We start from the raw sequence: 57,671 nt of genomic DNA on the forward strand, positions 1-57,671 counted from the left end.
CACTCGACGCGGGCGAGCTCGGAGACCGCCGAGGCGGTGCAGCGGACCGCCAGCCACGCCACCCAGTCCTCGAAGTCGCGCGTGAAGCGCGCCCCGTGCCGCGCCCAGGGGACGGCCTCGGTGCGCACGCCGTGCTCCGGGCAGCGCACCCTGCAGGGCGCGTACTCCAGGTAGCAGGCCGAGCGCGCCAGGTCCATCGCCCTCCACAGCCTGGGGGCCCCGCGGTTCGCCATGTCGTAGAAGTCGCAGGCCCTGCCGCATACGGGGCAGCGGCGCTGCTCGCGCTTGTAGGGCCGGACGCTCACGACGATGCGCTCGGCCTCGATGCGCGCGCCCAGGACGACCGTGCGGGCCAGACCGAGGGCGAGAAGTAGTAGACTCTTCATGCGTCACACCTCTTCGGTTGTCTGAATTTGGCTTAGCAATCATAGGCGGATGACGCGGAAACGGCCCCTCCCGGGGCCGTTTCAGTTCCAGATCGTTGTTTTCGCCCGCTGAGCTGGGCCTATGCCGGAATCTCTCCCACAGAAACCACCGAAGAGCCAAGTTTTTTGTGGACGACGGATTTTCCGGCGTGAGTTTTGAGCGCGAGGGGCTGCAAGCGATGTTGCAGGAAGTGGAAGCCGGACGAGTGGCGACGGTCATTACCAAAGACCTTTCCCGTCTTGGCAGAAACTATCTGAAAACGGGCGAACTCATAGAGATTGTATTTCCCGAAAACGGAGTACGCTATATCGCGATCAACGACGGAGTTGACACAGCGCGGGAGGATAACGAGTTTACCCCCTTGCGGAACTGGTTTAACGAGTTTTACGCCCGCGACACAAGCAAGAAAATCCGCGCAGTTAAACAGGCACAGGCGCAAAAAGGCGAGCGCGTCAACGGGGAATATCCATACGGCTATATCCCAGACCCGAACAACCGCCACCACCTTATACCCGACCCGGAAACCGCGCCGATTGTCAAACAGGTTTTCGCTATGTTTGTTAGCGGCGTGCGTATGTGCGAAATCCAAAAATGGCTTGCGGAAAACAAAGTCTTGACGATTGGAGCGTTGCGCTATCAGCGTACAGGACAGGCGCGGTATCAGCGGGCAATGATCGCCCCCTATACTTGGCCGGACAAAACGCTCTATGACATATTAGCAAGGCAGGAATATTTAGGGCATACCATAACCGCGAAAACTCACAAGGTATCCTACAAGTCGAAAAAGACCCGGAAGAACGAAGAAGAACAACGCTATTTCTTCCCAAACACCCATGAGCCGCTTGTTGACGAGGAAACCTTTGAACTTACGCAAAAGCGGATTGCTACCCGCCACCGCCCGACAAAAGCACCGGAGATTGATATTTTTTCCGGCTTGCTGTTTTGCGCTGGTTGCAGACATAAGATGTATTACCAACAGGGCGTAAATATCGAGCCGCGCAAGTTTTCCTATTCTTGCGGCGCATGGCGCAACAGGGCAAGGACAGGCAGCGAGTGTACCTCTCATTATATCCGCAAAAACGTACTTCTTGATTTAGTGCTGGAAGATATGCGGCGGGTTTTGCGGTATGTTAAGGAACACGAACAGGACTTTATCTGTAAAGCTACCGAGTACGGCGACATGGAAGCGAGAAAGGCATTAGCGCAGCAGCAAAAGGAACTTTTCAAAGCACAGGCGCGTATGACCGAACTTGACACGCTTTTCCGCAAGCTGTATGAGGACAACGCATTAGGCAGACTGACAGATGAACGGTTTGTGTTTCTAACTTCCGGCTATGAGGACGAAAAGAAATCCCTTGCCGCAAGGATAGACGAGTTACAACAGCAGATCGCAACCGTTACCGAGCGAAAAAGGGATATATCAAGGTTTATTCAGATTGTCGGGAAATACAGCGACATACAGGAATTGACCTATGAAAACGTCCATGAGTTTATCGACCGTATTTTGATACATGAATTAGACCGGGAAACCAACACCCGGAAAATCGAAATCCATTATAGCTTTGTCGGACAGGTTGATACCGAGCAGGAGCCGACGCAAGTTGTCAACCATGACCGCCGTAACATGGTTGATGTAAAAAGTATCGCTATCTAACCCCAGCAAACGGCAGGCCCCGCCGACCGATTGCAAGCGGTCGGCGGGGCCATTGTGGCTCTTGACAGCGGATTGGGTCATATGAGCGAAAACCCGCCAGAGCGAGCAAGGTGCCTTGAAGCAAGGCGGCATAGACCTTCTGGTCATGCCGCCGAAGCTGAAAGGCAGATTGCCGCTCTGGCGGGTTTGCAGCGTCAACCTGTTACACGGTTTGGTAAAACCGCGTAACTACAAGGCATTCGCGCAGCGCTTGCAGATATGCGCGTGACCGTTGTACTCGCCGACGGTGGTGCGATAGTTCCAGCAACGGTCGCAGCACTCGCCCTCGGCGGCCTCAATAGCGACGGAAAGCTCCTCGCCCTGGGTTAGCTCAACATCGGAGACGATGTAGAACTCGGCCAGATCGACGGCCTTGTCGCCGGTCAGCAGCGCATACATCTCGGCGGGAACGACCGCCTTGACGCGGACCTGCTGGCTCTTGGTGAAGGTGCCGGCGGAGCGGGCATCCTCAAGGGCCTTGGTCACAGCGCTACGGAGCTCGAGCGAGGCCTCGAGCACGCCCTCGAACTCATTGGCCTCGTCGACCGTGATGGGCGACTTGTACCAATCGAGCAGCGCGGCGTACTTCTGGTGATCGACGCAGCCGGCGGGCGCATAGGCCATGGCCTCGTCGACCGTGTAGGACAGGATCGGCTGCAGGTCGCGCATGAGCATCGAGAAGAGCTCGGCCAGCACGGTCTGGGCGCTGCGGCGCTCGAGCGAGCCGGGCTTGTCGCAGTACAGGCGGTCCTTCAGGGCGTCGAGGTACACGTTGGAAAGCTCGGTAACCACAAAGTCGTAGAGCGCACGGTAGGCGCGCGGGAACTCGTAGCTGGCGTAGGCGTCGTCGACCTCGGCCTGGACCTGGGTCAGACGGGCAACCATGAGCTTGTCGAGCGGCAGCAGGTCGGCAAAGGCGACGCCGTCGGTCTCGGGCTCAAACTGACCCTCGAGCTCGGAGAGCAGGAAGCGCAGCGTGTTGCGGAAACGACGGTAGGCATCGGACGTACGAGCAAGGATCTCGTGGTCGATGGAGACGTCGGAGCTGGTATCGACCGAGGCGACCCACAGGCGGATGATATCGGCGCCCATCTCGTCGCAGACCTTATTGGGGTCGATGACGTTGCCGAGCGACTTGGACATCTTGCGGCCCTGGCCATCGAGCGTGAAGCCCTGCGAGACGACCGCCTTGTACGGAGCGTGGCCGTTGGCACCCACCGAGGTGAGCAACGAGCTCTGGAACCAGCCGCGGTGCTGGTCGGAGCCCTCGAGGTACACATCCGCCGGGTACTCAAGCTCGGGGCGATACTCGCAGACGGCCTTCCAGGACACGCCGGAGTCCCACCACACGTCGAGGATGTCCTTATCGGCCTTGAGGTGATGGCCGCCGCACTTGGGGCAGACGCAAGCCTCGCCCAGGTAGCTCTCGGGAGCGTCGGTGAACCAGGCGTCGGAGCCCTTCTCGTGGAAGAGCTTGATGACGGCGTCGAGCGTGGCGTCGTTCATGACCTTCTCGCCGCAGTCGGCGCAGGTGTAGCTGGGGATAGGCACGCCCCAGTTGCGCTGACGGCTGATGCACCAGTCGGGACGCTGCTCGACCATGGCACCGATGCGGTTGGCCGCGTGGGCCGGATACCACTTGACGTTCTCGCGGATCTCTTTGCCAGCCTGCTCGCGCAAACCGGTCTTGTCCATCGAGACAAACCACTGGTCGGTAGCACGGAAGAGCACCGGGTGCTTGCAGCGCCAGCAGTGCGGATAGCTGTGCGTGATCTTCTTCTCGAGGACCAGGGTGCCGCGCTCGCGCAGGAACTCGATGATGTGCGGATTGGCCTCGTCGGTATCCATACCGCTGAAGCGGCCACCGGTACCAAACTCCTCGCCGGTGTAGAACTTACCGTCGTCATCGACCGGCATGCAGATATCGGTGATGCCCTCCTTGAGGCAGGCGAAGTAGTCGTCGACGCCGTGGCCGGGCGAGTTGTGGACGATACCGGTACCGTCATCGACGCCGACGTAATCGGCCAGCAGTGCCACGCCCTCGACACCGTCAAAGATCGGCTGCTTGTAGTGGATGTGGTGGAAGGTCTCAGCGGGAACCACATAGGGCTTACCGTCGACCATGACCGGGGTGTACTCCCAGCCAAACTCCTCACAGCACTTGGGAGCCAGGTCCTCGAGCATAACCTCGGCACGGCCATCGTGCTCAACGGCAACATAGGCGGCGCCGGGCTTAAGGGAAACGGCCTGGTCGGAGGGGATGGTCCACGGCGTGGTCGTCCAGATGATGAAGTCAACCGGGCCGTCGAAGTTCTCGAGACCGGCAGGCTTAGTGGTCATCTCAAAGCGCACGAAGATGGACGGGCTCGTCTCGTCGGAGTACTCGATCTCGGCCTCGGCCAGCGCGGTGTGACAGTGCTTGCACCAGTGGACGGGCTTATGACCGCGATAGATCATGCCCTTGTCGAACATGGCCTTGAAGACCTCGATGTCGGCGGCGTCATGCTGGTGATAGAGCGTCAGATACGGGTTGTCCCAGTCGCCAAGCACGCCCAGGCGACGGAAGCCGGCCTTCTGCAGCTCGATGTTCTCGACAGCGAACTTATTGCAAAGCTCGCGGATCTTAGCCGTGGAGGTCTGGTTGAACTTCTCGGTGCCGAGCTTCTCCTCGACCTTGTGCTCAATCGGCTGACCGTGGCAGTCCCAACCGGGGACATAGGGAACCTCATAGCCCTGCATCATCCAGTAACGGTTGATCATGTCCTTAGAGATCTTGTTCATGGCGTGGCCGATGTGGATCGGGCCGTTGGCATACGGAGGGCCGTCGTGCAGCACGAACTTCTTGTGACCCTTGTTCTTCTTTAGAACTTGCTCGTAGACCTTGTTGTCCTGCCAGTCCTTGAGTCGCTTGGGCTCGGACTTGGAAAGACCGGCACGCATGGGAAAACCGGTCTTGGGCAGATTCATCGTCTGCTTGTACTCGTTTGCCACGGTACCCCTTTCTTGTCATGGGCGCGCACGCCCTCTGGGCACCAAAAAAGCGCCCGTCCCTGCAAGCTGGGACGAAGCGCCACAAGACAGGCAGTCTGCCCGTAAAAGCTCTTCGCTTAACCACCCAGCTTAGATGCCCTCGCCCGCGTCGCCGCGCGCTCGCATCCGTTACTCGGCTGGCCTGTATCGACGACCATCTCGGCGATATCTACTAAGACGTGCCTGCGCGGCACGTCCGTTGGGACCGCAGCTCCGGGGTGATTTTCATCGGTCGCATGCACGGGTTCTCAGCGCTCCCCGCTCTCTGTAGCATGCGGACGGCCGACTACTCGTCCCCATCAACGCTTATGCGGAGTATGCTAGCACGTTCCGCGCCGACGAAAAACCCTCAACACTGGTTTTATACGTTCGAAATTTCTCGCGGATGTGGGCCTTCTCTAGGAGCAAAATACCTGAAAGCACTTTATCGGACGAAAGAAGGTTGCTATGCGCACGATCGGAATGAGCGACTATACCGTCGGCGAGGACTGCTTCGACGAGCTGCCCGGCGCGCTGGCCGAATACGGAGCGACCAAGGTCGCAATCATCGGTGGCAAGCGAGCACTGGCTGCAGCACTTCCCGGCATCGAAGCCGCGCTGGCAGGCACCGGCGTCGAGGTTCTGGAGACGCGCGTCTACGGCACCAACAGCACACGCGCCAATATCGCCAAGGTCGTAAACTCCCCCGCCTGCCAGGAAGCCGACGTGCTTATCGCCTGCGGCGGTGGCAAGGCGCTCGACACCGTGAAGACCGCAGCCATCGAGCTCAAGAAGATCGTCTTTACCGTGCCGACGATTTGCTCCAACTGCTCCGCCGCGACCGCCATTGCCGTTGTCTACAACGACGACGGCTCGCTCGAGGGCTATTCGTACCCCAACCGCCCCGCGCACATCTTCATCAACCCCAAGATCATCGCCGAGGCACCGGCAGAGTACTTCTGGGCCGGCGTAGGCGATGCCCTGTCCAAGCAGCCCGAGGTCGAGTACGCCACGAGCGCCAGAAATTTGGAGCACACCGCCGGTCTTGGCCTGGCACTCGCCCACACCTGCTCCGAGCCGCTGTTTACCTATGGCGTCCAGGGTCTTGAGGACGTGCGCCAGGACCTGTCGAGCGAGGCCGTCAAGCAGATCGCGCTCGACATCGTGGTCAACACGGGATATGTCTCGAACCTGACCAACCAGAACGATTACTACTACAACTCGAGCGTGGCACACGCGTTCTACAACGCCACTTGCAGCATTCCGCGTGAGGGCACCTACCTGCACGGCGAGGTCGTAAGCCTGGGCGTGCTCGTGTTGTTCGCCTACACGGGCGACACCGAGAACCTTGAGCGCTATGCGGCCTTTAACAAGCAGATGGGCCTGCCCGTGACGCTTGAGCAGGTCGGGCTTTCCGAGGCCGATATCCCTGCCCTGTGCGAGTACGCGCACGCCACCAACGAGTGGAAGCAGGGTAACCCCGAGCCCTTCACCGACGAGAAGTTCGCCGCCGCCATCAAGGCAGCCAACGCCTACGGCCACACGCTCCTCGCCTAACCTACCAAAAAGGGACAGGTTTATTTTGGCAGGTTTTATCTGGGCAAACGCCATTTCTAATTGGTGAAATAGTTTATCTCGACAGCAAATGGGGTAGCCATTCAAATGATGGCTACCCCATTCTTTTGCTATTCCAACATGCTCGGGTCAAATTCACTTGCGGGAATCACGCGATACCCGTGGTGCAGGAGCAGGTCGACGAAGACACCGTTGCCCGCGGTGAGCGTGCCGCTAAAGGTGCCATCGTAGACGCGACCTGCACCGCACGAGGGACTACGGTCCTGCAAGACGCACGCGGCGATCTCTTCCGGCCCACCCGCCTGCTCGCACATGTCGAGTGCGCGCTCGGCACCCAGGCGAAACTCGCGATCGACCGAGGCGCCCTCGTAGGTACGGACTTCGCCGTTCACAATCTCGGACGGCTTGCGCGGTGTGGGCAGGCCGCCAAAAACCTCAGGGCACACGAGGAGCACCTCGGTTCCCGTGCGCTCACAAGCCTCGACCAGCTCGCGATGGTAATTATCGAGCCCGTTATACTTGCAGCTCTCGCCCATCAAGCAGGCACTTACCACGATCTTCATATACAACCCTTCCCAAGCAAAACGCCCCATTTGAGATGGACACTCAAATGGGGCGATTGACACTGCGCAACTAGTATTACTGCTGCTTTGGCATCAGCGGATTCTCACGCGTGAGGAGATTCATAAACTCCTCGCCCGTGATCGTCTCCTTCTTGTACAGATAACGAGCCAGCTCGTGGAGCTTAAACTTGTTCTCCTTCAGGATCTGCAGGGCGCGGTCGTGCGCATCCTCGATCAGCTTGGCGACAATCGCGTCCACGCGCTCGGCCGTACCGGGGGCGCAGGTGAGCGACGTATCCTGGTTAAGGTACGCGTTCTGCACGGTACCGAGCGCCATCATGCCAAACTCATCGGACATACCAAAGCGCGTCACCATGTTACGGGCGAGCTTGGTGGCCTGCTCGATATCGTTGGCGGCGCCGGTCGTCATCTCGCCAAAGATGAGCTCCTCGGCTGCACGGCCACCGCAATAGACGGCGAGCTTGTCCAGGATCTCCTGGCGCGTGGTCAGGAAGCGCTCGTCCTCCTCGACCTGCATGGTGTAGCCCAGAGCACCGCTCGTGCGCGGCACGATGGTGATCTTCGTGACCGGCGCAGAGCCCTTCTGGCGAGCGGCAACGATGGCATGGCCGATCTCGTGGTAAGAAACGACCTGCTTCTCGTGGTCGGACAGCACCGTGGACTTGCGCTGCTGACCGGCGATGACGACCTCCACCGACTCCTCAAAGTCGTCCTGCGTGGCGCGCTTGCGACCCTCGCGGACGGCACGCAGGGCGCCCTCGTTGATAATGTTGGCCAGGTCGGCGCCCGAGGCACCGGGCGTGGCGCGGGCAATCGCGGTCAGATCGATCGGCGGCTGCGTCTTCACGCTCTTGGCGTGCAGCTCAAGAATGTTCTTACGGCCGGTCAGGTCGGGCAGCTCAACGGGGATGCGGCGATCAAAACGACCGGGGCGCAACAGGGCCGGGTCAAGGCTGTCGGGACGGTTGGTGGCAGCGAGGACGACGATACCCTTGTGGTTATCGAAGCCGTCCATCTCGGTCAGCAGCTGGTTGAGCGTCTGCTCGCGCTCGTCGTTACCACTAAAGCCGCCGCCGTCACGCTTCTTGCCGATGGTATCGATCTCATCGATAAAGACGATGCACGGGGCCTTTTCCTTGGCTTGCTTAAACAGATCGCGAACCTTGGCGGCGCCGCGGCCGACGAACATCTCAACAAACTCAGAGCCCGAAATACTAAAGAACGGCACGCCAGCCTCGCCGGCCACAGCCTTGGCAAGCAGGGTTTTACCGGTACCCGGAGGACCGACAAGGAGGGCACCGCGCGGCAGCTTGGCGCCAATCTCCTCGTAGCGCTGCGGCTTCTCCAGAAAGTCGACGACCTCCTTGAGGGACTCCTTGGCCTCTTCCTGGCCAGCAACATCCTTAAAGGTCACGCCCACGTCCTTGGAGGCAATCACGCGCGCGCCGGACTTGCCCAGTCCACCGCCGCCAAAACCGCCGCCGCCAAAGTTCATCGACGGGCCGTCATCACCCATGGCCTTCTTCATGCGGCGGTTGAGCCACCAGCCGATCAGGAAGAAAATCGCCATGGGAAGAATGAGGGTGAGCAGGTAGTAAGTCATCAGACCCGAGTTCTTATCGGGAACGACCGACTCAAGCGAGGCGCCAGATTCAAGCACGCGATCGGTAAAGCCCGCATCATTCGGCACACCGGTCGTCTTGTAGGCGATGTTCTCGTCCTCGCCCTTCTTGGTGTAATAAATCGAGTAATCGTCCGTGTTGTACTCGACCTTATCGACGCTCTTCTTGTCGAGCGCTTTGACAAACGTCGAGTAATCGGTCTTCGTAATCTGCTGCGTGTGACCGATGTTGGGGAACAGAACGGTCGAGAGCACGAGGTAGACGACGAAGGCGATGAGCACGTAGAGGATCATATTCCGTCTACGTTTGTTGTCATCCATCTCCATCTGCTTGAACTCCATCTACTGGGGTTGATAATGCTAACTAGAATACCCAACCCGGCCGGCGATAAACCGACACCGGGCACGAAAGGACAGAGATGGCATCACTGGAAGTCGGCAAGGTTCAAATCTATACGGGCGACGGCAAGGGCAAGACGACGGCTGCGCTGGGGCTCGCGCTGCGCGCCACGGGCTATGGACTTAACGTGCTCATGCTTCAGTTTGCCAAGAAGCTGCACTGCGCCGAACATGACGCAGCTCCTCGATTGGGGCTTTGCATCGTACAAGCCGACCGCGACACGCCCGAAGCCTGTGCCGCACAGATCATGGAGCTGGCGCGCGAGCAGATTAGCCAAGTCGACGTGCTGATCTTGGATGAGCTGGGAGAAGCCATGCGACGGGGCTTTGTGACGCGCGAAGATGTCGAAGCGTTGATCGCGATGAAACCAACCACCACGGAGCTCGTGCTCACTGGCCGCGGCTTGCTGCCCCTCGCCGACCTTGCCGACCTCGTAACCGAAATGCGCCCCGTCAAACACTACTTCGACGAAGGCCTCCTAGCCCGTCAAGGCATCGAATACTAATTGATCCAAAGGGGACGGAGGAAAACGAATCATCGACATCACCACGGAGAGCAATGATCCGTTTTCCTCTGTCTCATACGGATCATTAGGCAGTAGCGCGGCCTAGCCAGTTGCCGCTGTGGTGGTAGATGGTGAACATCGCGGCCGTGATGAGCCAGGTTACGGGGTAAACCAGCAGCAGGAGCTCAAGCGACGGATCGAAAGGCATGATCGCAAACACCCAGATCACCCTGAGCACGACGGTGCCGAAAATCGTGAGAATCATGGGCTGCAAGCTCACGCCGGCACCGCGAATGGAGCCCGACGCGTTTTCGATAATCGAGAAAATCGCATAGAACGGCGCAATAAAATGGATGATGGTCGTGGTGTAGGCCGAGATCGAAGCATCGTCGACAAACAGACGCGACAGAGGACCCGAGAACACCAGCAGCACGGCAGACAGGCCACCAATGAGCATAAACGACATCACGAGCGACGTATGGTAGCCCTTGCGCATGCGCTCGTAGTTGCGCGCGCCAAAGTTCTGTGCCGAAAACGTGGTGATCGACACGCCAAGCGCCTCGGTAACCATCCAGACAATGCCATCTAAGCGGCCCGAAAGACCCCAGGCCGTGGTGACATCGGCACCAAACGAGTTGACCGACACCTGAATCAAGACGTTGGAAATCGAATACGCAGCAGACTGAAAGCCAAGCGGCAGACCACACGAGATCATGCTCTTGCAAATACCAGGATCAATGCCGAGTTTGGACAGTGAAAGCCGCCACGCACCCGGTGCGTGCATCATGCGAATCACGATCATCGTGGCGTTGGAGCAAATGGTCAGCGCCACCGCGATGCCGCAGCCCAGAGCCTCCATATGCAGCACGGCAACAAAAATGATATCCAGTACCACGTTAACGAGGCAGCCGGAAGCGATGATCACGGCAGGGCCACGCGTGTCGCCCACGGCACGCAACAGCGCGGTGCCCATATTGAGCAGCAGCGCCGCAACCATAGCGGCAAAATAGCAACGAGCATAGGCCACACCCTCGGCCAATAGTTCATGCGGCGTATTCATAAGCACCAGCATGGGCTCAACGAACACTATGCCCAGAATCGAGACGACGATACCGCCCACCAGAGCGAGCGACATGGCCGTATGGACCGAACGACTCAGTCGCTCATCATCGTGCTGGCCAAAATACTGACCCGTAATGACAGCACAGCCGGCGCCAACACCGACGCAAAAACCGATGCAGAGCTCCGTGAGCACCATCGTGGCCTGGATGCCGCCCAACGCGAGCTTGCCGCCAAACTGACCGACGATATAGGTACCGATAAGCGTGTAGGCCTGCTGAAAAAACGAACTAAAAAAGATGGGAACGCACAGCGAAAGCAACTGCTGCCAAATAACACCCTGTGTTACATCGATAGCCGTAGATTTCTTAGCCACACGCCCTCCCCACCAGCGCACGTCAAACAACAAAACGTCAATTTTATGACCAAAGCCGACACCAGCTTAGCACCGACCGGCGTCAACCGAAACACACGGAATCAGAGCCCGGTGCAAAATATCTGCCTAGTGATACAGTCCCGGCTGGTAGTGATACTCGTTGCTCACGTGCGGACACAACTGCCAAAAAGCGACAGCACTCGCCGCGGCCACGTTGAGCGAATCGACCCCATGCGCCATCGGAATACGCACAGCCCGGTCACAGCCCGCGATGGTCTTGGCGCCCAGGCCGGCGCCCTCGGTGCCCATAAAGATCGCCAACCGGTCAATCTCCCGCAACGCGGGATCGTCCAACGACACCGAATCATCCGTCAATGCCATGGCGGCACACGAAAAGCCGGCATCGTGCAGCGCCGCCAGCCCATCATGCGGCCATACGCGCGCCTCGCTGCCAATGCGCGTCCAGGGCACCTGGAACACCGTGCCCATGCTCACGCGGGCCGAGCGGCGGTACAGCGGGTCACAGCAAGTGGGGCTTACCAAAATGCCATCGACATTCAACGCTGCCGCCGAGCGGAAAATCGCACCCACATTAGTATGGTCGACAATACCCTCGAGCACGCACACGCGCACCGGGCGCTCACCCGCCACCTCGACGACGCCGCCCAAGAACTCATCAACCGGAATCTGACGCGGGCGACGGAACGCCGCGAGCGCACCACGCGTCACGTTAAAGCCCGTCAACTGCTCCATGAGCTCCATGGAGGCCACGAACACAGGAACCGGACCTGCGCCCTCGCGTACAACCAGACGCTCGAACAGCGGCATCATCTGATCGAGCCAGCGCTCACCCAAAAGAAAGCTCACCGGCTCGTATCCGGCACGCACCGCGCGCTCGATGACCTTGGCGCTCTCGGCGATAAAGATGCCCTTTTGCGGCTCCAGCACGCAGCGCAGCTCGCGCTCCGTCAGTCGCACGTAGGCGTCGAGCCGCTCATCATTAAGGGAATCGATTCGCAGCACCTCAACGGCATCAGTCATAGCAGCCAGCCCGTACCCTTCTTTACAGCACATCTATACCAAACGAGGCGACGCTAAGCGCCGCCCCATGCATTCAATCAACCCGGTGATACCGTTCACGCCAGACGATTTAAGCATCAACGCGACGATATGTCACGAACTCATAATCGAGGCCTTCGTCGCCCTCGCCCGCGGCAATCGTGGCAACCCCGTCGCGCCGCGCAACTTCCCACGCGGAATCGGCGTCCAAGTCGGGAAAGTACGTATCCACGTCATGTACGCAATGGTTATGCGTGACCTCGGCCTCCACGCAGTACGGCAAAAATTGCCGATACACCTCGCCGCCACCGATCACCCAGGCAACGGGCTCATCGGCAACCGCGGCGAGCGCCTCATCGATACTATGCACCACGTCGACGCCCTCGGGAGCAAAGCCCTCGTCGCGTGTGAGCACAATGTTGCGACGGTTCTTGAGCGGACGCCCGCCGGGAAAACTCAGCAGGGTCTTGCGTCCCATAATGACCGGGCAACCTTTGGTGCACGCCACAAAATGGCGCATGTCGGCACGGTTGGACACGACCATGTCACCCTCGCACCCAATGCCCCAGTCATCGCACACGGCGACAATGGCAGAAAGCTTACACGTCATGCGCGTCACCTACACCGCAATGGGGATGTTCTTGACCTGCGGGCCGTGCTCATAGCCCTCAACGATCAGATCATCAGTCGTAAACGCGTAGAAATCATGCACATCGGGGTTGAGCGTTACCTTAGGAGCCGCAAACTGCGGACGCTCGATAAGCTCGCGGACGATATCGACATGACGGTCGTAAATATGGGCATCGGCGATCACATGCAGCAACTCGCCAGCGATCATATCGACCGACTGCGCGACCATCATCAGCAAAATGGCGTACTGGCACACATTCCAGTTGTTCGCGGCCAAAATGTCCTGGCTGCGCTGGTTGAGAATCATGTTGAGTGTTGGCTTATCGTCCTGCGGGCGCTGCGTGACGTTATAGGTCACGCTGTAGGCGCACGGATACAGGTGCATCTCGGACAGGTCGCTAAACACGTACGTATTGGTCATGATGCGGCGGCTGTACGGCGTGTGCTTAAGGTCGTACAGCACGCGGTCCATCTGGTCAAAGTCACCCTCGGCATAATGGCTCTTCTGCCCAATCTGATACCCATAGGCCTTGCCGATGGAACCGGTCTCGTCGGCCCACTCATCCCAAATATGACTGTTGAGGTCATGCACGTTATTGGACTTCTTTTGATAGATCCATAGAATCTCGTCCATGGCAGATTTGAGGGCCGTACGACGCAGGGTAAGCGCCGGAAACTCCTCACGCAGGTCGTAGCGTGCCGTGACACCAAAGTTTTTAATGGTATAGGCAGGGGTGCCGTCCTCCCACACCGGACGAACCTTTTGGCCCTCGGTAGTGGTGCCATGGTCCAGAATATCGCGGCACATGGCTACAAACTGTTGATCAGCTTTGCTCATTGACCCTCCTGTCAGTCGCCTATAAGCGATTTTTATTGTAGCCCAGGCGCGCAACATCGAATTGCACACTTGGAGCGGCACACGCAATGCACGGCAGTACGGCGCCGCATTCGCAAATGCTGCACCTTTAGCTTTTTTGACATATGCCAAAAATAGCTTGAAGGGTTTCGTATACGCGCTATCCTATTGTTGACATATGTCAGATTTGGAGAGTGTATGGCAGGAAGACGTGAAAAATTGCGCCGTGTTGGGATCATTCCCGAATATCGCGGCTTTACCCCTGACGGCCTTGCCAGCGGAGACGCCATCGACATGACGGTCGATGAGCTCGAAGTCCTACGGCTTTGCGACCTGGAAGGCCTCAATCAGGAGGCCGTCGCCCAGCAAATGGGCATCGCCCGTGCCACCGTGGCGGCCATCTGCAGCCGCGCGCATCGCAAGGTGGCAAACGCGCTGGTCAACGGGCGAGCACTTAGTATCGAGGGCGGCAATATCGCATACTCCCCTACACCTACGACGACGGCCATATGGCCAGCAAAGGAGGTCGGCACCATGAGGGTGGCAACGACGTACGACAACGGCAACATCTTTATGCACTTTGGCCGCAGCGAGCAGTTCAAAATCTATGACATCCAGGATGGCAAGGTGCTCAACGAGCAGGTCGTAGGCACCGGCGGCACTGGTCACGGCGCCCTAGCGGGTCTGCTCGCCAACGGTGGCGTCGATACGCTCATCTGCGGCGGTATCGGCGGCGGCGCCATCAACGCGCTCACCCAGGCAGGCATCACGGTCTATGCGGGCGCCCAGGGCAGCTGCGACGCCTGCGTCGAGGCCCTCATTGCCGGCACGCTCGCGCAGACCGGCGAGGCCACCTGCGACTGCCACGGGCACGAGCACGCCCACGAGCATGGCGAGTCCTGCGGCTGCCACGGCCACCACGACCATGAAGGGCACGAGGGCTGTGGCTGCCACTAGTGGCAAGCACCTCAACGTCAACACGCTTCCGCGCGTGAGAAAACCTGCGAACGAACGGCGAAGGCCGCCTGGAGTACCATCCAGGCGGCCTTCGCCATACTCGACTCAACCAGTCGTTACTTTTTATTACGCATCTGCGCTTCCATCTGGCGCAGCAGGTCCATATCGGACTTGGGACCACCTGTTCCCATGCCACCCAGGCCACCCAGGCCGCCCATGCTGCCCAGGCCCATGGCATCCAGACCGGGAATATTGGGCATGCGCATCTTTTTGCCTTTTTTACCCTTCTTGCCCTTCTTGCCGCCGGCTTGCGCCTGGTTGGCCATCGAGCGCATGCGGCCCATCATCTTGTTCATCTCGCCCCACTGCTTCATAAGGCTGTTGACCTCGGTGGGGGTCACGCCGGCACCCTTGGCGATGCGGGCGCGACGCTGGCCGTTGATGATGGAAGGACGCAGGCGCTCCTCCTTGGTCATCGACATGATGATGGCCTCGTTCTTGTCGAAGATGCCCTCATCAAGGTTGCCGCCCATCTGGTTGAGCGCGCGCTGGCCGCCGGGAAGCATGCCCAGAATGCCCTTCATACCGCCCATCTTCTTGACGGCCTTCATCTGGTCGAGCATGTCGTTCATGGTAAAGCCCTCGCGCAGCATGCGCTCGGCAGCCTCGAGCTGCTCGGCATCGGCTGCCTCCTGGGCTTTCTCGATAATGCCGACGACGTCGCCCATGCCCAAGATGCGCTTGGCCATGCGATCGGGATAGAACGGCTCCAGCGAATCGGGCTTCTCGCCCATGCTCACGAACTTGATGGGCTTGCCGGTCACCTGGCGCACCGAAAGCGCGCCGCCGCCACGGGCATCGCCGTCGAGCTTGGAGATGATCACGCCGTCAAAGTCGGTGCGCTCGGCGAAGGTCGAGACAACGTTGACGATATCCTGGCCGGTCATGGCATCGACGACCATCAGCACCTGATCGGGCTTGACGGCCTTCTTGATGTCCACGGCCTCCTGCATCATCTGCTCGTCGATCTGCAGACGACCGGCGGTATCGACGATGACCACATCGCGCAGGTGGTCGACGGCCTCCTGGATGGCGCCCTTGGCAATATCGACCGGGTGCTCGCCGTCACCGCGGAAGACCGGCACGCCGATCTCTCCACCAAGCGTGGCCAGCTGGTCGGCAGCGGCGGGACGGTAGACGTCGCACGCGGCGAGCAGCGGCGAGCGGCCCTGCTTCTTGAGCAGGTATGCCAGCTTTACAGCCGCCGTGGTCTTACCGGAGCCCTGCAGGCCCACGAGCATAATGACGTTGGGAATGCGGTTGCTAAAGACGAGCTTGCTCTCGGTGGAGCCGAGCATCTCGGTGAGCTCGTCGAGCACGATCTTGACGACGTTTTGCGCCGGAGTCAGCGATTCCATGACCTCGGCGGTCATGCAGCGCTCCTTGGTCTTGGCGACAAACTCCTTGACGACCTTAAAGTTGACGTCGGCCTCGAGCAGCGCCATGCGAATGTCGCGCATGGCCGAGGTGATATCGGCCTCGGTCAGCTTGCCCTTGCCGCGCAGGCGGTCAAATGTGTCGTTGAGGCGATCGCTCAGAGAATCAAACACTGGTCACTCCTTAGTTGGACTCGCCCACCAGGGCGCGGCAGAAATCTTTGGCATTAAACTCCTGCAGGTCATCGACCTGCTCGCCCACGCCCACGCGCAGAATTGGGAGCTTGAGCTTCTCGGCCACGGCCATGGCGATACCGCCCTTTGCCGTGCCGTCGAGCTTAGTCATGATAATACCGTCCAGACCCAGCGCCTCATTAAACTCGAGCGCCTGGTTCAGGCCGTTTTGGCCCGTCGCGGCATCGATCACGAGGACGACCGAGACGGGCATGGGGCCGGCGGCCATATTGGCGGCGCGCTTACGCGTCACGTTGACCACCTTGGCAAGCTCGCGCATGAGCTCGGGGCTCGTGTGAAGACGACCGGCGGTGTCGATGAGCACCAGGTCGCTGCCGCGCTTATCGGCCTCGTCGAGCACGTCGTAGCAAACGCTTGCCGGGTCTGAGCCGCGGTCGCGCTTTATGACGGGGACGCCGGCGCGCTGGCCCCACACATCGAGCTGTTCGATGGCGGCAGCGCGGAAGGTATCGGCCGAGCCGATCACGACGTTCTTGCCGCGGGCGGCCATGGCGCTCGCGATCTTGCCGACCGTAGTGGTCTTGCCGGCACCGTTGATGCCCACAAACAGCACGCAGCTCGGCGTGTCGGCGAACGGATCGCGCTCGACGGGTACAAAATGCTGCTCGAGCTGCTCGGCCAGGGCCCGACGGAGTTGCGGGGCGGTCTTGAGGTTCTTCTTGGCCGCGGCATCGCGCAGGTCGTCGGAGACCTGGATGGCGACCTCGGCACCCATGTCACCCATGACGAGGGTGTCCTCTAGGTCCTCCCAAAAATCCTCGTCGACCTCGCCGCCAAAGTAAAAGACCTCGTTGAGGGCCTCGCGGCTGCGCTCAAGTCCGCGCGAGAGAGCATCGAAGAATCCCATTATGCATTCACGACCTTTCCGGTTTCGCGATCGAGTTTTTGCGAGACGACGCGACTGACGCCGTCAGCTTGCATCGAGACGCCGTAGAGGACGTCAGCGTCCTCCATAGTACGGCGCTGATGCGAGATAACCAAGAGCTGCGTATCGGAACGCAGCACGTCAAGCGCGCCGATGAGCTTGGACAGGTTGGCGTCATCGAGCGCCGCCTCGACCTCGTCCAGCACATAGAACGGCACCGTACGCGTGCGATACACGGCAAAGAGCAGGGCGAGCGCCGTCAGGCTCTTCTCGCCGCCCGACATGAGCATCATCTTGGTGATACGCTTGCCGCGCGGCTGCGCCACGACCTCGATGCCCGTCTCGGCCGGATGCTCAGGGTCGGTCATCTCCAGATGCGCCTGGCCACCCGGGAACAGCATGGCGAAGATCTCGCGGAAGTTCGCATCGACCTTCTCGAAGGTCACCAGGAAGGCTTTGCGCATCTTGCGGTCGATGGCCACGGTAATCTTGGTGAGCGCCTTGCGCGCGCTCTCCAGATCGGCCAGCTGCTCCTCGATGTAATCGGCGCGGCGCTTGAGCTGCTCGTACTCCTCCATGGCAACCTGGTTCACAGGGCCCAGGTTGTTGATCTGGCGCACGAGCTGGTTGAGCTCGCGCTCGGCGGCGTCGCGATCGGTGGGAGCAGGAAGCATGAGCGCTTCCTCAAGCACCGTGGTGCCATCGGCGGTAATGGCCTTGATGGCCGCCTCTACCTGCACCTCGAGCTTGCCGCGCGCGACCTTGAACTCGTTTTGTGTCGCCGTGGCGGCATCGACCCGCTCCTTGGCGCGGGAGACCTCGGCCTTGGCATCCTCGATGGTTTTCTTGAGCGAAGCCGAGTCTGCCTCCTCGAGTGAGGCCTGGTCACGCAGGCGCGCAGCCCAATCAGATGCACGCTCCAGCAGGGCCGAATAGCGCTCGTGCATGGGATCGACACGCAGGCGCAGCAGCTCGAGCGAGCGCGAAGCCTGACGTGTTCCGCGGATACGGCGGTCAATGCCCTCCAGGCGATGCTCCAGATCGGGCACGCGGCCCTTCAGCGAACGCAGGCGCTCGCCCGTCTGGGCCAGGCGTACCTTGGCATCGGCGAGCTTACCGGCTGCCTCGGAATCGTCACGGCGCACGCGATCGAGCTCGTCGTTGGCTTCGGCAATCTGGAGACCCAGGTCGCTTGCCTGCGCACGGGCCTCGTCACGCGAACGGGTGAGCTCGTCAACGCGCGGGCGCGCGGCGTTCACGGCCTCCGCCGCCTGCTCGCGGCGCCTGGAGATGCGCGCACGCTCGACCTCGGCGTTGTTGGCGCTTTGCTCCAGGCGGCCAATCTCGGAGAGCAGCGAGCGGCGCTCGCCCTCAAGACGGGCGATCTCGCCGGCGGCATCACCCTCGGCGGCACGCGCCTCCTCGACGGCCGCATTGGCCTCGATAACCTGGTTCGACACATGCTCAAAAACGGCAGCCAAATCGGGCTCCAGGCCTTCGAGCTCGCGAATGCGGCGCTTCCGCTCCAGGGCACCCGAGGCCTCGCCGGCATCGAGCCCCACGCGCACCAGGCCACCAAAGCTCACGCGAGCGCCATCGGGCGTCACATAGGTCACACCGTCAACGACTGGTGCCGCCAGCGCACAAGGCAAGTCATCGACCACGTAATAGCCGCCGAGCAGTGCCTCGACAATCGGGCCATAACCGGCACGCACGGACAGGCGATCAACCAGACGCGAACCGGCAGCGCCCTCGGCAGCAGCAGAGCCGCTCACACCACGTGCCACCAGCAGTGCCTCGCCCGAGGCCTTCTTTTGGTCCAAAGCCGCACGACCGGCACGCTCAAGCGTGGCGGCGTCATCAAACAACAGGGCATCGATATCGCCGGCAAGAAGCTGCTCGACCAGGCCCTCAAGCTCACGCGGCGCCTCGAGCACGTCGCCCAGACGGCCCGTTACGTCATCGCCCAATGCCCCTACCAGACGGCTCACCAACGGCGAGCTGTCGGCCATACGGGCATCGAGCTTCTTTTGGCTCGCAAGCTCAGAGCGCACCTCGGACAACTTGTTGCGCGACTCGCTCTCACGGGCGCGCAAGTCCTTCAACGCCGCACGGGCGACCTCGGTGGCCTGGCGCGCATCGGCCTGAGCTTGGCGAGCCTGATCGAGCGCGCCGTCGAGCTCCTCGGCGCGGTCGCGACGGCTCTCGAGCGAGGCCGTGACCTCCTCGAGCTGCTCGTCAATCTGCTCCAGGCGCGAGGCGTACATGTTGTCCTCGACCTCGGCATTGCTCAACGAGTCTTTCACCTTGGCAAGCTCGAGCGCAGCCTTGTCGGCCACGCGCTGCACATCGCGTTGCTCGCGCGTAAGCTGCGAAATCTGATTGTCGAGCGCAACACGGCGCTCGTGGAGCTCGGCGGCGGCAGGGCCGGCGGCGTCAACGTCGTCCTGGGCCTGCATGTGCGCACCGGTCACTTCCTCAAGCTGGGCACGTGCATCCTCGAGCTCCTCGACCACGCGACGACGCTGATGCTCGGAGCTCGAAATCTGGCCGCGCATATCGGACAGGCGCGACACCATATTGTGGCCCTTTTCCTCGAGCAGGCGCATATCGGAGTTAATACGGCCGACCACATCTTGCATATGACGGCGCTGCTCGCCCAAGTCACCCACAAACAGGCCCTTTTCCTCGAGCATCACCTGGAGTTTCTCGAGCTCGCGCTCCTTTTCGCCCAAGCGGTACTGCGCAAGCTCCAGCTCGGCGGCACCCTCTTTGGAACGGCTCTCCAGATCGTTCCACTGCGACTGCAGCGAACGAAGCTCGTCAACGGCCAGCATCTGCGTAAGCTCGTTCGCGCGCGAGGACAGCTCTTTGTACTTGCGCGCGCGATCGACCTGACGCTCCAACGGTCGCAGCTGACGGGCAATCTCCTTATTGATGTCGCGCGCACGAGTAAGGTGCTCGTCCATCGACTTAATCTTTTTGAGCGCACGCTCCTTGCGGCGCTTGTGCTTGGAAATGCCGGCAGCCTCCTCGATAAGGACGCGGCGCTCCTCGGGACGGCTCTGCAAAATGGCATCGAGCTTGCCCTGGCTGATAATGGAATGCGTATCCTTACCCAAGCCCGAATCGTGCAAAATGTCCTGGATATCCATCAGGCGGCACGGACTCGAATTGATGAGGTATTCGCTCTCGCCCGAACGATACATGCGGCGGGTGATGGCAACCTCATCAAAGTCGACAGGCAGCACATGGTCCGAGTTATCGAGCACCAGCGTGACCTCGGCAACGCCCACCGGCTTGCGCGCCGACGAGCCCGAGAAGATGACGTCCTCCATGGCCTGGCCGCGCAGCTGCTTGGCGCTCTGCTCACCCAGTACCCACAGAATCGAATCGGAGATATTCGATTTTCCCGAGCCGTTAGGACCGACGATGACGGTCAGGCCCGGCTCAAACGTCATATGGGCGCGGTCGGCAAACGACTTGAACCCTTTGAGCGTAAGGGACTTGAGATACACGGTTCCTCGCTTAAACGGGCTTCTTGTTGAGAATCACACCGTTGGTGGTGTAACCCATGCGGTCGAGCGCCTCGAGTGCAGCGGCTCCCTCGGCCTCTTTCTTAGAGGCGCCGGTGCCGCGGCCCTGACGGATACCGTCGACAAGCACCACGGCGGTAAAGGTGGGCGCATGTGCCGGGCCCTCGGAGCCTACCAGCTTGTATGCCGGGGGCTCGTGACCGTCTGCCTGCACGCACTCCTGCAAGAACGACTTGGGGTTCGCGGGGTGCTCGGCACGCTCGGAGGCCAAATGGGGCTTAAGCGTGCGGTGGATGAACTCCGCCGCCGCATCCCAGCCGGCATCGAGGTACAACGCACCCACGAGCGACTCATAGACGTTCTCGAGCGCCGAGTTAAGGCCGCGCGCGCCGGTACCGGTCTCGGAGGCGCCAAAGATGATGATGTCGTCGATGCCCAGCTCGTGCGAAACCTCGGACAGCGTGGCACCCGAAACAAGCGATACCTTCAGACGCGTGAGCTTGCCTTCATCGAACTCGGGATAAGACTCAAAGAGCGAACGGGCAACCACGGCGCCCAGAATGGAGTCACCCAAAAACTCAAGCCGCTCATAGCTGGCAGAGACCGGCTGCCCCTCTACTGCCGAGGGGTGGGTGAGCGCCGCGCGTAGCAGCACCTTGTTATTAAACTCATGGCCCAGGATTTCCTGAGCGCGCGTGAGTCGTTGAGATAAAGCCAAGACCTAGGCCTCCCTGGCGTTTTCGATAGCGTCGACGGCGTCGGCAACGGAGGTGAGCGACAACAGGGTCTCGTCATCGATCTCGAGGTCAAACTCGTCCTCGATGGCCGTCACCAGCTGCAGGCGCTCGAGCGAATTGGCATCGAGGTCGTCAAAAGTTGTCTCATCACTGATCTCGGCAACGTCAACGCCCAGCACGTCGGCAGCGACCTCGGCGATCTTGTCAAAGATTTCGGAGCGATCCATAGCGCATCCTCTCATAAGTCGTGGAATACAATGTGTCGCGCGGGCGGAAGCCGCATTGCAGCACGGCTCCGATTCTACCCCACGATGCATAGCTTGAGCCACGTAACGGAGCTCTTGCTAAACGATACCTTCCATGGAATTGGCAATGCTTTCGATAAGCCCGGCTCGAACGGCCTGAGCCGCGGCGAGCGTACCGTTTTTAACGGCTTCGGCCGACGTGGCGCCATGGCCAATCAAAACGACGCCGCGAAGGCCCAGCAGGATCGCGCCGCCCTTGGCATCGCCCGAGAGCTTGGCTTTCATCTGGCGCAGCTGCTTTTTGATGAGCAGCGCGGCGATCTTGGTACCGAGCGAAGACATAAAGGCGCCCTTGAGCTCTTGCAGCAAAAACTTGGCAGCGCCCTCGGTTGCCTTGAGCGCAATATTGCCCGACATGCCGTCGGCGACCACAACGTCAAAATTGCCCGACGTAAGATCGGTGCCCTCGCAGTTGCCCACAAAACCGGGGACCGCGGCTTTCATAGCCGGGAAGCACGCCTTGGTAAAGTTAGAACCCTTCTCGTCCTCGGTGCCGTTGCCAAGCAGGCCCACACGCGGATGTTCGATGCCCAGGACCACGCGAGCATAGGCTGCACCCATCTGGGCAAAGCGAACCATGTCGTCGACCTCGACATCGGGGTTGGCCCCCATGTCACACAGTACCGTAAGGCCACCGGCGCGGTTGGGCAGCGCATTGGTGAGGCATGGGCGCACCGGCTGCTTCTTACCCTCTACCAAATATCTAAACGGCGTCACGTAGGCGGTGGCGGCAGCCGTCATGGCGCCGGTCGACCCCGCGGAGAAAAACGCGTCCGCGTTGCCCTTCTTAATAGCACGGCAGGCAAGCACGATCGAAGACTTACGCTTGGTCATCACGGCGCGGATGGGATCGTCGTCCATGGCGATGACATCGGGGGCCTCCAGAGCCTCCACGCGCGCGTGCGCCGCGGCAAAGGGGTTGACGATATCGGCGGGGCCAACAGCAATGACCTCGATATCGGGATCGGCGGCAAGTGCGGCCTCAATACCGTCGAGGACAACTTGGGGCTTCTCGTCTCCGCCCACAACGTCTACACAAACGCGAACGTTACTCATTTCAAGTGCTCCTTATACAAAAATGGCCGACTCATTGAGCCGGCCATTGTGGTTCCAGTTGGAACGGCATCGTATCCAGAGTATACCGTTACTCGGTAACGATAACCTCGCGGTCCTTGTAGAAACCGCAGCTGGGGCACACGTGGTGCGGGAGCTTGACAGCGCCGCAACGGGGGCACGTGGACTGAGCCGCAGCCGAGATCTTCATGTTGGCGGAACGACGGGTATGGGTACGGATACGACCCTGCTTTTGTTTAGGTACGGGCATAGTGACCTTCCTTATGAACTATCCAGTGTGGCGATTACGCGCAAGTAGCGATACTACCACATTTTTACTCATCAAGATTGAGATTCTTCAATGCTGCAAATGGATTTTCCGTGGCAGCGGCCCATTCGGCCTCGGCCTGGGCGGCGCAATCGCATTGCTCGACGTTGAGATTGATGCCGCAGGTGGGGCACAGGCCGCGGCAATCGGGCTTGCAGAGCACCACAAACGGCGTGTCCATGACAACGGCGTCGTTAATGGGCTCCCCCAGATCGACAATGCGGTCCTCGCCCAAAAGCTCGTAACCGTCCTCGTAGGCCTCGGGATCCTCGGGCTCCTCAAAGAGGTAGAACTCCTCGATCTCGCCGGCGATATCAAACGAGGCGAGCTCAAGGCAGCGGTCGCATTCGCCGGTGACGTGCGCTCGAACCATGCCGGAGAGCAGAACACCGGTGCCCGCATTGGTAAAAACCACGTCGTAAGTAATGCCGTCCTGCAGCTGGTACTCCTTCTCGCCCACCATGTAGGTGGCGACATCGACCTTGCCGGTCAGCGGATACGAGTCTCCGGGAAACTCGAGCTGCTCGGAAAGATCGACGGTAACGCTCGGGAACTCAGCCATTACCACTGACCGTTCTGCTGGGCGGCGCCCTCGTTGAGCTGCTGACGGCAACGGGTAACGGTGCCGGTCAGGCTCTTGAGGTTCTCCTCGAGGTGCGTAAAGACCTGCTCGGCATAATCCTCGGCCGCATAGCGCGTCTCGCGCTCGTACTGCTGGGCACGATCACGGATATCGTCGGCCTGCTGCTGCGCCAAGCGGACGATCTCCTGCTCACCGGCAATGGTGAGTGCCTGCTGCTGAGCATCGGCAATGATGGAATCGGCCTGAGCGGCGGCGGAAGCCATAAGCTCGTCGCGCTCCTTGAGGATGCGACGGGACTTCTGCCACTCCTCGGGATAGCTCATACGGATCTCGTCAAGGATGTTAAAGAAGACGTCGGCATCGATAACCTTCATCTGGGCATTCTTGCCGAACGGCGTCTTAGCCTCTTCGATGAGCCCCTCGAGCTCCTCGACAAGGCTCACGATCCTGTCGCCAGGAAAATTCTCGCCCGGCATCCGGTCTCCTTTCATAGGTAACATGTCATCGTGTTAGTTTACCACATGCCATCAGGCAATATAAAACGTCACGAAAAGCGATGTTTAAGCGCTTCGACCACATTGGGCGGCACAAACGTCGACACATCGCTTCCAAGCGATGCGATCTGACGAACCACCGAGCTCGAGATATAGCCGTACTGCGGCGCACTCATGACAAAAATGGACTCAAGCTCGTTGTCCAGGCGATAGTTGAGGTCCGCCTGCTGCAGCTCGTACTCAAAGTCGGTCATGGCGCGCAGGCCCTTGACCACAGCACCCGCACCCTGCTCACGGGCAAAATCGACCAACAGGCCGGTAAAGGGCAGTACCTCGACACCGTCAATATCGCCCAGGGCCTCGCGGGCCAACGCCACGCGCTCATCGAGCATAAAGGTGGTGCCCACGCCGTTTTTGCCCTGCGACTCCGCCACGGCGACAATCACGCTGGGAAAAATGCGGCGGGCGCGGCGGATTACATCGATGTGACCAAACGTGATGGGGTCAAACGTACCCGGAACGATCACGCGGTTGATAGTGTCATTCATGGGTATCCTCCAAAGGCACGTCCTCGTCAATATCGCTGTCATTAGCATGGTCGCACTCGTCCGCGGCCACCCAGCGCAGCAAGTCAACCGAGGTAATGCCGTAGCGTTTCTCTCGCACGGTCTCAAAACCAGCCGGATGAGCGCCCGCGTCGCTTGCGGCATGCTCAAACAGGGCAAAGGCCCCTGGTGCCAGCAAGCCCTGCTGGGCAAGATTGCGCAGCAGCTCCTCGACCGGCTCGGCGCCAAAGGCATAGGGTGGATCGAGCAGGACCAGATCAAAGGGGCCGCCCGGAACACGGCCGCGCGAGGCGCTCGCCAACACATCGCCGGTAACGACGCGCCAACGCGAGCGGTCGCGACACAGCGACTCGACATTCTTAGTGATCAGTCGGGCGGCATTGCGATCGATCTCGAACGTGATGAGCGAGCGAGCGCCGCGCGAGAGCATCTCGATTCCCAGGGCACCGGAGCCGCCAAAGGCATCCAGCACGCGGACCTCGTCCAGATCGAAATCGAATGCCGACATGACCATGGACGCACATGCCTCGCGCACGCGGTCGGTCGTGGGACGGGTGACATCGCGCCCACGCGGCTCTTCGATCTTGCGGCCGCGCCATTCACCGCCGATGATTCTCATCCTCCGCTGACCTCCTTGAAAATATGTCGGTAACGCGTGGCGACCGCATCGCGCAAGGGACGCGTCGCCACGGAGTCAAGGTTGCAAGCATACCGCAAGAGCTCGACCGCGTCCAAATGGGCCCATTCGATAAGATCCTCGTCGGCGTCCAGGTCCACAAAACGCAGGGTCACACCGCCATGTTGGCGATAACCCAAGATTTCGCCCTCGTGGCGCAAACGCAGGTCCATCTGCGCAAGTGCAAAACCGTCAGAGGTCTTTTCGAGCGCCCGCAGGCGGTCTTGCGCAGCAGACACACCGCCATTGCCCTTGGAATGCGTCATGACCAGGCACGTGCCCGACACGCTGCCGCGGCCCACGCGGCCTCTAAGCTGATGCAGGGCCGCCAAGCCAAAGCGCTCGCCGTTCTCGATAACCATGACGGTGGCGTTGGGCACGTCGACGCCCACCTCGACCACCGTAGTCGAGACGAGCACGTCGATCTCGCCGCGCTTAAAGGCGTCGATCACGCGGTCCTTCTCCCCCGCCGGCATGCGGCCGTGAAGACGCTCGACGGAAAGCCCCGGCAATGCCAGACGCAGGCGGTCGAGCTCGGTCGCGGTGTCGTGTAACGGCACGGGCACCGTCACGCGACCTTCATCGTCGCGAGCAATGCCGGGAACGTCTTCCAAATCGTCCGCGGAGTCACTCGGCTCCACAAGCGGGCAGATAACGTAAGCCTGCTGTCCTTGAGCATGCGCCTCGCGAATGGCACCGTAGGCCAGGTCGCGGCTCGACTCGGTGAGCACGCGCGTCGAGACGCCGGCCCCGGGAACGGGGCGATGACGAATGATGGACGTGTCCAGGTCGCCATAGACCGAGAGCGCCAGTGTGCGCGGAATAGGCGTGGCCGTCATAACGAGCAAGTCCGCACCTGGGCCTTTGGCACGCAGGGCATTGCGCTGCCCCACGCCAAACCGATGCTGCTCGTCGATAACGACGAGTGAAAGATGTTTAAACGTTACGTTATCCGAAAGGACCGCATGGGTACCAAAGAGCACATCGAGCTCACCAGACTGCAGCTGTGCATGGATGCGCTCGCGCTCGGCGGCCGGGGTAGCACCCGTCAGGAGCGCCCAGGACATACCGGCCTGCGAGAGCAAAGGGCCGGTCTTATCGGCATATTGACGCGCCAGCACGCCCGTGGGTGCCATGACGCAGGACTGGGTACCCGAATCGGCCGCGACTGCCAGCGCGCAGGCGGCGACGGCGGTCTTGCCGGTACCGACATCGCCCAGCAGCAAGCGGTTCATCACGTGGTCGCCATCGCACATGTCATGCAGGATGTCTTGGAACGCGGCCTCCTGCTCGTCGCTCAGCGAAAACGGCAGGGCCCGCCTAAGCGCCGTCAAATGACCACCCGCGGTATGGGTGTAGGGAACCACCTTGACCATACCGCCGTCGTTGCGCAGACGAAGCGCCAGCTGAAGATAGAGGCATTCCTCATAGGCAAGCCGTGCGCGCGCGATATCGCGCTCGGCCATACTCGAGGGAAAGTGAATCGAACGCAGCGCACGGGCGCTGCTCATAAGGCGGCGCTTGGCGCGCAGGGGCGCGGGAATCGGGTCGAAAGGATTGCCGACAATCTCGAGCGCGCCGCTCACGATACGGCGCATCCAAGCCTGGCTCACACCGTCGCTCACATAGTGAACCGGAAGGATGGTGCCCGCGGCACGCCCGTCCTCGAGCTTTTCGAAATGCGGCGAGGCCATCTGCTTAAAGCCATAGGCAAATTCGACCTTACCCATCACGGCCAGGCGGTCGCCCTGCTTGAGCTGCTGGGCAATCCAGGGCTGGCGGAAAAAAGCGACTTGCAGCACGCCCGTCTCGTCCACAAGCGAGACCTCGGTAACCTGCATACGCGGGCGGGGCTGCTTTTGAACGATACGATCGACCGTGGCGACGATCGTGCACACCGTACCGATAGGCGCCATCTCGATGGACCAGGAGCGTGTAAAGTCCAGATATCGATGAGGGATATGGAGAAGGAGGTCCCCCACCGTCCTAATTCCCAGACGGCGAAGGGCCTCCTCACGTTTACCCGAAACATATTTGAGTCGCGCGATATCCTCGTCGAGCGCATTGCTCTGGGCAAAGCGCTCCGAGACGCGCGGCACGGAGCACAGCTCGGACATGGGCAGATGCCTACTCGATCGAGAAGATCACGGGATAGAGCGGCTGCTCGCCACGATGGGCGTCAATCTCCAGGTCGGGCTGAGCCTCCTCGATGGCGTCGACGATCTCCTGGAAGGCCTCATCGGACAGCTCCTCGCCGGCCAGAATCGTCAGCGCGTCGCCCTCCTCTTCCTCCTGCATGCGGTTGATGCAGTCGAGCGTGACCTGCTTCACATCGGAGCCGACCACGTCGATGGAGCCGGCAATGATACCCATGACGTCACCGGAGTGAATCGGCGAGCCGTCAGAGGCGCTGGAATCGCGCACGGCACGGGTGACCTCGCCATCGCGAACCTCGCTGATGGCATCGACCATGGCGGCGACGGCGTCCTCGAGCTCGGAATCGGGCAGCACCGCGAACAGAGCGGAGAACGCCTGCGGAACGGTCTTGGTGGGAACAACGGCGACCTTTTTGTCGGTGCAGGCAGAAGCGGCAGCCTCGGCAGCCATACGGATATTGCCGTTATTGGGCAGGATGATGACCGAAGTCGCGTTGACCTGGTCCACCGCGCCCAACAGGTCGGCGGTCGAGGGGTTCATGGTCTGGCCACCCGAAACGACCACGTCGACGCCGAGGGACTTGAGGATGTCGGCCTCACCGGAACCGGCGGCAACGGCGACAAAACCCAGGGCCTTGGCGGGCTCGGCGGCCTTTTCCTGGTCCTCGTGGATCTTAGCGGTACGGTCGTGGGCCTCCATCTCCATGTTGTGGATAAAGACCTCGTAGATCTGGCCAAGCTGCAGCATGTGCTCGAGCACCAGGTTGGGGGTGTTGGAGTGCACGTGGATCTTGTAGTCGGGGTAGGCGCCCACGAGCAGCTCGCAGTCGCCCATGGAACCCAGGAACTTAAGGCACTCGTCCTCGTCAAACGGGGCGTCGGCCTTAAAGAGGAACTCGTTGCAGTAGCGGAACTCCGAGCCCTCCCAGTCGTCGTTGGCCTCGATCTCGACGCGACCGAGGGCCGCATCGCGGGCAGAGCCAGCGGAATCAAACGTGGTGGAGAAATCCTCGACAACAGTGCTGCGGCCCAGAGCAGCGGCAACGAAGTTTTCCAGGAAGATGGCAAAGCCAAAGGCGCCGGAGTCGACCACGCCGTTCTCCTTCAGAACGGGCAGCAGGTCGGGCGTGCGAGCCACAGACTGGTAGGCCTCGACGACGATGGCGTCGAGCGCGTCCTCGGCCGAGAACTTCTTCTTCTCGCACTCGTCGGCCTTGGTCGAGACGTCGCGCAGGACCGTAAGAATCGTGCCCTCGATGGGCTTGCGGACGGCCTGGAAGGCGACCTTGACGGCGCGACGGAAAGCATGCGCGATGTCGGCAGACGTGATGGGCTCATCGACAGAGACGAGGCCCTCGGCCACGCCGCGCAGGATCTGCGAGGTGATAACGCCGGAGTTGCCGCGGGCGCCCATGAGGGAGCCGTGGGTGATGGCGCCGGCGATAGCCTCCATATCGGCATCGGCGGGAAGGGCGGAAAGCTCCTTGGTCACCGAGGCGAGCGTGAGCGACATGTTGGTGCCGGTGTCGCCGTCGGGCACGGGAAAGACGTTGAGTTTATTGATCTCCTCGGCCTTGTCGGAAACGGCAGCCGCAGCGATCGGAAAACAGGTGCGAATGGTCTTTACAATCATGAGTATTTGAATCTCCGTTTTCGGATGCTAGTTCAGACGGCTCTTGAGCGCGTCGATGTGAATGCCGATCTTAAGGCTGGCGGGATCGATCTGGGCGATCTCCTGCAGGGTGAAGGCAACGGAGCTCGAAAGATTGTGGCAGACGGACTTCATGTTGACGCCGTTCTCGAGCACGACGTGAAGGTCGACCGTAAGGCCGTTCTCGTCGGCGGAGACAAGCACGCCCTTGCGGAGGCGCTGACCGGCAAGCAGGCGCACGCTCTCGGCGCCCTGGAGCTGCTCGGCCATACCGACGACGCCATAGCACGTCATCGCGGCATAACCGGCAATATCGGCAATAACGTCGTTCGAGACGCTCAGGCTGCCGTTAATGGTCTCAGACACAAGAATCTCCTTATCTGGTGCTCGCGGCACCATGTCGTGGGAGCAATCATTGCAATATTCTACAACGACCGCGCCATGTTGAGGTGGTGGGTCGCGGGATTACATCCTCGACACGAAATGTTGATATGGCAACGTTTGCGTTAAGCAATCGCAGCATGAAAAAAACCCGCCGCAAAAGCGACGGGTTTTACAATCTGGCTCCCCGGGTAGGACTCGAACCTACAACAGCGCGGTTAACAGCCGCGTGCTCTACCATTGAGCTACCGAGGAATTTAAAGCCCAGCAGATTGGGCTGAGAAATTCTGGCTCCCCGGGTAGGACTCGAACCTACAACAGCGCGGTTAACAGCCGCGTGCTCTACCATTGAGCTACCGAGGAATAGGTGCATGCTCTCAAGCAACGAAGTTTATTATACGGACGAATCAGCTCAGGGCAAGAACTTTTTTAAGAAATTTTCCGACCCAGTCGTTGGGGACGTTCTTAAACGACTAGTCATTCAAGAACGTCCCCAACGACTAATCAACCAGACGCCCAGGGTAGTCTTTTTGGGACGGGGCTTTTTTAGCTACCCAATCTGGGGCCTTTAAAGCTTGAGCCGCTCATTGCGATAGGGCAGCTAAAAAAGCCCCGTCCCAAAAAGACTACCCGTGCCCTAACTGCCGGCCCTTGTTACATGAAAGCGCCCTCAAGCGGATGTGCTTGAGGGCGCTTCTTGCATGACTAGCTTTCGATATAGTCCTTGAGCTTGCTGGAGCGGCTGGGGTGGCGGAGCTTGGCCAGGGTCTTGGACTCGATCTGGCGGATGCGCTCGCGTGTGACACCAAACTCGCGGCCGACTTCCTCGAGCGTGCGGGGATGTCCGTCGACAAGTCCAAAGCGCAGCTCAATAACCTTGCGCTCACGATCGGCAAGCGAGTCGAGCACCTGGGTGAGCTGCTCCTGCAGCATGGAGAAGCTGGCGGCATCGGGCGGAACGATGGCCTGGGAGTCCTCGATAAAGTCGCCCAGCTGGGAATCCTCTTCCTCGCCGATAGGAGTCTCGAGCGACACGGGCTCCTGCGAGATCTTCTGAATCTCGCGGACGCGGTCGGCACTCATGTCCATCTCGGCACCGATCTCCTCGGGGGTCGGGTCGCGACCCAGATCCTGGAGGAGCTGGCGCTGCACGCGGACCAGCTTGTTGATGGTCTCGACCATGTGTACGGGAATACGGATGGTACGGGCCTGGTCGGCGATAGCGCGCGTGATGGCCTGACGGATCCACCACGTGGCGTACGTGGAAAACTTGAAGCCCTTCTGGTAGTCGAACTTCTCGACGGCGCGAATCAGACCGAGGTTGCCCTCCTGGATCAGATCCAGGAACAGCATGCCGCGACCGACGTAGCGCTTGGCGATGGAGACGACCAGACGGAGGTTGGCGCTGATGAGCGCCTGCTTGGCCTCGAGGCCCACGTTCTCGATACGAGTCAGACGACGCATCTCGGCGCGGGTGAGCTCGATCTCGCCCGCCTCGGCGGCCTCGAGCTTCTCGGTGGCCTCGAGACCGGCCTCGATCTTCATGGCCAGATCGACCTCTTCGGAGGCGGTCAGCAGGTCGACCTTGCCGATCTCCTTAAGGTACATACGAACCGGGTCACCGGTCAGCATCACCGTGGAGGCATCGATGCCACGCACGCGAGAACGCGAACGGGACGTACGGACGGTGCGCTTCTTTTTGCTCTTGCAAGAACCCATCTCGGCATCGGCCTGACGGGCCATCTTAAGCTCATGATCGTCGAGCGAGCCGGAATCGTGCTCCTCGTCGTCATCGAAATCGTCGGTATCGTTATCGTCATCGTCGACGTCCATGGGGGCGTCGTCGTTTCCGCTCGCGGAGATAATCTGGATGCCGCTGTTGCGCAGCGCGGAATAGACCGCGTTGAGCTGCTCGTCAGAAACATCGATATCCTTCAGGACGACCTGGATCTCGTCCTCGGTTACCGAAGTCCTGTTTGAGCCGTTGCCCATGAGCTTAGCAACGTAGGATTCCAGCCCAGTACCCGTGCTCTCAGTCTTATTTGGCACAGATTCTCCCTTCGTAGTCCACAGGACACATTACTTTAGCACACACTTACACGTCTATACCCAAAATTCAGAATGGATATAGCAGATAACATGCCGATTGACCACAACATCTAGGCCTGATCGGGACCCGCGGCCTCCAAACCAATCAACCGGAACGGATCGGCCACGCCGCCAATCGACTTCTGGAGCTCGCGCTGGCGCAAAGAATCCTGCGCGGCCTGCATGGTCAATGCACGGCGCGCGTCATCGTCGAGCGACCGGTCCTGGCGCAGCTTAGCCTGGGCAGCCCGCATACGGCGCTTGATGGTGTAAAGCTCAAGCGTATCGAGCATAAAGACGATGTTCGTCTCGGTGGGATGCTTGCTCGTCGCCGAGATGCGCCCGGCGCTGACAAGCGAAGCCGCCTCGGGACACACCGCGCGCGCGGCATCCATGCACGCAGCGGGATCGGTGCCCGGCGGCGTCGCGAGCACGGCCCACGCGATGGACTCGTGACGGGGATCTACCCACTCGATCGAGCAGATGCGATCGGCGTACGTGCGGAATAGGTCGGGGTAGCTGGTGAGCATCGTCAACAGCTCGCGCTCCCCCGCCAGAGACTTTCGCTCCAGATCGGTCAGCACGATCGGCGTCGCCGGAACGGAAGCGGTCGAAGCAGACCCCGCGGGCGCCGCGTCCATGCCAGCAGGCACATCGATCGGCGGCATATCGTCGACGACCTCGACCGGCGCGGCCCCGTAGGCCTCGAGCGGCACATAGTCGTACGGTTCCTCCTCGACCGGTGCGGATACCGGCGGCGTCGTCCCCGACGCCCAGGCGCCGCGAGATGCCCCCTGCGGACCGGACGCCCGACCGCCCGCGCCTCCTGCGCGCTCGGCCTGTGCCCGCTGGCGCTCGTAGTTCTGCTCGCGACGACGCTCGGCGTCCTCGCGTTTGGCGACATCGCGAAACACACGGCCCGAGCTCGAGCGTACCGTCTCCAAATCCAGGCCCAGAAGGTCGGCGATCTGGATAAAGTACGTATCGATCATGTAGCTATCGCGCAGCGGATAGATGAGCGTCAGCGCATCCTCGAGCGCCTTGGCGCGACCGCCCGGCGTGGTAATGTCGCTCGACTCCTGCAGTGAGCGGTACACAAAGTCCATGAGGGGCTCGGCGGCGTCGATACGCGCCTGCAGTGCCTCGCCACCATGCGCCGTGACGAACTCCATGGGGTCGTTGCCGTCGGGAAGCACCACGCAGCGCAGGTCCATCGAGTCCTGCTCGATAAACTGAATCGCGCGGCGCGCGGCCTTTTGACCGGCGGCGTCACCATCGAACATATACACAATACGCTTGGCAAAACGGGTGAGCGTCTTTACGTGATGTTCCGTCAGCGCCGTGCCCAGCGTGGCGACGACGTTTTTGATCCCCGCCTCCCAGCAGGCGATGCAGTCGGTATATCCCTCCACCACGATGGCGGTATCCTGCGCGACGATAAACTCCTTGGCCCAGTTAAAACCGTAGAGGTTTCTCTTTTTATGAAACACGCTCGTCTCGGCGGTGTTGAGGTACTTGGGTTGGCCGTCGCCCATAATACGACCGCCAAAGGCGATGTTATGACCCTGTTCGTCAAAGATGGGAAACATCACGCGGTCGTAAAAACGATCGGCAAGCTGTCCGCGCCCGCGGCTCACGGCCACGTTGGCGTCGATCATCTCCTGCGGGGTAAAGCCCTTCTGCGACAGATGGGCCACCAACATATTGCGACCCGGCGCAAAGCCCAGGCAGTAGCGACGGCAGACGTCGCCACCCATACCGCGGCTGGCAAAGTACTCACGCGGACGGCTGTCCTTACCGCGCATGAGCATGGTGTGATAGAACTGGGCCGTCTCGGCGCACAGGTCATAGATGCGGGCGCGCTTGGTGCCGCGATCGCGCTGCGCGCCGGTATCGTGCAACTCAATGCCGGCACGATCGGCCAGGTAGCGAATCGACTCGGGAAAGCTCAGGTTCTCGCGCTTCATGATGTAGGTGAAGACGTCGCCGCCCTCGCCACAGCCAAAGCAGTGCCACACCTGCGTAGCGGGGATAATGTGAAACGATGGGGTCTTTTCGCCATGGAAGGGGCAGCAACCCCAAAACTCATGGCCGCGGGGCTTGAGCTCAACCGTTTCCTGCACAATGGCAACCAGGTCGGACGCAGCGCGCACCTGGTCTTTCTCCTCATCGCTAATCACGGATGCTCACCCCCTGCTCACCCAAGTTATGACGGATATCGTCAATATTACCCTCGACGGTCGCGATAAGCTCGTCCAGCGAATCGAACACGCGCGAAGGACGCAGCCAACGCGTAAACGCCAACGAAACCGAACGTCCATACAGGTCGCCCGCATACCCGATCAAGTTGGCCTCGAGATGCGCCGAAGCGGCATCGTCGGCATACGTCGGCGGCAGGCCCACGTTGACGGCAGCGGGCCACACGGTATCGTCGACCAGCACAAGGCCCTCGTAGACGCCATCGGCAGGCAGCTGGATTCCGTTTGGCACCAACAGGTTTGCCGTCGGAAATCCCATATCGGAGCCCTCGTGACGACCGCGAATCACGCCGCCGCGCACCATATAGGGACGGCCGAGTAGATCGGCTGCCAGCTCAACGTGGCCCAAGCTCAGCTCACGTCGAATGCGGGTGGCACAGATAGCCTCGCCGCCCTCGCACAGCAAATTGTGCCCATACACATCAACACCGCGCTCGACACCCCATGCCTGCATCTCGGCAACGCCCGAGGCACCGCCGCGGCCCAGCCTAAAATCGCTGCCAACGCGAATGGAGCGAATGTCGACATCATGCGCCAACAGCTCAAGAAAGCCCACGTGGTCGAGCGACGCTACCGCAGGCGTAAAGGGAACAGCCACCACGGCATCGACCCCAGTCTGAGCCAGGGCATGCAGGCGGTCGGCCGTCGTCATCAATTTTTGAGCGGGCGCAGGGCTCACCACAACATCTGGATCAGGGTCAAACGTTACGACTACCGCTTTGCAGCCGTGGACGCGCGCATCGCGAATGACCGCGTCGATCAGCTCACGATGTCCCCTATGCACGCCATCGAACACGCCGATGGCAATCGAGGCGGCACCCATAGACTCGCAGTCACCAAAAGCATCAGCCAAAACGATGCGGGCCTCCGCCGCCGCGCCCACAAAAAATGTGCGCGCGAGCTCGTGAGGGTCCAGCATCATCGAACACCGCCGATCGCCTGCGGAAAGACGTGCTCCATCACAAAGCGACCATCCTCGATACGCGCCAAAGCCTTGAGCCCGCCATCGAGCACCAGCGCAAACGGTGCCTTCGACGCATCGAAGCCGGCGAGCGCGCGATCAATAGGAATACGACGTCCGCACAGCAGATCTTCCGCAAGATTGCCCGGCAAGTCGACACGCGTGGCGCCGAGGGCCGCAATGGGGTCCAAGGCAAAGCCGGCAGCGGACTCGGCAGAAAGCTCCTCGACCGCATGGCAGGCACCGATGGAGACAATGCCAGAAGCGGTACGGCGCAGCGCGGAAATATGCGCGGCACTATCGCAGGCGCGACCCAGGTCGCGAGCGAGCGCACGGATATAGGTGCCCTTGCTCACCGAGAAGGCAACGGTCCAAATGCAGGAATCGCCCTCGCCACTCACGGCGATCAGGTCGGCAGAATATACCTCGACCGGGCGCGCAGGCAACTCAACGGCATTGCCCTCACGTGCAGACTTATAGGCGCGCACGCCGTTGACCGAAATAGCCGAAAACGCCGGCGGGACCTGCATCTGAGGGCCCAGCATGGCGCTCAAGCGCTCACGGGCATAGGCCGGATCGCGCAGCTCGGGTGCAATGGCAACCGTACGGACGGCCTCGCCTTCCGCATCGTCGGTATTGGTCTCGGCGCCAAACGAGATATCGGCGACGTAACTTTTGGTATCGAGGGTAAGCATGCCCAGCAGACGCGTAGCCTGGCCCACGCCCACCACCATGACACCCGACGCCATGGGGTCGAGCGTGCCGGCATGACCGACGCGCCGCTCATGGAGGGCGCGCCGGCACCGCGATACCACGTCGTGGGACGTGCAGCCCACCGGTTTATCGACGGCGAGCAGCATATTCAATTGAGAAGGCGTACGACGAGCCATGTACCATCCAAAAAGTTAGAGCTCGACGGTCACCGAAGCGGGATCCTCCCCCACCAGCTCGGCCAGCATGGGAAGTGCCGCGGTGAGCGTCTCGAAAATCGTTCCGTTATTGGTAAAGCCGGCGGCAGCGTGATGTCCGCCTCCGCCAAAGTTGGCCGCAATCTCGGAGACATCCATGTCACCCTTGGAGCGCAGGTTTCCGCGCACCTTGGTATCGCCCTCGATGCCCTTAAGGAACAGGCAGACCTCGACACCCATCACCGAGCGCACCACATCGACCAAGCCGTCGCACTCATCCGAGGTGACGCCACATTCCTTAAGGTCGCTTTCGTACGCGTAGCTATACGCCACGCGCCCGTGCGCGACCGTCTTGATGCGGCCCATGACGATGGACTTGAGGTGCAAGAACTCGACGCGCATGCTCTGATAGACCTCGAGCGCGACACGCGCCGGGTCGGCACCGTGCGCCACCAGGCGCGAAGCCGCATGGAACGCGGCGGCATCGGCATTCTGATACTGAAAACGACCGGTATCGGTAACCAGGCCACAGAGCAGGCAGGTGGCGATGCGATCGCGAACGACAATGCCGCAATCATCCAAAAAGCGGTCGATGATCATGGCGCACGCCGCAGCATCGACACGCCTCAGGCTTACCTCGGCAAACTCCTCGCGCGCCGGATGGTGGTCAAAGCACACCACATGTTTGGAGCGGCGGAGCACGTCGGCCGAGTTGTTCAGACGCTCGACAACCGGCACATCCACCGAGATAAACAGGTCGGGATCGCCCGTAAAGCTCGAAGCCGGCACCAGACGATCGGCGCCTTCCATAAAGCGGTAAATACGCGGAACGGGATCGTCGTCTGCGAGCAGCAGCGCGATGTCCTTGTCGGGGAACGCCTTCATGAGCGAGAGACCCAGGCCCAACACGGAGCCCAGGGCATCGCCGTCGGGAGAGGTATGACCCGAGATCGCAATGGAGGACGCACCCTCGATAAGCTCGAGGATGCGTCGTTTAATATCTGCAGACTCGCACGAGACGAGGTCGGCGGAATTAGTCATCTAAAGCTGCCTCCTGGGCGGCATCCGCTATGGGATAGCCGTCCTCGTCCTTTTCGATCGCCAGCGTGGCCGGGACATTCTCCAGCGCACGCGTAATGCGCTCGGCCTCATCGGTCGAGCGATCGATGCGAAAATCGAGCTCGGGCGTGACGCGCCAGTCGAGTGAACGAGCCAACAGGCTGCGAATGCGGCCCTTGGCGCTGGCGAGCGCCTCCATGACCTCATCGTAGCGGCTCGCATCGCACGACACGTACACGCGCGCGAACGAACGGTCCACCGCGACCTCGACCGCGGTCAGGGTGACCAGGTCGAGACGCGGATCGGAAACCTCAAAGAGAAGGATATAACCGAGCTTCTCGCGAAGCTGCTCGCCCAGACGGCGGGTTGCCTGCGTTTGCTTCATAGCGCTACCCCCTACTCGGTACGGGCAACCTGGTCGATACGGTAACCCTCGATCTGGTCGCCGGGCTTGATGTCCTGGAAGTTCTCCAGGCCAATGCCGCCCTCGGAACCGCTCTTAAGGCTCTTGGCCTCGTCCTTGTAGTGGCGCATCGAGGCGATCTTACCGTTAAAGACAACGATGCCGTCGCGCACCAGGCGCACGGAATCGGTCGCGGCGATCTCGCCCTCCTCGACGCGGACACCGGCGGCGATACCGACTTTGGGCACCTTAAAGGTGTCCAGGACGGTCGCGGTACCCGTGGAGACCTCGACCTCGGTGGGCTTGAGCATGCCGATACGGGCAGCGTCGAGCTCCTCGAGGCACTTGTAGATAACGTCGTAGCAACGAATCTCGACGCCCTCGCGCTCGGCAGCGGAGCGGGCCTTACCGTCGGGACGCACGCCAAAGCCAATGATGATGGCGTTGGAGGCGTCGGCCAGGACGACGTCGGTCTCGTTGATGGCACCGACCGCGGAGTGGATCGTGTTGATGCGGACCTCGGACTGATCCATCTTGTCGAGCGAGTCCTGAAGGGCCTCGATGGAGCCCTGGACGTCGGCCTTGATGATCAGGTTGAGCTCCTTGACCTCGGCGTCAGCGATGGTCTCGAAGAGGTTCTCGAGCGTGACGTGCTTCACGCGGCTCTGCTCCTCGATACGGGCCTTGAGCGAGCGCTCATCGGCCAGGGCGCGCGCCTCGCGCTCGTCCTCGAACACGCGGAACTCGTCACCGGCGTTGGGGACGGACTGCAGGCCCAGGATCTCGACGGCGTCGGAGGGACCGGCCTCGGTGACGGCGCGGCCCTTGGGGTCGAGCATGGCGCGGACGCGGCCATAGGTGAGGCCGGCGACCAGCGTATCGCCCACGTGCAGGGTACCGCGGGTCACGAGCACGGTAGCGACCGAGCCGCGGCCCTTGTCGAGCTTGGCCTCGAGGACGTTGCCCGAGGCGAAGGTATCGGGGTTGGCCTTGAGCTCGAGCACGTCGGCCTGGAGCAGCACGGTCTCCAGAAGGTCGTCGATACCGATCTTCTGCTTGGCCGAGATGTTGACGAACATATTCTGTCCGCCCCACTCCTCGGGGATGACGCCGTACTCGGTGAGTTCCTGGCGCACGCGGTCGGGGTTGGCGCCGGGCTTATCGATCTTGTTGACGGCGACGACGATGGGAACGCCGGCGGCCTTGGCGTGGTTGATCGACTCGACCGTCTGGGGCATGACGCCGTCGTCGGCGGCGACGATCAGGATGACGATGTCGGTCACCTTGGCGCCACGGGCACGCATGGCCGTAAAGGTAGCGTGGCCCGGGGTATCGATGAAGGTGATCTTGCGGTCGTTGATCATGACCTGCGAAGCGCCGATGGCCTGGGTAATGCCGCCAGCCTCGCCGGCAGCGACGCCGGTGTGGCGGATGGCGTCGAGCAGGCTCGTCTTGCCGTGGTCGACGTGACCCATGACGGTGACGACCGGGGCGCGGGGCTTAAGGTCGGCGGGATCGTCGTAGAACGAGAAGGTGTTCTCCTCCTCGGGGGTGATGATCCTGATCTGACGGCCCAAGTCGTCGGCAACGAGCTCGACAAGGTCGTCGGACATGGACTGCGTCATGGTGAGCGGCGTGCCCAGCAGGAACAGGCGCTTGATGATGTCGTTGGCCGGAACGTCAAGCGCCTCGGCAAGCTCCTGGACGGTAACGCCCTGGGAGACCTTGATGGCGTCGAGCTCCTCGGGGTTCACGCCCTGGGCCAGCGCCTCCTCAATCTTGCGCTCCTCCTGAGCCCTAGCGGCCTCGCGCTCGCGCTTCTCCTTGCGCTTCTTGCGGCGACCGGTGGACTCGCGAGAGGCCTCCTCGACGGCGGCACGGGCCTCCTCGAGAACCTTCTCGCGGCTGTACTCCTCGGCCTCGCGCGCCATGCGGCTGTAGTGGTCCTCTTCGCTGTTGTGACCACCCTTGCGCTTCTTGCCCTTGCCCTGCTTATCGGGGTTGGGGAAATCCATGCCGGCAGCGACATTGTTGCTGGCATTGGTGCGATGGCTGTGCGGGCGGCTCTCGGAGGCGTTGCGGTCGTTGCGACGGCCGCCACGACGATCGCTGTTGCCGCCGCGACGGTTGCCGCGCTCGGCCTTGGCCTTGTCCTCGGCGTCCTTCTTCTCCTTGAGCACGGTCTCCTGTGCGGCGATCTGATCGAGCAGCGAACGGAAGCGCGAACCGGAGTCGGAAGCGGGAACGGCGCGGCGCTGGGCCTCGCGAGCAGCCTCCTCCTTTTCGCGGGCAAGGCGCTCCTGCTCGGCCTTCTTCTTGGCCTCGGCCTCGGCACGGGCTGCCTCCTCGGCAGCCTGGGCGGCGGCAAACTGGCGGCGCTCCTCCTCGCGTGCCTTCTCGGCGGCGATGCGCTCGCGCTCGGCCTCGGCGGCACGCGCTGCCTCCTCGGCGGCGGCAGCCTCCTCCTCGGCCTGCTTGGCGGCCTCGACTTCCTGGGCGCGGGCCTCGATCACCGAGGCAAGCTGCTTGCGGACCATGGCAACATAAGCGTCCTCCAGCGCGGAGGAAGCAGACTTAGCGGGAATCTTCATTTCGGCGAGGTGACCCATCAGTTCCTTGGAGGTCATGCCGAACTCTTTGGCCAGGGTGGAAACACGGACTTTAGCCATATGACTTCACCTACCCTTTCTGGCACCTTGGGTGCCTAGAGACTGAACGAGCGTGGGATGTGCGCCGGAACCTGTCCAGCGCAACCGCGCGCTAGATCAGGTCCTCCGCATCATCGAAGGCGTCGGTGTCGTGGACACCGCAGAAACGGGAACCGGGACGGGCCTGGTTGCGGCACTGGATGCCGTCCTCGGACACGTACTCGCAACGACGGGCGTCGTCATCCTCCTCGTCACCGATCAGGTCAGCGGCAGGCTCCTCGTGAACGGGAACGTTCTTGAGGATGTCGGCGGCAAGGGTCTCGGACTTAATGTCGATGTGCCAGCCGGTCAGGCGTGCGGCCAGGCGGGCGTTCTGGCCCTCCTTGCCAATGGCGAGCGAAAGCTGGTCGTCGGGCACAATGACGCCGGCATAGGCCTTCTCCTCGTCGATAAGGACGCGAGTGACCTTGGCGGGCGACAGGGCGTTGGCGACGTAGACGGCCGGATCGGCATCCCACAGGATGACGTCGACGCGCTCACCGCGCAGCTCGCCCACGACGGCGCGCACACGGCTGCCCTTGGGGCCGACGCAGGCGCCCACGGGATCCAGGCGGTCGTCGAGCGAGTGGACGGCGACCTTGGAGCGCTGGCCGGGCTCGCGGGCGATCGACTTGATCTGGACGGTGCCCTCATAGATCTCGGGCACCTCCTGCTCAAACAGACGACGCATGAGCTCGGGGTGGGTACGCGAGATAACGATCGGCGGACGGCTGTGCTCGCCGCGGACCGGCGGAAGCGTGGAGTTGGGGTCGCGAACGTCAATGATCACGGCCTTGATGTGCTGGTTGTGCAGATAGCGCTCGCCCATGGGGCGCTCGTTGCGCTCGTTCTCGTAGCGGCGCTGATCAAAGTGCGGAAGCTCGGCCTCGACGCCTTCGCGGATCTTGACGATCGTAAAGTCGGGTGTGGACTGCAGTACGGTACCGCTGATGAGGTCGCCGATACGGCCGGAGAACTCCTCGTAGATCTGCTCGCGGGCGGAGTTGCGCACGATGGCGTTGATCTCGGCCTTGGCGTGCTGGGCGGCGATGCGGCTGGTGTTCTTGGGGGTGACGTCGATCTCCTCGAACTCGGTGAAGTTGCCCTCCTCGTCCATGGAATCGTCGATCGGCTCCAGGCGGTAGACATAGATCTTGCCGGTGGTGCGGTCGATGGTCACCTTGGCGCCCCACTCAAGATGCAGGATCTCGGCATAGCTCTTGGCGAGCGACTGCTCCAGGCGGTCGATCAGGTAGAGCTGGTCGATGTGCTTCTCCTGGCAAAGCTCCATCAGGGCGGACATCATGTCGGATGCTGCCATGTTAGTTTCCTTCCTTCGCGGGCTTGAAGTCATAGACGGGCTTCAACTTGCACTTTTTAACATCGGAAAAATCGAGGGTGACAGACTCGCCGTCCTCGAGCTCGAGGGTTACGTTGGTCTCGGTCGCGGCGGCAATCTTGCCGGAGTACTTGCGACGGCCCTCGGTGGCGGTGGAGGAAAGCTCGCAGTCCTCGCCCACAAAGCGGGCAAAGTCACGCGGACGGCGCAGCGGGCGCGCCATACCCGGGCTCGACACCTCAAGCGTATAGCTCGAAGAGATGGGGTCGAGCTCCTCGATCACGTCGCCGACCCACTTGGTGTTGGCCGTGACGTCGTTGAGCGACAGGCTCTGACCCTCGGCACCCTCGATACGCACACGCACGCAGGGGGCCTTGGTAGCACCCACGAGCTCAACGTCGACAATATCGACATCGTGCTGGGGAGCGACGGCCTCGAGCGCGTCGATGATCGCCTGCTCGGTCTTGGTCTTGACCATTGCGGCACCTCCATCCATACAAAAAAGAAGCGGGGCCGAAACCCCACTTCTTTCAATTACAACTTCATTTGCAAGCAAACTATACCAATACCTGCGAAAACGTGCAACCACAGCACAAATCCGCAGGTCAGCGTGAGCACAGGTTCTCCACAAGAAATGGATAATTAGGTGTAGTCGCAAGTATCCATATCCAAAAAGAGGGACGACCCAGCCGGATCGTCCCTCGTCTATTGTGCATCAACTATATGCGCAAGGTTTACTTAACCACCAGGTTGACCAGCTTGCCGGGCACGCAGATGGCCTTGACGACCGTCTTGCCCTCGAGCCACTTGGCAACAGCGGCCTCGGCGGCAGCCTGCATCTCCTCGTTGGAGGCATCGCGGGCCACATCGATGCGGCCGCGGACCTTACCGAGCACCTGGACCACGATCTGCACCGTGTCCTCGATGGACTCGGCCAGGTCAAACTCGGGCCAGGAGGCGGTGTAGGCGTTGCCCTCGCAGCCGAGTGCCTCGTGCCACAGCTCGTCGGCCCAGAACGGGCAGATGGGGGCAAGGACGCTCACGATGTCCTTGGCCACGCCGTAGCACAGTGCCTTGTCGCGCGATGCGCCCTCGGTGGCGTTGAGGTAGGCGCTCGCTGCGTTGACGAGCTCCATGACGGCCGAGATCGCGGTGTTAAACTGGCCGCGATCGAAGTCCTCGGTGCACTTGGCGATGGTGCGGTGACGCTCGCGATAGAGCTTCATCGCGGTCTCGTCGAGCACGGACTTGTCGAAGGCAACGTTGGCATCACCCGACTGGACAAGCTGCCACACGATACGCCAAGCGCGCTTGATAAAGCGGTTGGCACCCTCGACGGCCTTGGGATCCCAGTCAAAGTCCTTCTCGGGCGGGGCGATAAACAGGATCGCCAGACGCATGGTGTCGGCGCCGTAGGGCTCGATAACCGAGCTCGGAGGCACGACGTTGCCCTTGGACTTGGACATGGTGTCGCCGTTCTCGTCCTTGACCATGCCCTGGCACAGCAGGTTGGTAAAGGGCTCGTCCACGCTCAGCAGACCCAGGTCGCGCAGCGCCTTGGTAAAGAAGCGGCTGTAGAGCAGGTGCAAAATGGCGTGCTCGATGCCGCCGATGTAGTTATCGACGGGCATCCAACGGTCTGCCGCCTCGCGGGAGAAGGGCAGCTCGGTGTTGTGCGGGTCGGTATAGCGCAGGTAATACCAACTGGAGCAGGTGAAGGTGTCCATGGTATCGGTCTCGCGCTTGGCCGGGCGGCCGCAGACCGGGCAGGTAGTCTCGTAGAAGTCCTTGCACTCGGCGAGGGTCTCGCCGGCGCCCAGGTCCAGGTTCTCGGGCAGCGTCACCGGCAGCTGGTCCTCGGGCACGGGCACAATGCCGCAGTGCTCGCAATGGATGGCCGGGATGGGGTTGCCCCAATAGCGCTGACGGCTGATGAGCCAGTCGCGCAGGCGGAACTCGACCTTGCGACGACCGCAGCCCATGGCCTCGAGGTCGGCCACGATGGCAGCCTCGCCCTCGGAGTGCTTACCGCCGCGCATGCCGGTGTACTTGCCGGACTGGACGAGCGTGCCCTCGGCAGCGTGGGCGCAATCCCAGTCGACGGTCTCGGCATGGAAGGTATCGATGGTCTCGCCACTGGCCTCGACGGAAGCGCGGTCGTCATCGTCCAGGATGATCGGGACGATCGGGAGGTCGTACTTGCGGGCAAACTCAAAGTCGCGCTGGTCGCCGCAGGGAACGGCCATGACGGCGCCGGTGCCGTAATCGGCAACGACATAGTCGGCAACCCACACGGGAACCTTCTCGCCGTTGACGGGGTTAACCACGTAGCGGCCCGTAAAGGCACCGTGCTTCTCGAGGGTGCCCTGGGCACGCTCGACAGCAGAGATATGCTTGGAGTCCTCGACGATCTTGGTCACGGCCTCCTCGTACTCCGTGCCCTCGACGAGCTCGTGCAGACGAGCGTACTCGGGAGCCAGGACAAAGAAGGAGACGCCAAAGAGCGTGTCGGCACGCGTGGTGAAAACGGTGATCTTGCCCTCGTCGCCCTCGATGGGATCGCCGTTGGCATCACACAGGGTAAAGTCGACCTCTGCGCCCTCGGAGCGGCCGATCCAGTTGGCCTGCATCTGCTTAACGCGCTCGGGCCAGCCGGGGAGCTTCTCCAGATCGTCGAGCAGCTCCTGGGAGTACTCGGTAATCTTGTAGTACCACTGCTCAAGGTCGCGCTTCTCGGGCTCGGTGCCGCAGCGCCAGCACTTGCCCTCGGTAACCTGCTCGTTGGCCAGAACGGTCTTACAGTTGGGGCACCAGTTGACCGGGTTCTTCTTGCGGTAGACCAGGCCCTTTTCCCACATCTTCTCAAAGATCCACTGACCCCAGCGGTAGTAGTCGGGGCTGCAGGTCTTGACCATGCGATCCAGATCGTAGGAGAAGCCCATGCGCTTCATCGTGGCGAGCGCCTGGTCCATGTTCTTATACGTCCAGGCGGCAGCCTGCGTGTTGTGCTTGATGGCGGCGTTCTCGGCGGGCAGGCCAAAGGCGTCAAAGCCAATGGGATGCAGCACGTCAAAGCCGCGCATACGGGCCTGACGGGCCATGGCATCGCCGATGGTATAGTTGCGCGCGTGGCCCATGTGCAGGTCGCCCGAAGGATACGGGAACATCTCGAGCACGTACTTCTTGGGCTTGCTGGCGTCGGTGTCGACGGCAAAGAGGTTGGAGTCCTCCCAGGCCTTCATCCACTTGGACTCAATGGCCTGCGCGTCGTAGGCAGGGATCTCGTCCTTATGATCTGTGCAATCGCACATATCAGCTCCTTTAATCTTAGCTGGGGTCGGTCGGCTTGGCTTTATTCGCTACTGCGGACAGTCCTGCGCAAGACGAAGAGCACATTAAGTGCTCTTCTTTGTGTGCGGAACTTGTAGCGAACAAAGCCAAGCCGACCGACCCTAAGGTTAACTTGACTGATGATAGCAAATACGACAAGCGAGATGCCTGCGACTTGCAGGCATCTCGCTTTATCTTAATAACGTGGTTGGAACTCAACCTTTATGTGCGGCTCTTATCCTATCGATAAGACACAGACTGCTGCGAATCCTTGACGACTACGTCGTGGGCGCCGCCTTCGACAATCGAGGTCGAGCTCACCAGGGTCAGGCGTGCCTTTTTCTGGAGCTCGGGAATCGAGAGGGCACCGCAGTTGCACATCGTGGACTTGATCTTGTAGAGCGTGCCGCCCACGCCGTCCTTAAGGGAGCCGGCGTAGGGAACGTAGGAGTCGACGCCCTCGACAAAGCTGAGCTTCGCGGCGCCGCCCAGGTCGTAGCGCTGCCAGTTGCGGGCACGCGCAGAACCCTCGCCCCAGTACTCCTTCATGTACTGACCGTTGACGTTGACGCGCTCGGTCGGGCTCTCGTCAAAGCGGGCAAAGTAGCGGCCCAGCATCATAAAGTCGGCACCCATGGCAAGGGCGAGCGTCATGTGGTAGTCGTAGACGATACCGCCGTCGGAGCACACGGGCACGTAGACGCCGGTCTCCTCGTAGTACTCGTCGCGAGCGCGGCAGACGTCGATCAGCGCGGTGGCCTGGCCACGGCCGATACCCTTGGTCTCGCGGGTAATGCAGATGGAACCGCCGCCGATACCCACCTTGATAAAGTCGGCACCGCAGTCGGCCAAAAAGCGGAAGCCCTCGGCGTCAACGACGTTGCCGGCACCGACCTTGACGTCCTCGCCGTAGTTGGCGCGGATCCACTCGATGGTGCGCTTCTGCCACTCGCTGAAGCCCTCGGAAGAGTCGATGCACAGGACATCGGCGCCGGCCTCGATGAGCAGCGGCACGCGCTCGGCATAGTCGCGGGTGTTGATGCCGGCGCCGACCATGTAGCGCTTATCGCCGTCGAGCAGCTCGTTGGGGTTGGTCTTGTGGCTGTCGTAGTCCTTGCGGAAGACGATGCCCATAAGGTGATCGTTGTCGTCGACAATGGGCAGGGCGTTGAGCTTGTTGTCCCAGATGACGTCGTTGGCAACCTTGAGGCTGATGTTCTTGTCGCCCACGATGAGCTGCTCACGCGGGGTCATGAACTCGGAGACCTTCTTTTGGTGGTCATCGCGGCTGGGGCGATAGTCACGGCTGGTAACGATACCCAGGAGTTTGCCCTTGGGAGTGCCGTCGTCGGTGACCGGCATGGTGGAGTGACCGGTCTTCTCCTTGAGCTCGATGACCTGCTCCATGGTCATGTCGGGGGTCAGCGTAGAATCGGACTGGACAAAGCCGGCCTTGTGATCCTTGACGGCCTTGACCATGGCGGCCTCGGACTCGGGGGTCTGGGAGCCGTAAATGAAGGACAGGCCACCCTCGGTAGCGAGCGCGACACCCATGTCGACGCCCGAGACGGACTGCATGATGGCGGAAACCATGGGGATGTTCAGGGTGATTGCCGGCTTCTCGCCGCGCTTAAAGCGGGTTAGCGGCGTCTTAAGAGAGACGTTGTTGGGGATGCACTGCGAGGACGAATAACCAGGGACCAGCAGATACTCCGAAAACGTGTGGGACTCACCGGGAAAGAACGTAGCCATGTTTCTCCTTTTTCCATGCGACCGGTCGGCTGCAGGCCTCGTAGGACCCAGCCCAACCTTGGGCGCCCAATACTGGGCAAGTATCTTAACGCACTTTGACTGCTACAATGCATGATTTAAGAAGAGCACACGAGGGTTTAACGCAGGCTTTGCGTTTGCCCAGCAGACACTTTAGCGGAGAGACGTGGAGCGCATGGAGTACAAGACGACGGCAAAACTGGTCATTCAGTCGTGCGACAAAGATCTGCCGGGCGTGTTCGGCCACGGCTGCGTCTTGCTGCTGCAGGGTATCGCCCGCGAACACTCGATCAACCGCGCCGCCAAGAGCATGGGCATGGCCTATTCCAAGGCATGGCGCATTGTGAACGAGGCCGAGGGGCAGCTGGGGTGCAAGCTCATCGAGCGCGACGGCGCCCGCGGGAGCTCGCTCACCCCCGCCGGCGAGCGAGCCATAGCGGCCTACGAGGAGCTGCAGGCCGAGATCAACGAAGTCATAGCCGCAAGGGCCAACGACCTGATCGACACCATCAAAGAGTAGCTAATTTGGGACGGGGCTTTTTTAGCTACCCATCCAGAGCATTCTTAACTCATAGCCAAAAATTGACATTGGGTAGCTAAAAAAGCCCCGTCCCAAATTAGCTACTGTCGGAGGGCGTTATCGAGGGCGGCGGCTACCGTCAGGGGGTCGTCGGTGCCGGCGAAGAGGCGGATGGTGTCCCCCTGTTTGCCACGTGGGGCCGAAAGACGCGTCGTTGCGCCGCCGGCAGGCGATGTGCGAAACTCCCCCGGCAAAGCGTCGAACAGCTCTCCCGCGCTACGCTCGATAAGGTCAAACTCAACTGCCGGGCCAAAGCCATGCTCGAGGATTCCCGTTGCAACCGCATGGTCAGGATGCGAGCTCAGCCCGGGATAGCGCACGTTGCACACCATCTCGTTCGCGGCCAGATACTCGGCCAGCGCACGGGCGCGGTCGAAATGCGCCTGCATGCGAGCGTTAAGCGAGGAAAACCCGCGCTCCAGCACGTCGGCCTCCTCAGCAGAAAGATCGAGCGCCGACGCACCGCAGCCCGCAAACAACGCATGCGCGCACTCAGCCGCGGCATCCACACGATGGCGCTTGACCTGCGATCGCGCCACCGAAGCGGCAACGAGCTTACGCGGGGCCTTACCGGCACACACGCGGTCGAGTGCCTCGAGCGACAGCACGGCGCCCAAGCTCAGCGGATTGCAGCCAAAGACGTCAGCCACGGTGTTGTCAACAACCAGCAGTGCATGGGCCTCACGCGCGGCGCGGCCTAACGCGCGCAAATCGGGCACACGCAGACCGAACGCGCCAATGGAGTTGGCGAACCACCACAGGTGCGGCCCCTCGGCATCAAGCGAAGCATCAAAGCCCTCGGACGCAGCAGCAAACGCCTCGGCGGACGGCGAGCCCACCAACACGACATCGCAGCCCTCAAAGCCGCACGCAAACGCTTCGGCAAAGTCATCCGCAAAGGCCACCAGGCGATCGCCGGGGCGCACAATCCCCAGAAGCGAAAGCGCCGCCGGCACATGCGAGGCCGCAACCAGTCGCGCCTCGCGCGCGCCAGCCCTTGCAGCCCAGGCCTCTTCTAGCTGTTGTGCGTCCACGTGACACCGTCCCTTCAAAACAAAAGCCCACGATGCGGATGTTTCCCCAATCTACTCGCTAGGGTTCTAGCCGTGGTATTCGCCGTTGTATTGGATAAGCGTTAGGTCCTCCACGCCATCGAGGGCACGGATGGCGTCGGCATAGGGCATATCTACACCGTCAGAGAACACCTCGACGGCCATCTCGATCTTGTCGCCGCGCATAGTCTTGGACTTAACGGTGAACTTGGTGCGCCCAAACGCGCGCACGATATCGTCGCCAGTGGTCTGGCCCGTGTAGTGAATGACCATCATGTACACGCGCGACTTGTCCTGACTGCTCGCAAAGCCGGCGATCATCAGCACGATCACTGCTGCCGTGAGCCCAACGAGTGCATACATGCCGGCTCCCGCCGTAATGCCCGTGGTAATGGACCAAAACAGATACAGCAGGTCGAGCGGGTCCTTGACCGCCGTACGGTAGCGGACGATGGACAGAGCACCGACCATACCGAGCGAGATGACCACGTTTGTCGAGATCGCGAGCGTGACCATGCAGGTGAGCACGCACATGCCCACGAGCGTCACGGCAAAGCTACGCGAATACACCACGCCGGTAAAAAAGCGCTTGTACACGTAATAGATCAGGATGCCCATGGCGAGCGCCACGAGCAGCGACAGGCCGATCTTGGCAGGGTCGACCTGACCAAACGCCTCCAAGACGGAGTTCTTAAAAAAGTCCCTGGTGCTCATGGTCTAAATATCCCCTCGGTTCTCAAAATCCGATTCCCAGTAGTCAAAACCGCGCAGGTAGGCGGTCTTTTCGTAACACAGGCAGTACTTGGAGACCGCCGTAAGCTCGGCCGCGCCCGGCGGCACCATATCGCGCACCAGCTGCGGACAAAACTCGGTAAACTTGACCTCCATCACCAGCTTGCCGGGCTCCAGCACGGGCAGCGCGGGCAAGGTCGCGTCAAAGATATCAAAGCTACCCACCGCGGCACGCACGTTCATGTCAAACGTAATGCGCACGGTGCCCTCATCCATCACCCACGGCTCGCGCTCGTAGTCCACGATGGTCCGCGGGCGCATCATGTTGCAGATACACTCGATGTAGAACTCGCGGCAGAGTTGGTGCGGGCTCCTCAGCAAAAAGCCGTAGTCGCCAGCCAGGATCTGCTCAAACTCGCCGCGCGTGAGCGGCGCGTCCTCCTTGTAGATCCAGCTGCCGTACTTCTTTTTGCGCTCGAGCTTAATCACCCTGTCGCTGCCGTTATAGATGCGCACGCGATACTTTTTGCGCATGAGAATACCGGCGTCTTTTTCCTCGTAGGCCGAGTTGCAGTAGTCGTCAAAGTACAGGCTGCGAATGGTGTAGCCACCCGAGCGCGCATGCTTGTCCAGTTTAAAAACCGGCGCCATGCGACAGGCAAGCGCGGAGTGCTCGCCCTCGTTAATGAGATATTTGAGCTCGTGGCGATAACGCTCCTGCGTGGCACGCGCAGGCGGGGCCGCCAGGCGCTCAAGCAACGCGCTAGCCCTCCTCATACGTGTCCTCCACGACCTTACCGCCGTCTTGCACGTAAAAGCACTTCATGCCGTACTGCTTGCCATCGTCGGTCACATAGTAGTCAAACGCATCTTGCGTATAGCCGTCGGAGTTGGTGGCACGCACGCGCACAAAGTACTGGCCGGTATCGGGCGCATCGCACGTTACCTCCGGCAGCAGCACGTCCTCGGCCTTAAAAAGCACGTCATTGATGGCGTAGTCGCGCGCAAGCTCGACGGTATAGCGAATATCGCGCGCCTCAAAGTCGTACGCGGCATCCCAGTTCACACGCAACTTGCCGTTTTCAATCTGCGGCACGCCAATGTAGAACGGCATGGGCTTTTTATAGCTTTCGCAATAGCTCTTGTAGTTTTCCTCGATCTCGGAGGGAATCGCCGCGGCAATCTGCTCGTATTCGTCTTTGGTAACGGGCAGGTTATCGAGGTCGGGCGCGGAAAAGACAAGCGACTCGGTCACTTCGCGGTAATGTTTAATCATCTTGGCCAGACGCGCCTCGGTCAGATACGAGCGCAAGTCCTTGACGGCACGGTCGAGTTCGCTGCGGAACGACTTGCTGCGCAACGCGCGGTTAAACAGCACGTTGCCCCAGTAGTTGCTCACGCCGCGCTCCCAGCTCGCATAATCCGAGAACCCCGTCAGGCTCAACTCGAGCTTGCGCAGCATGCCGTCGTTATCCCAATCCAGGATGTACCAAACCTTGGAGTTAAGCGGGCTGTACAGATAGCAGTTACGGTTCTGCGTGTCGCAGTTGCCCGTCAGAATCTGAAACGCCAGCCAATAGACCAGGTTCTCGGTATCAAAGTAGGTGTCGAGCACGTCATCGATCTTTTGCGATTCGTCGTTGAGCGCATCGAGCATCTCGATGAGCTTGGTGTGGTCCGAGTCGCCCTTAATCTCGAGCATGCCCTCAAAAGCCGCCTGGTTATAGTCGGGGTCATCGGTGAGCTTAATGGTGTCCTCAAAGCGATGGAAATCGAAGCTGTTCACCTTATACAGATGCCCGCTCTTATCCAGACCGTGGGCCTTGAGCGCCGTCTTGTTGAGCTGCTCGACCTGCGTAAACAGACCGTAGTCTTCAAAGGTGTCGTTGGATTTTTCGGTCTGGTCGCACACCCATAAGTGCACAAACTGCGTGCGCAGGCCCATCATCTGGGGAATGCCACGGATCAAATCGTAGGCCATCTTGTTACGAAAGCGCATGCCCTCGCCCATATGCTTGTTGAGCGCAATCGCGCGCTGCTGACGCCACGTGCCCTTGCCCTTTTTGAGCTCCACCTTGTAGTTCTTTTGCGTATAGGTACTCGACGTCTGACCGCGCACTTGCACGGTGGCGTTGGGGGCCTCCTCGCCATAGCCCACCTCGCCAGCAACGGGGCCCTTATCATCGCCTGGCTGCAGCAGGCCCATAACCTGATAGCGTGTCACGCCCATGTCGGCATAGTCGTACACCGAGTACGTATTGATCTCGGCCCAGCTGTGGTCGGTGTTCTCGGAGCTGTTGCCTCGCGAGACCGTTAGGTACATGGTCACAATGCCCGAGTCGTCGTAGACCTCGTACAGTTCGTCCTTATCGCGCAGGTGCTTGGCCTCTCCCGAGGCCTCGGCCTTGTTAATCTTGCCCTGCTTCTTGGCCTTTTTTGTCGAGGATTCGTCCTGCGCAGAGCAGCCCGAAAGCAGCAGTGTGCCGGCAGCCGCCTCAATCAAGCGGCGACGCGATATCATCCTATCGGTCATCAGAACCTCCCCAATGGTTGCGATACACACGGACCACCGTGCGTTCAAACGCGCCATGTGGCTCGCCCTTATGGCGGGCTTCCTCATAGCGCCGCTCGGCACGGTCGAGCAAGCGGCCCAGCTGTGTAAAGCGACCCGTCTTGTCTGTCGCCACCATGGGCTGTTGACTCAGAATACGATACGGCAAGTTGGCAGTATAGGTGTCGAGTCGCAGCAGCGCCACGATAAAAAACACCGCCGCACCCAACAAAAAGCCAAAGCCGTAAAACTGCTGCGGCAAGAGCAGCGACACGGCAGTCGCCAGCCCCGCCACACCGGCAAACAGGCCCGAGGCCAGCACGGCCCCCTTGTAGTCGGTAAAGTACAGCAAGATGAGCATCACCGTATTGCCCACGGCATACAGGCCATAGCCCACGCACAGCGTGCGAAAATACCCGTGCATAAGACTGTTAAAGCCCAGTGGCAGGGCCGAGAGCACCGTGGTCTCGAGCGAAATGACTGCCGCCGTCACAAACAGCTGCTTGAGCGCGCAAAAGCGCAGTTCGCTGTTGAGCGTGGAGAGCATCTCCTCCTCGGCCACCACGATGTCGCCCACTACGCCGCCGTCGTTGAACAGGCTGTAGTAGTCGCGGTAGCGCGGATAAAAGTTGACCTCGACCGAGACCACAAAGTTGACGGTCGTGACCAGGATCGTCAAAAACGCGATGAGCGCCGGAACATCGTGGTAGGGCGCGCCATAAAACAAGCCCTTGACCTGCACGCCAATGGGGCCGGCCCAAATAATTACCAGGTGCGCAAAGAGCCCCAGGTTGGTAAACAGGCCCGTGAGCGCCAGCGACATAAACTGATCGAGCCAGCGCAAAAAGAGCCAGGGGCTGCGGTCGCTCTGCGGAAAATACCGGTACAGCAGCACCACGTCCCAGGCGAGCATGACGCCGTAGCCCAGGGAGATTGACGCCAGTAGGCCCTCGACCGGCGGCAGCCCCAGCGCCAGCGCAGCCAGGGCGCACAGGCACACCACGCCAATGGCAGCCACAAAGCTGCACAGAATGCCACGGTAGTCCTTAATAGCGGTGAGGTAGTTCATGCCGTTCCAGTTGACGATCATAATGTTGAACAGCCACAGGCACAGCAGCCCCTGCAGCAGCGTGGCGCCCGAGAACAGCAAAAAGACGCCGTAGAGCGCCGTGCCCGTAACCAGCATGATGGCGTTGGAACCCCAAAACGAGGGCAAGACCTCTTCTTCGCGCTCAGCGAAGAGCATGTCCGCCAAAAAGCGCGTGACGGGCATGGAGAAAAAGCTCGTGAGCGTAAGCGACGCCAGCAGCGTATAGGTCACCATGCACACCAGCAGATCCTGGTTGGCGCGGCCCACACCCCACAGACCGCACAGCACCAAGATGCCCACCTGGAGCAGCACGCCCAGCAGCATGGGGCCCGTGCACACAATGCCGGCGTAGCCGTAGGCGCGCATCGTGGCAAACAGACCCTTGCGCCTAAACAGGCGCTTGAGCTCAAAACCGATTCCGGCCACCGGCTACTCCCCCTTTCTGGGCAAATCATACGCACGCGCCGTCTCGTCGTACAGCGCGCGATAGTTGGCGAGCATCTGATCGTGCAAAAAGTACGTGGCAACGCGACGCTGGCCGCGCTCCCCCATCTCGATACGGCGGGCACGGCTTGCGCACATGCGCTCCATGGCATCGGCCAAGCCCTTGCGATACATAGGCGGCGTCACAAATCCCGCCACGCCAAAGTCGTCGCCCGGGGCGCCTTCGAGCAGCTCACGGCAGCAGCCCACCTCGGTCGTTACGCAGGGACGACGCGCGGCAAGCGACTCCAGCACGCTGAGCGGCTGGCCCTCGGAGATGCTCGTCAAAATGGTAAAGTCCAGCTTTTCCATGTACTCGACCACGTTGACGCGGCCGGTAAAGATCAGGTCGCGCACGCCCAGGGTATCGACCAGCGCATGGCACTCGGCGCCGTACTCCTCGTCGTCCACGCCGCCCATGATATGCAGGCGCACCTTAGGGACGCGCTCGTGCAGCTCAAAGAAGGCATAGATCATGGTCTTGACGTCCTTGATGGGCGCCAGGCGCACCACCGCGCCAATGTCAACCCAGCCGTCATCAGGCTTTAAGGGAATGTCCTTAAAGCGGTCGAACTGAATGCCATTGGGAATGACCAGGCATTTGACCGCATCGCAGCCCATATCGATCTGCGTCTTGCGTGCATTGTGAAACAGGCTCGTCACGCGAAAAGCGCGACGGTAGATCTCCTCCGAAAGCAGGTAGAAAAAGCGGATCCAGCGGTCCTTAAACGACGGCACCACCCAGTCGGCGCGAATAATCTCTTCCTCGCGCTCGCGCGTGTAGATGCCGTGCTCGGTGAGCAGCACCGGCGCATGGTGAACGCTTGAACCCAAGCAGGCGAGCAGGCCGCCGTAGCCGGTCGAGATGGCGTGATACACATCGGCCACCGGCACCTCGCTGCCCAGCAGGTAGAGCACGGGCAGCAGCATGGAGCGCATGGTATGGAATGCGTCGGCAAAAGGCGTGTAGGGATACTCGGCCAGGCACACGTCGCGAAAGATATCCATAAACGTGCGGCTCTGCAAAAACGAGAGCGGATGCACGCGACGACGCTGGAAGATATCGAACAGCACGTCCCAATCCGGATTGGAAAGCGACACCAGGCGGCGCAGCGCCTCGCGCTCGCGGTCGTTAAAGTCGGCCTCTTCCTGCTCGCCCGAAAGACGCAGGGCGTCGTCCAGAAACACCTCGTGCACCTCGACAACGTTTTTGGGCAGCTCGTAGACAAACTTGCCGCGGTCGGCCGCATGCGCGCCGATCACCCACAGCACAAACTCGTGCTCGAGCATGGCCTGTATATAGCCATGCATCCAGGTGGACACGCCACCGTGCACATAGGGGTAGCAACCCTCGAGTACCAAGCAGATTCTCATTTGTCGCTACCCTCCTTGCGCGCAATGGTCACCGTCTTGTCCGTGGCTTTGACCAGGTACAGGTCGCCCGTCAGATGCGTAATCTCGCCACCCGTGACTGCACCCGGCTCGCCGTTATTGGCGCGGAACATGAGCCACGCCTCGTCGTGAAAATTGCCCAGGTTAAGCGTCCAGGCATCCGCATCTGTATCCACGCTCACCGTCACGGACGAAAAGCGCTGGATGGCGCCCGAGCATTCCGAGCCGGTCTGGCGACGCAGGTCGGGCGCAGACTTGGTAAGCCAGTCCAGGTAGTCGGTCAGGCCGCCCTTATAGATCTCCCAGCCTTGCCTGGCGCCGCGATCGGGATCGAGCAAGTCGTCCGGGTGCATAAAGTGCGTACTCACATAGTGCATGTTGAGCTCGGACACGGCAGCCAGGCGCATATAGGAATCGTCGACCATGCCGCCCGAGACAATGCGCGGCTGCTCCACGATGCCATCGCTCGCCACGCCAAACTCCTGCACGTACGGAAGATCCGTACCATCCTCAAAATACGTACTGGCGATGGTCTTAATGCGCGGCACGTCCTCGCCAATAATCTTGCGAGCGCGGGCCGAAAGGATATTTGACGGCGGCACGTAGACCGAACCGTGCGCGTTGGGCAGCACCTCGTCCTGAAAGGCGATAAGCTCGTTGAGCGATGCAACAAGCGTCTCCTTGTTCTTCCACGTCTTGTAGTCGTACAGCGTGCCATAGTCGGTGTCCCAGAGCGCCAGCGGCTGATGGTTGTAGCCGTGAAAGCCCAGCTCTCCGCCCATCTGCAGCAGCATGCCGCCAAAGTAGCGGAACTGCGTGGTATCGGCCTGGCGCGCGGGCTCGGTCTGGTTGACCGCGTCCTCGTAGTTTTCGATCATCACACCGGTAAAGCGAATGCCGTATTTTTGCGCGAGCTTTTGCAGATCGGGCCACCAGACCTTGGCATAAAAGTCGGCGATGGAAAGCCCGTAGTCGCGCTTGATGTAGGTGCCGTCGCCCGAGGGCACGGGGCTGGGAAAGTCGTCCAGATAGAAGACGGCACTGTTGATGACCGGATAGGCCGTGGCATCGCCGAGCAGGCTGATCGCCGCGGCGTAAAACCCGCGCATGACCTTGTCGTAGATACCGATATTACATACCACGGTGCGTCCGCTACCGCAGTCATTGGACCAAATGAGCGGGGCGCCCGCATCGCCGGTCTTAGCCCACACACGCGCCGTCTCGCGCAGCGAAACCGAAAGCGACGAATCAAAGGGGTCCGAGAGCCCGTAGCGCTCTCCCCCGCCCAGCATAAAGTCCTCGCTCGGCACAATGCTTTCGGCTATTACATAGTCGTATCCGGCCGATTCAATACCAAGCTTGGGAGCAATCACCTGCAGATAGCTCGAATTATCCGGCGGCATGGCGAGCATAAGCGAACCGCCAGCACTCACCCAACTCATAATATCGGTCAGGTGCGTACCGAGCCCATCGAGCGACGGCATGAGCAGAATCACGCGATCGAAGGACGTCAGCGAGGGAATGGCATCCGCGCCGTCCAGGGCAAGGTCCACGTCGCGGTGCGCGATCTTCATGTCGAGCAGAATCTGGTCGAACTGCTCCTTTACGTCCTCGACGCCCGTCTGATCGGAATCGGTAATGACCAGGCACGTGGGCTTTTGACCAAATATTGCCGAGGAGGCCGGCACCGCATCGTTGGCGGCAAGCATCCCCAGCTTATGCTGGCCCGCACTGTACTGCACGCCGGCACGCTCCACCAGCAGCACGGCGGCCATGGCAATAAAGACCGCCCACACCACGAGCAGGCCCATCCAGCGAAAATGGCCCGCACGGTCGCGGATATGCTGAACCACGCTCATCGGGCCTCCTCCCCGTCGCGCCAAAAAGCCAGCTCCTCGCGGTTGGCGGCGCTCAAGTACACATGCTGTTTGTCGATCGCATCGATCACGCGGTGGACCTCGTCACCGTCGCGGCGCATCACGGCCAGGCGCAGGCAAAGCATCCAAACCTCCTGCTCCTCGGGCGCGTCGAGCACGAGCTGGTCGGTCACAGCCTGCGCCTCGTCGATCTGTCCGACATCGGCCAGCGCCGTCGCATACCGAATACGCAGCTCAAAGGTGTCCTCGCGCTCGCAGCGGCGCGCAAGCAGACGTGCGTACTGTTGACGCTGAATCTGAGCCACGCGTCCCTCAGCCAAACCCGAGTCTAAATACTCACCAAGAAAATCGCAGTATTCGTTGAGGTTTTGCGCGCTCGGGTCGGTCTTAAAGGCTCGCTCCAGCTGTTGCAGTTTAAGGTCGGACTCCTTGGAGATCTGCGCCACCGCCGTCGCGGCATAGTGCGCCACCTCAACGTCGTCGTTCAGCTTAGCCGCCTGCAGCTGCGCCAGGTACGCATCGGGCTCCTCGGTAAGCATGGAGAGCATGAGGCGGCGCCGGTCTGCCGGGTCGTTGACGATGAGCGCCTCCTCGAGCGGGATCACGCCCGCATCGGCTTCACGGTCGTGCACCAAGATGCTGCGATGCAGCTCGTCGTTAATGCGCAGCGACTCTAGCGTGGCGTCCTTAAGGTCCGCGCCAAACACGGCGCTACGCGTGATAAGCAGCACCACCAGCAGCGGTCCCCACAACGGCACGAGTACCATCACGGCCAGCATATGCCCGCGCACCGGCAGCAGGCCCAACTTCATAAGCGTCCACAACACCAGACAAACCAGCGCATGAATCAGCAGCAAGACGGCAGCAACGACAAGCGAGATCAAGCGACATCCCCCTCACCGTCACCGGTGTCAGCGATGTGCTGCAGAAGCGCCACGATGTCCTCGCCGTCGACAGGCTCCACCGCAATCCGCTTCGCCCTCAGGCGCTCGCGGATAATGGGCAGGTCGCTCGCCTTTGCCTGGCGCATAAGCAGGTAAAGCACGTCACCGTCGACCAGGCCCGCCGCATCGCTCTCGCGGATTGCCAACCCAATTGCGCCCACCAGCTCGCCGACAGGCTCCATGCCCGGCACCACGCGCAGGAGCAAAAAGCTGCCCATCTTGCCATCCGACAGCGCCTGCTCGGCCGCGAGCTCTTGACCAAAGGCCGCCTGCTTGAGCACGCACGTGCCATCGACGCAGCGTTTATCCTGCGCCACCGCCTCATAGTCAAAGGCACGGCCCAGCGCGCTTTCGACCAGTCCGCACAAGATGCGGAACAGGTTTTGGTAATAGAG

47 protein-coding genes and 2 tRNA genes (1 of these 49 running past the window's edge) are annotated in these 57,671 nt (G+C 61.0%); 5 read left to right on the forward strand and 44 right to left on the reverse strand.

Going from position 1 to position 57,671, the window contains the following annotated elements:
- A partial coding sequence (locus ACTQ05_RS05945; protein WP_441538321.1) for a helix-turn-helix domain-containing protein occupies positions 1–386 on the reverse strand: 386 nt, incomplete at its 3' end.
- 95 nt (positions 387–481) lie between these two features.
- Between ACTQ05_RS05945 and ACTQ05_RS05950 the strand changes: the two genes are divergently transcribed.
- Positions 482–2,080, forward strand: a complete 1,599-nt coding sequence (locus ACTQ05_RS05950; protein WP_441538323.1) for a DUF4368 domain-containing protein — start codon at positions 482–484, stop codon at positions 2,078–2,080.
- A gap of 228 nt (positions 2,081–2,308) precedes the next feature.
- Here ACTQ05_RS05950 and ileS read toward each other — a convergent pair whose 3' ends face one another.
- Complete coding sequence (gene ileS / locus ACTQ05_RS05955; RefSeq protein WP_441538367.1) at positions 2,309–5,086, reverse strand: isoleucine--tRNA ligase; 2,778 nt, start codon at positions 5,084–5,086, stop codon at positions 2,309–2,311.
- Positions 5,087–5,596: 510 nt separating this feature from the next.
- Between ileS and ACTQ05_RS05960 the strand changes: the two genes are divergently transcribed.
- Entirely contained in the window at positions 5,597–6,685 is a 1,089-nt protein-coding gene (locus ACTQ05_RS05960) for an iron-containing alcohol dehydrogenase family protein (protein WP_441538325.1), read from the forward strand.
- 128 nt (positions 6,686–6,813) lie between these two features.
- On the opposite strand, the gene ACTQ05_RS05965 is transcribed toward ACTQ05_RS05960, so the two are convergent.
- Both ACTQ05_RS05965 and ftsH read right to left on the reverse strand, forming a co-directional pair.
- On the reverse strand, positions 6,814–7,266 hold the full coding sequence (locus ACTQ05_RS05965) for a DUF523 domain-containing protein (RefSeq protein ID WP_441538327.1): 453 nt from the start codon (positions 7,264–7,266) through the stop codon (positions 6,814–6,816).
- Positions 7,267–7,342: 76 nt separating this feature from the next.
- Complete coding sequence (ftsH, locus tag ACTQ05_RS05970; RefSeq protein ID WP_195838531.1) at positions 7,343–9,235, reverse strand: ATP-dependent zinc metalloprotease FtsH; 1,893 nt, start codon at positions 9,233–9,235, stop codon at positions 7,343–7,345.
- Between the two features lie 92 nt (positions 9,236–9,327).
- On the opposite strand from ftsH, the gene ACTQ05_RS05975 reads away from it, so the two are divergent.
- Positions 9,328–9,813 (forward strand): cob(I)yrinic acid a,c-diamide adenosyltransferase, encoded by a 486-nt coding sequence (locus ACTQ05_RS05975; protein WP_154515476.1) that lies wholly within the window; start codon positions 9,328–9,330, stop codon positions 9,811–9,813.
- Positions 9,814–9,898: 85 nt separating this feature from the next.
- Here ACTQ05_RS05975 and ACTQ05_RS05980 read toward each other — a convergent pair whose 3' ends face one another.
- The 4 genes from ACTQ05_RS05980 to thyA form a co-directional block, all read right to left on the reverse strand.
- A complete protein-coding gene (locus ACTQ05_RS05980) occupies positions 9,899–11,248 on the reverse strand; it encodes an MATE family efflux transporter (protein WP_441538329.1) in 1,350 nt (449 codons plus the stop codon).
- Between the two features lie 126 nt (positions 11,249–11,374).
- Complete coding sequence (locus ACTQ05_RS05985; RefSeq protein WP_427719619.1) at positions 11,375–12,289, reverse strand: TrmH family RNA methyltransferase; 915 nt, start codon at positions 12,287–12,289, stop codon at positions 11,375–11,377.
- Between the two features lie 109 nt (positions 12,290–12,398).
- Positions 12,399–12,917, reverse strand: a complete 519-nt coding sequence (locus tag ACTQ05_RS05990) for a dihydrofolate reductase (protein WP_441056725.1) — start codon at positions 12,915–12,917, stop codon at positions 12,399–12,401.
- Positions 12,918–12,926: 9 nt separating this feature from the next.
- Complete coding sequence (gene thyA / locus ACTQ05_RS05995; protein ID WP_154515464.1) at positions 12,927–13,775, reverse strand: thymidylate synthase; 849 nt, start codon at positions 13,773–13,775, stop codon at positions 12,927–12,929.
- 216 nt (positions 13,776–13,991) lie between these two features.
- Between thyA and ACTQ05_RS06000 the strand changes: the two genes are divergently transcribed.
- The gene (locus ACTQ05_RS06000; RefSeq protein WP_441538332.1) at positions 13,992–14,750 is read left to right on the forward strand and encodes a NifB/NifX family molybdenum-iron cluster-binding protein; all 759 of its coding nucleotides are present in this window, start codon (positions 13,992–13,994) and stop codon (positions 14,748–14,750) included.
- A 116-nt stretch (positions 14,751–14,866) separates the two neighbouring features.
- Here ACTQ05_RS06000 and ffh read toward each other — a convergent pair whose 3' ends face one another.
- The 27 genes from ffh to ACTQ05_RS06135 all read right to left on the reverse strand — a co-directional run bounded on the left by ffh (position 14,867) and on the right by ACTQ05_RS06135 (position 46,557).
- Positions 14,867–16,360: a signal recognition particle protein gene (ffh, locus tag ACTQ05_RS06005; protein WP_441041149.1), complete on the reverse strand. Its 1,494-nt coding sequence runs from the start codon at positions 16,358–16,360 to the stop codon at positions 14,867–14,869.
- A gap of 10 nt (positions 16,361–16,370) precedes the next feature.
- Positions 16,371–17,288 (reverse strand): signal recognition particle-docking protein FtsY, encoded by a 918-nt coding sequence (gene ftsY / locus ACTQ05_RS06010; RefSeq protein WP_271807278.1) that lies wholly within the window; start codon positions 17,286–17,288, stop codon positions 16,371–16,373.
- Complete coding sequence (gene smc, locus ACTQ05_RS06015) at positions 17,288–20,824, reverse strand: chromosome segregation protein SMC (protein WP_441538334.1); 3,537 nt, start codon at positions 20,822–20,824, stop codon at positions 17,288–17,290. The genes ftsY and smc overlap by 1 nt, the downstream gene beginning before the upstream one ends.
- Positions 20,825–20,834: 10 nt before the next feature.
- Positions 20,835–21,560, reverse strand: a complete 726-nt coding sequence (gene rnc / locus ACTQ05_RS06020) for a ribonuclease III (protein WP_154515455.1) — start codon at positions 21,558–21,560, stop codon at positions 20,835–20,837.
- 3 nt (positions 21,561–21,563) lie between these two features.
- The gene (locus tag ACTQ05_RS06025) at positions 21,564–21,806 is read right to left on the reverse strand and encodes an acyl carrier protein (protein WP_154515452.1); all 243 of its coding nucleotides are present in this window, start codon (positions 21,804–21,806) and stop codon (positions 21,564–21,566) included.
- 117 nt (positions 21,807–21,923) lie between these two features.
- Positions 21,924–22,940, reverse strand: a complete 1,017-nt coding sequence (plsX, locus tag ACTQ05_RS06030; protein ID WP_441538336.1) for a phosphate acyltransferase PlsX — start codon at positions 22,938–22,940, stop codon at positions 21,924–21,926.
- Positions 22,941–23,028: 88 nt separating this feature from the next.
- On the reverse strand, positions 23,029–23,208 hold the full coding sequence (gene rpmF, locus ACTQ05_RS06035) for a 50S ribosomal protein L32 (RefSeq protein ID WP_022094017.1): 180 nt from the start codon (positions 23,206–23,208) through the stop codon (positions 23,029–23,031).
- A 64-nt stretch (positions 23,209–23,272) separates the two neighbouring features.
- A complete protein-coding gene (locus ACTQ05_RS06040; RefSeq protein ID WP_441538337.1) occupies positions 23,273–23,827 on the reverse strand; it encodes a YceD family protein in 555 nt (184 codons plus the stop codon).
- Complete coding sequence (locus ACTQ05_RS06045; RefSeq protein WP_154515443.1) at positions 23,827–24,324, reverse strand: ATPase; 498 nt, start codon at positions 24,322–24,324, stop codon at positions 23,827–23,829. Before ACTQ05_RS06045 ends, ACTQ05_RS06040 begins: the two co-directional genes overlap by 1 nt.
- 68 nt (positions 24,325–24,392) lie before the next feature.
- Positions 24,393–24,890: a pantetheine-phosphate adenylyltransferase gene (gene coaD, locus ACTQ05_RS06050; protein ID WP_154515440.1), complete on the reverse strand. Its 498-nt coding sequence runs from the start codon at positions 24,888–24,890 to the stop codon at positions 24,393–24,395.
- Positions 24,883–25,527 (reverse strand): 16S rRNA (guanine(966)-N(2))-methyltransferase RsmD, encoded by a 645-nt coding sequence (gene rsmD, locus ACTQ05_RS06055; protein ID WP_441538338.1) that lies wholly within the window; start codon positions 25,525–25,527, stop codon positions 24,883–24,885. The genes coaD and rsmD overlap by 8 nt, the downstream gene beginning before the upstream one ends.
- Entirely contained in the window at positions 25,524–27,701 is a 2,178-nt protein-coding gene (recG, locus tag ACTQ05_RS06060; RefSeq protein WP_441538339.1) for an ATP-dependent DNA helicase RecG, read from the reverse strand. Before recG ends, rsmD begins: the two co-directional genes overlap by 4 nt.
- 10 nt (positions 27,702–27,711) lie before the next feature.
- The gene (locus ACTQ05_RS06065) at positions 27,712–29,373 is read right to left on the reverse strand and encodes a DAK2 domain-containing protein (protein WP_154515431.1); all 1,662 of its coding nucleotides are present in this window, start codon (positions 29,371–29,373) and stop codon (positions 27,712–27,714) included.
- Between the two features lie 27 nt (positions 29,374–29,400).
- Positions 29,401–29,790, reverse strand: a complete 390-nt coding sequence (locus ACTQ05_RS06070) for an Asp23/Gls24 family envelope stress response protein (protein ID WP_187361832.1) — start codon at positions 29,788–29,790, stop codon at positions 29,401–29,403.
- A 162-nt stretch (positions 29,791–29,952) separates the two neighbouring features.
- Positions 29,953–30,027, reverse strand: a tRNA-Asn gene (locus ACTQ05_RS06075).
- Positions 30,028–30,060: 33 nt separating this feature from the next.
- A tRNA-Asn gene (locus ACTQ05_RS06080) sits at positions 30,061–30,135 on the reverse strand.
- A gap of 342 nt (positions 30,136–30,477) precedes the next feature.
- Entirely contained in the window at positions 30,478–31,821 is a 1,344-nt protein-coding gene (gene rpoD, locus ACTQ05_RS06085; RefSeq protein ID WP_370450567.1) for an RNA polymerase sigma factor RpoD, read from the reverse strand.
- 110 nt (positions 31,822–31,931) lie between these two features.
- The gene (gene dnaG / locus ACTQ05_RS06090; RefSeq protein WP_441538341.1) at positions 31,932–34,040 is read right to left on the reverse strand and encodes a DNA primase; all 2,109 of its coding nucleotides are present in this window, start codon (positions 34,038–34,040) and stop codon (positions 31,932–31,934) included.
- Entirely contained in the window at positions 34,033–35,040 is a 1,008-nt protein-coding gene (ribF, locus tag ACTQ05_RS06095; protein ID WP_441538342.1) for a riboflavin biosynthesis protein RibF, read from the reverse strand. Before ribF ends, dnaG begins: the two co-directional genes overlap by 8 nt.
- Positions 35,037–35,969: a tRNA pseudouridine(55) synthase TruB gene (gene truB, locus ACTQ05_RS06100; protein WP_441538344.1), complete on the reverse strand. Its 933-nt coding sequence runs from the start codon at positions 35,967–35,969 to the stop codon at positions 35,037–35,039. Before truB ends, ribF begins: the two co-directional genes overlap by 4 nt.
- Positions 35,970–35,984: 15 nt before the next feature.
- Positions 35,985–37,028, reverse strand: coding sequence for a DHH family phosphoesterase (locus tag ACTQ05_RS06105; protein WP_427719632.1), 1,044 nt, complete (start codon positions 37,026–37,028; stop codon positions 35,985–35,987).
- Positions 37,021–37,431 (reverse strand): 30S ribosome-binding factor RbfA, encoded by a 411-nt coding sequence (rbfA, locus tag ACTQ05_RS06110; RefSeq protein WP_006234038.1) that lies wholly within the window; start codon positions 37,429–37,431, stop codon positions 37,021–37,023. The genes ACTQ05_RS06105 and rbfA overlap by 8 nt, the downstream gene beginning before the upstream one ends.
- A gap of 11 nt (positions 37,432–37,442) precedes the next feature.
- Positions 37,443–40,118: a translation initiation factor IF-2 gene (infB, locus tag ACTQ05_RS06115; protein WP_427794682.1), complete on the reverse strand. Its 2,676-nt coding sequence runs from the start codon at positions 40,116–40,118 to the stop codon at positions 37,443–37,445.
- Positions 40,119–40,209: 91 nt separating this feature from the next.
- Positions 40,210–41,457 carry a transcription termination factor NusA gene (gene nusA, locus ACTQ05_RS06120; RefSeq protein WP_154515419.1) on the reverse strand — a complete coding sequence of 416 codons (1,248 nt, stop codon included), beginning with the start codon at positions 41,455–41,457 and terminating at the stop codon, positions 40,210–40,212.
- 1 nt (position 41,458) lies between these two features.
- Positions 41,459–41,953 (reverse strand): ribosome maturation factor RimP, encoded by a 495-nt coding sequence (gene rimP, locus ACTQ05_RS06125; RefSeq protein ID WP_441033500.1) that lies wholly within the window; start codon positions 41,951–41,953, stop codon positions 41,459–41,461.
- A gap of 256 nt (positions 41,954–42,209) precedes the next feature.
- Entirely contained in the window at positions 42,210–44,786 is a 2,577-nt protein-coding gene (gene leuS, locus ACTQ05_RS06130) for a leucine--tRNA ligase (protein WP_441063441.1), read from the reverse strand.
- Positions 44,787–45,045: 259 nt separating this feature from the next.
- A complete protein-coding gene (locus ACTQ05_RS06135) occupies positions 45,046–46,557 on the reverse strand; it encodes an IMP dehydrogenase (protein WP_154515410.1) in 1,512 nt (503 codons plus the stop codon).
- 193 nt (positions 46,558–46,750) lie between these two features.
- On the opposite strand from ACTQ05_RS06135, the gene ACTQ05_RS06140 reads away from it, so the two are divergent.
- Positions 46,751–47,095, forward strand: a complete 345-nt coding sequence (locus ACTQ05_RS06140) for a winged helix-turn-helix domain-containing protein (protein ID WP_427719637.1) — start codon at positions 46,751–46,753, stop codon at positions 47,093–47,095.
- A gap of 101 nt (positions 47,096–47,196) precedes the next feature.
- On the opposite strand, the gene ACTQ05_RS06145 is transcribed toward ACTQ05_RS06140, so the two are convergent.
- The 9 genes from ACTQ05_RS06145 to ACTQ05_RS06185 form a co-directional block, all read right to left on the reverse strand.
- Positions 47,197–48,189 carry a PLP-dependent transferase gene (locus tag ACTQ05_RS06145; RefSeq protein ID WP_441063442.1) on the reverse strand — a complete coding sequence of 331 codons (993 nt, stop codon included), beginning with the start codon at positions 48,187–48,189 and terminating at the stop codon, positions 47,197–47,199.
- Positions 48,190–48,255: 66 nt separating this feature from the next.
- Positions 48,256–48,921 (reverse strand): DUF4956 domain-containing protein, encoded by a 666-nt coding sequence (locus ACTQ05_RS06150; protein WP_441538347.1) that lies wholly within the window; start codon positions 48,919–48,921, stop codon positions 48,256–48,258.
- A gap of 3 nt (positions 48,922–48,924) precedes the next feature.
- Positions 48,925–49,716: a polyphosphate polymerase domain-containing protein gene (locus ACTQ05_RS06155; protein ID WP_427728731.1), complete on the reverse strand. Its 792-nt coding sequence runs from the start codon at positions 49,714–49,716 to the stop codon at positions 48,925–48,927.
- Positions 49,703–51,472, reverse strand: a complete 1,770-nt coding sequence (locus ACTQ05_RS06160; RefSeq protein WP_441538348.1) for a CotH kinase family protein — start codon at positions 51,470–51,472, stop codon at positions 49,703–49,705. The genes ACTQ05_RS06155 and ACTQ05_RS06160 overlap by 14 nt, the downstream gene beginning before the upstream one ends.
- A complete protein-coding gene (pelG, locus tag ACTQ05_RS06165; RefSeq protein WP_441538349.1) occupies positions 51,462–53,006 on the reverse strand; it encodes an exopolysaccharide Pel transporter PelG in 1,545 nt (514 codons plus the stop codon). Before pelG ends, ACTQ05_RS06160 begins: the two co-directional genes overlap by 11 nt.
- 3 nt (positions 53,007–53,009) lie before the next feature.
- A complete protein-coding gene (gene pelF, locus ACTQ05_RS06170; protein ID WP_441538350.1) occupies positions 53,010–54,437 on the reverse strand; it encodes a GT4 family glycosyltransferase PelF in 1,428 nt (475 codons plus the stop codon).
- Complete coding sequence (locus ACTQ05_RS06175; protein ID WP_441538351.1) at positions 54,434–56,314, reverse strand: DUF2194 domain-containing protein; 1,881 nt, start codon at positions 56,312–56,314, stop codon at positions 54,434–54,436. Before ACTQ05_RS06175 ends, pelF begins: the two co-directional genes overlap by 4 nt.
- A complete protein-coding gene (locus ACTQ05_RS06180; protein ID WP_441048829.1) occupies positions 56,311–57,216 on the reverse strand; it encodes a hypothetical protein in 906 nt (301 codons plus the stop codon). Before ACTQ05_RS06180 ends, ACTQ05_RS06175 begins: the two co-directional genes overlap by 4 nt.
- Positions 57,213–57,671, reverse strand: partial view of a DUF4118 domain-containing protein gene (locus tag ACTQ05_RS06185; protein ID WP_441538353.1) — the end only. 1,680 nt of this gene lie beyond the right edge of the window; only the last 459 of its 2,139 coding nucleotides appear in the window; its start codon lies beyond the right edge, outside the window — the gene reads right to left on this strand; the stop codon is at positions 57,213–57,215. Before ACTQ05_RS06185 ends, ACTQ05_RS06180 begins: the two co-directional genes overlap by 4 nt.

The sequence above is a fragment of the Collinsella sp. LCP21S3_A9 genome (assembly GCF_052118785.1).
Lineage (GTDB): Bacteria > Actinomycetota > Coriobacteriia > Coriobacteriales > Coriobacteriaceae > Collinsella.

Excerpts from the sequence above, each read along its gene's own strand:
- ileS (WP_441538367.1), bottom strand. The coding sequence starts at position 5,086 with ATGAATCTGCCCAAGACCGGTTTTCCCATGCGTGCCGGTCTTTCCAAG.
- ACTQ05_RS05960 (WP_441538325.1), top strand. The coding sequence starts at position 5,597 with ATGCGCACGATCGGAATGAGCGACTATACCGTCGGCGAGGACTGCTTC.
- ACTQ05_RS05965 (WP_441538327.1), bottom strand. The coding sequence starts at position 7,266 with ATGAAGATCGTGGTAAGTGCCTGCTTGATGGGCGAGAGCTGCAAGTAT.
- ftsH (WP_195838531.1), bottom strand. The coding sequence starts at position 9,235 with ATGGAGATGGATGACAACAAACGTAGACGGAATATGATCCTCTACGTG.
- ACTQ05_RS05975 (WP_154515476.1), top strand. The coding sequence starts at position 9,328 with ATGGCATCACTGGAAGTCGGCAAGGTTCAAATCTATACGGGCGACGGC.
- ACTQ05_RS05985 (WP_427719619.1), bottom strand. The coding sequence starts at position 12,289 with ATGACTGATGCCGTTGAGGTGCTGCGAATCGATTCCCTTAATGATGAG.
- ACTQ05_RS05990 (WP_441056725.1), bottom strand. The coding sequence starts at position 12,917 with ATGACGTGTAAGCTTTCTGCCATTGTCGCCGTGTGCGATGACTGGGGC.
- thyA (WP_154515464.1), bottom strand. The coding sequence starts at position 13,775 with ATGAGCAAAGCTGATCAACAGTTTGTAGCCATGTGCCGCGATATTCTG.
- ACTQ05_RS06000 (WP_441538332.1), top strand. The coding sequence starts at position 13,992 with ATGGCAGGAAGACGTGAAAAATTGCGCCGTGTTGGGATCATTCCCGAA.
- ftsY (WP_271807278.1), bottom strand. The coding sequence starts at position 17,288 with ATGGGATTCTTCGATGCTCTCTCGCGCGGACTTGAGCGCAGCCGCGAG.
- ACTQ05_RS06025 (WP_154515452.1), bottom strand. The coding sequence starts at position 21,806 with ATGGATCGCTCCGAAATCTTTGACAAGATCGCCGAGGTCGCTGCCGAC.
- plsX (WP_441538336.1), bottom strand. The coding sequence starts at position 22,940 with ATGAGTAACGTTCGCGTTTGTGTAGACGTTGTGGGCGGAGACGAGAAG.
- rpmF (WP_022094017.1), bottom strand. The coding sequence starts at position 23,208 with ATGCCCGTACCTAAACAAAAGCAGGGTCGTATCCGTACCCATACCCGT.
- ACTQ05_RS06040 (WP_441538337.1), bottom strand. The coding sequence starts at position 23,827 with ATGGCTGAGTTCCCGAGCGTTACCGTCGATCTTTCCGAGCAGCTCGAG.
- ACTQ05_RS06045 (WP_154515443.1), bottom strand. The coding sequence starts at position 24,324 with ATGCCGGGCGAGAATTTTCCTGGCGACAGGATCGTGAGCCTTGTCGAG.
- coaD (WP_154515440.1), bottom strand. The coding sequence starts at position 24,890 with ATGAATGACACTATCAACCGCGTGATCGTTCCGGGTACGTTTGACCCC.
- rsmD (WP_441538338.1), bottom strand. The coding sequence starts at position 25,527 with ATGAGAATCATCGGCGGTGAATGGCGCGGCCGCAAGATCGAAGAGCCG.
- recG (WP_441538339.1), bottom strand. The coding sequence starts at position 27,701 with ATGTCCGAGCTGTGCTCCGTGCCGCGCGTCTCGGAGCGCTTTGCCCAG.
- ACTQ05_RS06065 (WP_154515431.1), bottom strand. The coding sequence starts at position 29,373 with ATGATTGTAAAGACCATTCGCACCTGTTTTCCGATCGCTGCGGCTGCC.
- ACTQ05_RS06070 (WP_187361832.1), bottom strand. The coding sequence starts at position 29,790 with ATGGTGCCGCGAGCACCAGATAAGGAGATTCTTGTGTCTGAGACCATT.
- ribF (WP_441538342.1), bottom strand. The coding sequence starts at position 35,040 with ATGATGCTGGACCCTCACGAGCTCGCGCGCACATTTTTTGTGGGCGCG.
- truB (WP_441538344.1), bottom strand. The coding sequence starts at position 35,969 with ATGGCTCGTCGTACGCCTTCTCAATTGAATATGCTGCTCGCCGTCGAT.
- ACTQ05_RS06105 (WP_427719632.1), bottom strand. The coding sequence starts at position 37,028 with ATGACTAATTCCGCCGACCTCGTCTCGTGCGAGTCTGCAGATATTAAA.
- rbfA (WP_006234038.1), bottom strand. The coding sequence starts at position 37,431 with ATGAAGCAAACGCAGGCAACCCGCCGTCTGGGCGAGCAGCTTCGCGAG.
- infB (WP_427794682.1), bottom strand. The coding sequence starts at position 40,118 with ATGGCTAAAGTCCGTGTTTCCACCCTGGCCAAAGAGTTCGGCATGACC.
- nusA (WP_154515419.1), bottom strand. The coding sequence starts at position 41,457 with ATGGCAGCATCCGACATGATGTCCGCCCTGATGGAGCTTTGCCAGGAG.
- rimP (WP_441033500.1), bottom strand. The coding sequence starts at position 41,953 with ATGGTCAAGACCAAGACCGAGCAGGCGATCATCGACGCGCTCGAGGCC.
- leuS (WP_441063441.1), bottom strand. The coding sequence starts at position 44,786 with ATGTGCGATTGCACAGATCATAAGGACGAGATCCCTGCCTACGACGCG.
- ACTQ05_RS06135 (WP_154515410.1), bottom strand. The coding sequence starts at position 46,557 with ATGGCTACGTTCTTTCCCGGTGAGTCCCACACGTTTTCGGAGTATCTG.
- ACTQ05_RS06140 (WP_427719637.1), top strand. The coding sequence starts at position 46,751 with ATGGAGTACAAGACGACGGCAAAACTGGTCATTCAGTCGTGCGACAAA.
- ACTQ05_RS06150 (WP_441538347.1), bottom strand. The coding sequence starts at position 48,921 with ATGAGCACCAGGGACTTTTTTAAGAACTCCGTCTTGGAGGCGTTTGGT.
- ACTQ05_RS06155 (WP_427728731.1), bottom strand. The coding sequence starts at position 49,716 with ATGAGGAGGGCTAGCGCGTTGCTTGAGCGCCTGGCGGCCCCGCCTGCG.
- ACTQ05_RS06160 (WP_441538348.1), bottom strand. The coding sequence starts at position 51,472 with ATGACCGATAGGATGATATCGCGTCGCCGCTTGATTGAGGCGGCTGCC.
- pelF (WP_441538350.1), bottom strand. The coding sequence starts at position 54,437 with ATGAGAATCTGCTTGGTACTCGAGGGTTGCTACCCCTATGTGCACGGT.
- ACTQ05_RS06175 (WP_441538351.1), bottom strand. The coding sequence starts at position 56,314 with ATGAGCGTGGTTCAGCATATCCGCGACCGTGCGGGCCATTTTCGCTGG.